Source organism: Acinetobacter sp. ACNIH2 (assembly GCF_002934965.1).
Taxonomy (GTDB): domain Bacteria; phylum Pseudomonadota; class Gammaproteobacteria; order Pseudomonadales; family Moraxellaceae; genus Acinetobacter; species Acinetobacter tandoii.
On the sequence record NZ_CP026412.1, the window covers coordinates 1,033,688 to 1,091,358 of the forward strand.

The window sequence follows — 57,671 nt, forward strand, 5'->3', positions numbered from 1 at the left end:
GCATCCACTGTGCCAATAGATCATATAAAGGGGCTGTCGAAGTCGCTGAATACTGTGGAAAAAGTGGCAGTAAAAGAATATGATCTTGCGGATTTTGAGTCATTTGCTCAAGAACTGTACTCATTCCAGGTTGACCATAGGTCATGGCAGGAACCACGTTTAACTCAAACTCTGGATACGCTTTTGTTAAAGCTGCTCGAACTTGCTCCACCTGCGCCAATAAAATTTCACGCATGGGAGAATCTACTGACCATACACTGGCATAAGCATGCGCAACACGTTTCGGACGAAACGGTAAAATAAATAAACGTAAAATGACTTGCCATAACGGCTTTGGAATTTCAATGACACGTTGATCAGAAAGAAACTGTTTTAAAAACTTTCTGACCGCAGGTGCAGTGGGTGCATCGGGCGTGCCTAAATTGGCTAAAATAACGGTGATTTTTGCTTTTTCCGCAGGCATGAGTTGACCTTTATTTCCAATTTAACCCACTCACTTTAACAACTTTTTAATGAAATGAAATATGAATAAATACAATTCTCTCTATAGAGAAACACGATTATCCGAAAGCAAATGACTTTCGAGTAAATTATGCCCTTTCTGGGTTAATTTCCATAACATGCGTTGACGGTCATCCCGTCCAGCCGGACTGATCCATTCATTTTGACGCATCTGCATTTTAATATTATGTAATGCGCGAATATTGATTTGTGCACGGGCAACCGCATGTGCCCGAGGCATTTCGATGCGCGCATCGGCCAATCCAATTTCATTTAAATATTCATTCATGCGTTTAGAAAAATATTCTTCAGGTGTTGGGTTTAAAAAAGTACTGCCCAATACCGCCAAGAGCTGCGACCAAGTTAAGGTTTTCTGAATCTTCAGTTCTTTAAAATTACCATCCTGATAAGCATGTACACGATATTCAAAACTAAAGGCTTCATTCATTGCCACTTTCGGCAAGGTTAAAAATGGGTCGATTTCACGTGTGCCTAAATCTTGTTCTAGCTGATTAATTTTAGCCTTCAAACGGTCAATTTCATCATGTAACTTTTGTGCATTTTGAGGTCGCACCCAACCTGTAGTTGGATAACGCTCCAACATTTGCGTCATATTTAAACGCACAGCCATTTCTAAATCACGCAAGGTTCGGTAGGTAAAAACCTGATCAACTTCTTGCTGTAACAGTTTCCGAAACTCGCTAAATTTTTCTTTCAGCTCTGGTTTCTGGTCATGTAAGGCAGGATCACGTGAGGCAGGATCTTCATGCATAAATACGATAATGGGTTTTTGCTTGGTCACAGCATAAATATATTCCAGATGCATATAACCCACACCAGAAACCGACTGTTCGCCATATTGGCTACCCAAAAGTATAATAACATAGTCACAATCATCAATTTGGCGGCGTGCAAAAGCGGTGCTTAATGGTGTTCTTTGTTCCAGTCCCCACGAAAAAAATCCCATGCCCACTAAGGTTTGAGACAAAATCATGCGCTCTGGCTGCATATCTGCTCCAGAGGTCGAAATAAATATCTGATAACGCTTATCGATCATTGGTTATCCTCACCTTTTCTTTTGCATACCGCAATCAAAGTCTTACAGTATGACAACCCCAATTTTTAATATTGATACTCAAGTTTTAAGACGGATTATTGTTCTGCATTTATTTCATGACAATATTCGCAATACTCCAACTCAAATCAGGTGGAATGAGATGTTGCACAATCGATTCTAAATGCTTGGCATTATTTCCACTGACATAACATGCTATCCGTGGTAAACCATCCTTCCGTCTCTGTTCAAATAATAACTCATTTTTTAACAAAATACGGGAAGTTTGACGAGCAACGGCATATCCAGAGTCAATTAATGTCATTTTTTGCCCAAAAATTGATTCAATTGCAGGTTTTAAGAACGGATAATGCGTACATCCTAGTACCAAATAGTCCGCACCCTGATCGACTACGGGTTGTAAAATGCGTTTTAAGGTATCTAGGCAGGCTGTACTCATTTGCTGACCACTTTCGACAAAAGGCACCAAGTCCAAACACGTCACTGCTAAAACATTCACCTGAGAAGGAATAGCAAAACGCTGTACCACTTCATTAATCAACTTGCCACGAAATGTCGCAGGTGTTGCCAAAACTGCAACCGTTTTGCTTTGACTTTGCAGTACGGCTGGCTTTAACGCAGGCACTAAGCCAATAATCGGGAAATTTTCTCCGTAATGTTCACGTAAATAATCCAGACTAAAAGCTGAGGCCGTATTACATGCAACCACAGCGACTTTACAGCCTTGTCGGTATAACCACTCTATGGCACGTGCCGTCAGTTCACGAATTTCCTGATCCTCACGTGGACCATAAGGCACATTCGCTGTATCTGCAAAATAAACGATGCGTTCATTCGGCAAATAATGTGCAATTTCCTGCGCCACTGATAACCCGCCAATACCTGAATCAAAAATTCCAATGGGTGCATCCGATTGCGCTTTAGGCATGGGATCAACTAAGGGGTAAATCGGATGAATGGCTGTCATAACACACTATTGACGATGAAAGATCAGAATGAATAAAGCTTAAACCTCAGGTGCCCAATTGCAAGTGAAAATCACCACTTTGTAGGCTTAAAATGGTATCGCCTTGCTTATTTTCAACCAACTCGCCCATTTCAATGAGATGAAAAAAAGCGGAACGCTGAATTAAGGCATTTATTCCAAAGCGCACATGTACATAAGGACGTAACTCTCCGGCAAATTCACGCATGAAAATTGGATGTTCAGCATCCACAATAATTAGATCAGCATTGGTTGTGGTGAATTGAATATATTTTTTGTCTGCAATGACCGTAGAGTCAACTCGATTGACGAACAAAGGTTCATCTTCAACCTCGATTTCAATTTGCTCTACAGGTGTCCTTAAATAAAACCGCCCTTCTTCTTTCCAAAGCACACTTGAAAACAGGTCTAATAAAGACTGGCGCTTAATCAATTGACCTTCGTGCCACCATTCTCCGTTAGCCAAAACCTTCAAATCCATTTTGCCACAATGCTTTGGCTGCCATTGCGCCATAGGGGGAATTGACCTTTTGTGACCGCTCTGTGCACTTTTTAAGTATTGTGCAATACTCATTATGTTTTTATCATCATTTTTCGCTGTATTATTCGTCGCATTGTTGGAATTAGTTTGATTTACCATGAATTAATGCCTACATGACGTAAAAATATTATGATTCAGCCAATTGGCTAGACCACGGTTTAAAACTATACTAGCCCACAATATAAAAGGCATGATAATCCATTTGTGCCGACTATTTAAGAACACTCATGGCAGCACTGTAAAGAGTCATACAGTTGCCACCTTTAAGTAATATGAGGAGTCCTACATGGAACACATCGAACGTGAATCGATGGAGTTTGACGTCGTTATCGTAGGCGCAGGCCCTGCAGGTCTTTCTGCTGCGATCAAAATTCGTCAACTTGCGATTGAAAACAATTTATCTGATTTATCCGTTTGTGTGGTAGAAAAGGGCTCCGAAGTCGGTGCACATATTCTTTCTGGTGCTGTACTAGAACCACGTGCGATTAACGAATTATTCCCAAACTGGAAAGAAGAAGGTGCGCCTTTAAATGTTCCTGTAACGGAAGATAAAACCTATTTCTTGATGTCGCCTGAAAAAGCACAGGAAGCACCGCATTGGATGGTGCCTAAAACCATGCACAATGATGGCAACTACGTGATTTCGTTAGGTAACGTGGTACGTTGGTTAGGTCAAAAAGCGGAAGAGCTTGAAGTTTCGATTTTCCCAGGCTTTGCTGCGGCCGAAGTACTTTACCATGAAGATGGTACTGTAAAAGGGATCCAAACAGGTGACATGGGGATTGGTAAAGATGGCGAACCTACGCATAACTTCACCCCAGGTTATGAATTGCATGCCAAATACACCATTTTTGCAGAAGGCTGTCGTGGTCATTTAGGTAAGCGTCTGATTGCCAAATTTAATTTGGACAAAGATGCAGACCCACAGCACTATGGTATCGGGATTAAAGAACTTTGGGAAATCGATCCTGCAAAACACAAACCAGGTTTGGTGATGCACGGTGCTGGTTGGCCTTTAAGCGAAACAGGTTCTTCTGGCGGTTGGTGGTTATATCATGCTGAAAACAACCAAGTGACGTTGGGCATGATCGTGGATTTATCTTATGAAAATCCACACATGTACCCATTTGCAGAAATGCAACGCTGGAAAACTCACCCGCTGGTGAAACAGTACCTAGAAGGTGGTAAGCGCATTTCTTATGGTGCGCGTGCCGTAGTAAAAGGTGGTTTCAACTCATTACCGAAGTTCACTTTCCCTGGTGGTTCTTTAATTGGTGATGATGCAGGTTTCCTGAACTTCGCTAAAATCAAAGGCTCTCACACGGCCATGAAATCTGGCATGTTGTGCGGTGAAGCTGTATTTGAAGCGATTCAAGCTGGTGTTGAAAAAGGTGGTGATCTGGCGATTGCCCGTGTAACCGAAGGTGAAGACTTCTTCGCGAAAGAACTCACGGCTTATACTGAAAAATTCAATAACAGTTGGTTAAAAGAAGAGTTATACAACGCCCGCAACTTTGGCCCTGCGATGCACAAATTCGGTCAATGGATGGGTGGTGCATTCAACTTCATCGACCAGAACGTGTTTAAAGTGCCGTTTACACTACATGACCTTGTGCCTGACTTTAGTGCATTAAAAACAGTAGATGCAGCAACATTTAAACCAAACTATCCAAAACCAGATGGTAAATTGACCTTTGACCGTTTGTCTTCTGTTTTTGTTTCGAACACCGTGCATGAAGAAAACCAACCTGCACATTTGAAACTCACTGATGCTTCAATTCCTGTGAACGTGAACTTACCAAAATGGGATGAGCCTGCACAGCGCTACTGCCCTGCGGGTGTTTATGAAATCATGGAAAATGATGATGGTTCAAAACGCTTCCAGATTAACGCAGCGAACTGTGTTCACTGTAAGACCTGTGACATTAAAGATCCATCACAGAACATTACATGGGTAACACCAGAAGGTGGCGGTGGTCCAAACTACCCTAATATGTAAGATCAGTAAAAAGTGTCGAGCTCGTCTCGACACTGCTGTTCAATCAAAATAATTTCTTCATCAAAACTCCCTTCAATTTGAGGGGAGTTTTTTATTAAAACATCGTCGATTTTTGCCCAAACACCATGACTGTTGGCCCAATCGCTGTATGCTCGGCACCGTAGTCCTGATGAATCTCTATTCGATAATCATCACATTGATAGGTGTATTTATTCTTCTCTTGCACCCAACCTTTCTGGGCCACTTTAAATTTTTTAAGAATTCTGCTTTTAAAAAGATCCAAATCCGTCTCATAATTTGCCATAGAACCATCCAGAAAACTTAAACTGAATGAAGTGATGACTTTAGTATCTGGATCATAACGAATATGTTGAACTGAACTCACGCCTGTTTTTTTAATCTGAGCATCAGTCCCATCCGTAAACTTTAACTGGTAATTATTCCCCCCTAAAACCACAGATTTTGCTGTAGGGTGAAGCTTTTGAAACTCTCGGATACTCTGCCCGACCTTTAAACCCGCAACATTCATGGTTTGTACTGGAATTTCACAAGGTTTTGCCCATGCAGTTGAACCGAATAAGGCAAAAATAGCAAACCCTAAGCATAGAGGAATACTTTTCATCTTTATGTCCTAAAATGAGCTGTATTAATTGTTTTAGTCGTTATTCGACTCAAACCCATGTACTAAAGCTTAAGACATTTGCTTTAGCCCTTTTTCACCAAGTAATGAAATTCTTTATTACCATTTTCATCTAAGCGTTCTTCTTGCAACAACAACTCATGGCCTAAATGCATACAAAATTTAGGAATATCCCACGAAGTTGAATTGTCTGTTGCGAAGACCTCAACCACATCTCCAGATTTAGATTTACGGATAGCTTGATGCAACATCATTACTGGTTCAGGGCAACGTAATCCACGGGTATTTAATTGCAGGGTCGGGGTTACAGAGGATTCAGACATCAAGGAACTCTTCATACATTTTCAGCGTTATTCTAACATAAACTCGAAATGACACAGCAGCACTTACCCTGCTTATCTGTTGAGCAAGCAAACGTGTGACGTTTAAAGTTTAGGTCTATTTAATTCAGTAAAAGATGACGATAACATTCATATTTTGCTGTACTTTTTGCATAGACATCTGCATTTTCTAAGGTATGATGAAAATAATTTTTTGATATTTAGCATCTTTAGGAAAGATCATGCACGATGAATCAAGCCCGTCGTGGGGTATGCGTGGCTTAAGAAAATGGTTAGGAATTGCACCAGAAACTCGCGACGAATTGCTCAAACTCGTACAAGATTCACGTCGTTTTTTAGAGCCAGATACGGTTGCGATGCTTGAAGGCGTATTCGATCTTCCAGCGACAAAAATCCGCGAAGTCATGACACCGCGCACAGCCATGATTAGCCTGCAAGAAGATGATGAATTACTCGATATTTTGCATGTCTTGATTGAATCAGCACACTCGCGCTTTCCTGTTTTTTCATCAGATCAACCCGATAACGTAGTTGGTATTTTATTGGCGAAAGATTTATTGCCTTTCTTGACCGAAAAAGCCAGCAAAGTCGATATTCGCATGCTCATGCGTCAGCCTTTGTTTGTGCCAGAAAGTGCTCGCTCTGACCAAGTATTACGTATGTTGAAAAACACCCAGACCCATATTGCTGTGGTGATTGACGAATATGGCACGACATCTGGTCTAGTTACCCTCGAAGATATTCTGGAAGAGATTGTCGGTGAAATTGAGGATGAACACGACAAAGTGGATGAAGAAGCTTCCTATATTGTGCCTGATGATGACCCAAAAACGGCCAATACTTGGTTAGTTCAAGCACTTACACCAATTGAACACTTTAACAATCTTTTAGATGCTGATTTTCCTGATGATGAAGTAGAAACTATGGGCGGTTTGTTGCTTCAAGAAATTGGTTTAGTGAGCGATTTACAAGGTCAAGTGATTGAAATTGGAGATTGGGAATTTACCATTGTAGAAGCAGATGCACGTACTATTCATCTGATTCGAGCTGTCCTTAAATGAGAACATACTTTCATGCGCTGTTGAAGTCTTCACAACAACAAAAACAGCTACCCATGATTTTACCTTTTATTATTTCCCTTTGCTCGGGTGCCATGTTGAGTTTTTCCTTGGCACCTTACTATTATTGGTGGATTGCTCTACTTTCCCCTGCCTTACTCTACGCCTGCTTACGCCAGCGTTCAGCCAAACAAGCATTCTTGATTGGCTGGGGGTACGGCTTCGGACTGTGGTTTGTCGGTGCTTTTTGGCTCTATACCTCCATCCATGTCTACGGCGATACCAGTGCCGTGCTCAGTGTACTCATGATTGCTATTATGGCTCTCGTAATGGGGCTATTTACTGCACTACAAACTTGGATTTACCGTCGTTTTTTCCCAGAAACACCTCTCACCTTTGCCCCGCTTTGGGTGTTTTTTGAATGGGCGAAAACATGGGTATTTACTGGTTTCCCTTGGTTGTTTGTAGGCTACGCATTTACCGAACGTTTCCTCGACGGCTATGCTCCACTATTTGGTGTATTCGGGGTGTCTTTCGTCGTCATCCTTTTGGCCTGCGCGATTGTAGAAATCCTCAACAAACGCCTATTCTGGTTAGTTCCTTCCCTGATTTTACTGCTCGGAGCTTGGGGGGCTGCACAACTTCAGTTTGTTCAACCTAAAAATGAAAAACCACTTTCGGTTTCTCTGATTCAGGGCAATATTCCGCAAGACTTGAAATGGCTGACCGAATATCAAACCCAAACCTTAATGATTTATGCTGAACTCAGTCGTAGTGAATGGGGACGTGATTTAATCGTTTGGCCAGAATCATCTATTCCAATGTTCCAAACCGACATTCAGCCATTTTTAGATGCTATGAAAGTCCAAGCTCAAAAAACGGGAACGGGATGGGTCACAGGAATTCCTTATTGGGATTTAAAAGCATCTCAACAACATGGTAGTCCGATGTTCTATAACAGCATCATGGCTTTGGGCAGCCAATCCGAAGGATTGTATAAAAAACAACGTCTGGTGCCGTTTGGCGAATATATTCCCTTATCAGGTATGCTGAGTTGGGTATTGCCTGCATTACAAAATGACCCTGCGATGAGTGGTTTTTCACGTGGTGCATCCGATCAGCAACCCCTACATATCAAACAGCATAATTTAGCAGCAGCAATTTGCTATGAAGTGGCTTATCCGAACCTGACGCGACGGAATGCCAGCAACAGTGACTTCCTTGTGACCGTTTCCAATGATGCGTGGTTTACAGGTACGGCAGGCCCTTGGCAACATTTACAAATGGTACAAATGCGTGCCAAAGAGAATGGTCGTTGGTTTATACGTGCCACCAATACTGGTGTTACTGCCTTTATTGATCACCAAGGACATATTGTGCGCCAAGCGCCGATTGATCAAAAAGCAGTACTGCGGGGTGATTTACCTGCAATGCAGGGTCAAACACTGTACACCCGTCTGAGTGACTGGCCAATTCTCATTTTCTCAGCGTTACTTTTGATTATGGGTTGGTTCTTCCGCCCACGAAAAGTTGATGTTTCATTTAAAAGCAGACGCTAATAAAAAAGGGAGATTTTAAAATCTCCCTTTTTTATTCTGATGTTGAATCAAACCGCAGAAATATAGAATCAATTAAAACATTGAAGCAAACTGAGTCGCGAAATAAGCGACCAAGCTAGATAAAAACAGCATCGGCACATAACGATAAGCATGAAAAATTTTCTGCTCAACGACAGAATGGAGACTTTGAGACTGCCAGACAGTTGCTTTTAGTGCAGTCATAAAACATACCACTAACCAAGCACTCATAACACTCAAGGTAAAAAAGCCAATCATAATCTGGCTACTGCCTTCGGCACCTTGCCATAAGCTCACTGCCCCATTCATCATCGGCAATACTGTTAAAATCAATAGAACAGATTTCAGCATCGCCCAATGAAATTGGGTGATTTCATCTGATAAAACGAATGCTTTCATTCTATTCCCCATCACATTTTTGTTCTTAAAATCATTATGCTAGGTTTTTTTTAAATAAAAAGTTTATTTATCAACATACTTGACAATTTTTGTAAACATTACGGTTAAGAATAATTCTTATTATAACTCTCAAAAACTATTTATTATATTTAATCATTAAAATTCAAATATTTATATTAAAACAAATAAATAAGAAAGATTATCACTTTATTTTTAATTGAGTCATTCAATAAAATAAAGTGATAATTTCCATCGATTAATTCAGGTGATATTGATTAAGGTTGATAATAAATATCAGCATCCGTCCCTTCACCACCTTCTTTACCATCGGCACCAAATGAATATAAATCAAAAGCACGACCTTCAGCACCAGGAATAATATACTGAATATCATTTTCCCAACTGTCTTTTGGATAGCCGCCTTTAACATAGCCCCCTTGCATCCAGTTCTTTGCCGATGCGGGTTGGTTCACCAAAGCATCCAGACCACCATCTTGCATAGAAGGGTATTTACCGTTATCTAATTTATATTGATCCAGCGCACCTGCAACCCCCTTTAAGGTGATCACCGTAGTATCCACTTTTGCTTTTTCACCACGTCCCATGACATTCGGTACAATCAGCGCAGCCAATACCCCTAAAATCACAATCACCACCATCACTTCAATTAAAGTAAAACCGGATTGTTTGGTTTGATATTTATTCACTTGCATTCAACCACTCACTTTTCAATCTTTATATTCTTTAAATCATATTGTTCATATTAACGATCGGCAGCATCACTGCAATCACAATCACCAATACAATACTGGCCATGAGCACTAACATTAACGGCTCAAGTAACGCCAATAAAGTCGAAATCAGGGTTGTGACTTCTCGATCTTGCATTGTAGATGCGCGCTCCAACATGCGATCTAACTCACCTGAGGCTTCACCACTTTTGATCATTTGTACCATCATCGGGGGGAAATAACCACTGCGCTCCAGTTGGGTTGCCAAGTTGCCTCCTTCCGTGACTTTTTCAGCCGCCAAATCAACTGAATCTCGAATCACCCAGTTACTGCTGACCGCAGCGCCAATACGTAATGCATCTACGAGCGGTACACCTGACTTGGTCAAAATAGATAAAGTGCTCGCAAGACGTGCAGAATTAATACCACGCGATAACTTACCAAATAATGGTAATTTGAGTGTTAAACGATCAAAAGCATAATGTCCTGCTGTACTCTTTAAAAACCGTAACAGAAATATGATTGCCACTACCGTTGCAATTACTAAAAATGGCCAAGCCACGCGAATAAAGGCACTGGCTTTCATCAAAGCAACTGTAATCCAAGGCAAAGCATCTTTATTTTGATCGAAGGTTTTGACAATATCAGGAACCACATAGGTCATTAGCCCCATCACAATCGCAAAAGACATCAACATTAAAATAATTGGGTAGATCATGGCACCTTGAATTTTCTTTTGCATGGCAAAGCGATTCTCGGTGTAATCTGCCAATTGCTCCAAAATCAAATCAAGATGTCCAGAGCGCTCACCTGCCGCAATTGTTGCGCGGTACAGTTCGGGGAAACGCCCAGATTGCTGCAAGGCATTGGCTAGAGAGTGCCCTTCCAAAACTTTGGAACGAACCGACACAATTAATTGTTGCACATGGGCTTTTTCACTTTGTTTGGCAACCGCTCGCAAAGCTTCCTCTAGAGGAATCGCCGCAGCGACCAACACCGACAATTGACGGGTAAAAAGAGCTAAATCATAGGCGGTGATCTTTTTTTGAAACCAGCGTGATCCCTGCTGTTTAGTTTTGTGTTCTACAGGATCAACACTAATCGGGATGAGTGATTTCTCACGTAGTTGCTGACGTATTTGTCGTGCCGAATCACCTTCTAGCACGCCTTTTTGCTGCTTCCCTAAAGCATCAATGGCGGTAAATTGATATGCAGGCATTGTAATGCTCTAATTTTCCGAAATTTCCTTCAGCGCTGTTGCGTCTGACCCCTAAAATCATTCATATTCTTCAATATAAATTTTATTTGCACACTCTAACATAACTCAAGACTTCACACGACGAACATTCAGCTGGAACCTTTGACCCTTTTATGCCAAACACAGTATCGCCCCCTTTCGTGCCTTATCGGATTCGCGTAGCCGTTCCAGCCCATGTTTACGACTGCTTCGACTATCAGATTTCCGCAGAGGATTATGCGCAGGCGAAAGTCGGAGCGCGTGTTGCTGTGCCCTTTGGATCTCGAAATTTAATTGGGGTGATTATGCAAAAACTCACACCTGATACTCCTGAGAATCCCAAGTTTAAGCTAAAACCCATTCAAGCTTTGCTAGATGACGATGCCATTCTAGATAATAAAGTTTTAACTTTGTTGACATGGGCCGCACAATATTACCAATTCCCGATTGGTGAAGTGATGCAGAGTGCTCTGCCGACCTTATTACGGCAAGGCAAACCTTATGATTTACTGGCACATATGTGGCTTCTGCTAGACCAACATGCTGAGGACAAAATCAAGCGTTCTGAAAAACAACAACATGCCTATAAAATTTTAAAATTACACCCTGTAGGTACCTCAGAAAATATTTTGAATTTAGCGGGCATTGAAACCGCCACCTTAAAAGCTTTGGAAAAGAAAGGCATCTGTGAGGCTTATTTAGAACAAAAAGATTTTAGCCCACAAGCCCTGAGTTTGGCGCAAATGCCACTGACCGCCAACCCCGATCAAAAGCATGCCATTCAGCAGGTGCTAAAATCACTCTCGTCTTATCATGCCTATTTACTGGATGGTTTAACGGGTAGTGGTAAAACTGAAGTTTACTTGCAAATCATGTACGAGGTCCTGAAGCAAGGCAAACAAGTGTTGGTGTTGGTACCTGAAATTGGGCTGACACCCCAAACCATTAGTCGCTTTCAATCGCGCTTCCACTGTCATATTGCCCTGCTGCATTCGGGACTGACGGATGCCAAACGCTTGCAAGCATGGCAAAGTGCGCAAATGGGTAAAGCTTCGATTATTTTAGGCACACGCTCCGCCATTTATACCCCGTTGCATAATTTAGGTTTGATCATTTTAGATGAAGAGCATGATCTCTCTTTTAAGCAGCAAGAAGGTTTTCGTTATCATGCGCGTGATGTCGCGCTCTATCGCGCGCATTTGGAAAACTGCCCCATTATTTTGGGTTCAGCAACGCCGAGCATGGAAAGTTATGCACTGGCCGATCAAGGTAAACTGACCCGACTAGAATTAAATGAACGTGCAGGCACGGCACTGTTGCCTAAGTTGCACATCTTGGATTTAAAAGTCGGGCGCAAACAGTATGGTTTTAGTCAGTTTTTACTGGATGAAATGCACAAGCGTCTGGCGCGCAAAGAACAGGTACTGATTTTTCTCAATCGACGAGGCTATGCCCCTGTATTGATTTGTGAAAGTTGTGCTTGGCAAGCGAAATGTCCGCATTGTGACGCCAATTTCACCTTACATACTCAACCTTATCAGCATTTGCATTGTCATCATTGTGGCACCATTCATCGCATGCCAGATCATTGCCCGCAATGTCATCATACTGAACTCAAACCGATTGGTATGGGGACTGCCAAAGTTGAAGAAAGTTTAAAAGAACTCTTTCCAGAGTTTGAGGTCATTCGGGTGGATCGAGACTCCACCAGTCGTGTCGGTAGTTGGCAAAAAATTTATGATCGCATTCAAAAAAGTGAGCCGATTATTTTACTTGGCACGCAGATGCTCGCCAAAGGACATCATTTTCCCTATGTGTCTTTGGTGGCAATTTTGGACATTGATTCAGGCTTACTGAGTGTCGATTTTCGTGCACCAGAACGCACTGCCCAACTCATTGTTCAAGTGGCGGGCCGCGCAGGTCGTGGTGAGAAAAAAGGCGATGTCTATTTGCAGACCCTGCGCCCAGAACACCCTTTATTACACACCTTAGTAGATGGCGATTATCGACAATTTGCCCGTCAAACGTTGAAAGAACGACTACAAGCATTGTTCCCACCCTATCGTTATGCGGCGCTGATTCGCTGTGAGTCGAAAAGTCAGGAACAAAATCAGCAATATCTGACTGAACATGCACAACAACTCCGTCAGATTTCCGAACTCAACATCGATATTTGGGGACCAATTCCCGCCCCGATGGAACGTAAAGCAGGTCGTTATCAAGCGCATATGGTGTTATTTTCCCAAGATCGGGCTCGTTTACATTACTACTTAAGAGCTTGGTGGCAAAATATGTTGCAGCACAAGCCTTCCAGCATGAAACTTAGTTTGGATATAGACCCACAGGAATTGAGTTGAGTCTAAACCAGTACTTCAGCAATTGATCACAACTTTTTAATTTCAGGACAGATGCATGTCGTTATTGTTGCAAATCACGCTTTTTTTAGGTGCAGCGCTGATGGTGGTGCCACTACTGAAACGATTCGGCATTGCTACAGTCTTAGGCTATCTCATCACAGGGATTCTTTTGGGACCTCATGTGCTGAACATTGCCAATGATCCCGAAGCGATTCAACAACTTGCTGAATTTGGCGTCATTCTTTTGATGTTTTTAATTGGGTTGGAGCTACGACCACAACGGCTTTGGACGATGCGTCAATCCATTTTTGTGATGGGCAGTGCGCAAGTGGGTATCACTGCGGTGGTGATTGGCACTATTCTGTTTTTCGTGTTGCAACAAGGCATTGCTGCCAGTTTGGTGATTGGTAGTGCACTGGCACTGTCATCTACCGCCTTCGTATTACAACTGCTCACAGAAAAGCAGCAACTCAATACCAGTTATGGACAGCAATCTTTCTCGATTTTACTGTTTCAAGACATCGCAGCGATTCCTCTGATTGCCGTGATTCCTCTTCTGGCAGGTGTGGAATCAACGCATTATGGCATCGCCTATTTTGCTGCGATTATCGCAGCATTTACGGGGCTATTTTTATTCAGTCGCTATCTGATTCGTCCTTTTTTTCGCTTTGTAGCAAAAACAGGTGCGCATGAACTGATCACCGCAGTGGGCTTATTTATTGTTTTAGCCGTAGTGATGTTGATGGATCTACTCAATATCAGCACCACACTAGGTGCATTCTTAACGGGAGTATTATTGGCAGATTCCGAGTTCCGACATGAACTGGAAGCCAGTATTGCACCATTTAAAGGACTGCTACTGGGTCTATTTTTTATGACGGTGGGCATGCTGACCCCGATTCATATTTTATGGCAACAACCTGTGTTTATTCTCGCAGGCGCAGTACTCCTCTTACTGGTTAAGTTTACGACACTTACGGCGATTGCTCGCTATTATCAGGTCTCTTGGCCCAACAGCTTGCTGCTTGCCAGTTGTTTGGCACAGGGCGGAGAGTTTGCCTTTGTGGTGTTCAGCGTAGCACAAGATGAACAACTCATTTCTGCTGCCAGCATTGCACCCATCACCCTCATCGTGATTATCTCCATGATGTTGACTCCGATTTTGTATTGGGTGATTCGTCAAGGTGTAGTGCCGCGTCTTACGCCTATTACCGTCCCTGAATATGATGATATTCCTGAACAACACTCTGCCATGATTATTGCGGGCTTTGGTCGGTTTGGACAAATCATTGCCCGTGTCGCGCATTTACAACATCAACAATTTACCGCTATCGACAGTAATTTAGAAAAAGTCGATTTTGTACGTAACTATGGTGGTCATTTATATTATGGCGATGCCACCCACCCTGATATTTTAAGAGCCGCAGGGATTGAACAGGCCAAGGTATTTATTCTTGCCATTGATGACATTGAAGACTCGATGAATGTGGCACGGCATATCCGCCTGAATTACCCCGAGTTACAGTTATTAGTCAGAGCACGAGACCGACATCATGTACACTTATTACGTGACTTGGGTGTACAACATATTTGGCGAGAAACCTATTTATCATCACTTGGGATGGCATATAAAGCCTTACGTGACTTGGGTATTAGTGATACTGATGCCCAAAAAAGTATTGAGTTATTTCGCGATTATGATGAACAGCTCTTGGCACAGCAACAACGCGTCTATACCGATGAACAAAAGGTATATGAGTCGCACCGAAACGCCCTTGCTGAACTGGAACATTTGTTTGAACGCGATACAGAAATTCGTGCAGTCGAAACAGGCGTGAATTTACAACGTGGTTTAGATTCTACCCGAATAGATGTAACACGAGATGAAGCAAAATGACTTGTGTTTTACAATATTGCCACCATTAAAGCAGGGTTTTGGAGAAAATTATGTCTGATATACGTCAACGCTTTTATATTGAAGATTGCCCTGTTCGTGGTGAAGTCGTTCATTTGGAAGCAACCTTACAAACGATTCTTGCCCAACGTGACTACGCACAAGCTGTACAAATTTTACTGGGTGAAATGCTCAGTGCCACGGCCTTGCTTGCCAGTACACTAAAAATTAAAGGGCGTATCAGCTTACAAATTCAAGCCTCTGGAACATTTAAATGGGCCATGGCGGAATGCAACCATTTGGGTGAAGTTCGTGCCTTAGCCGACTACGAAGAAGATCCTCGTTTCCAAGCAGCAACTGACAGCAGCACCGTACTAAAATCACTGACTAATCCTATTCTGTTTATTAACATTGAACCTGAATTTGGTGAGCGTTATCAAGGGATTGTACCGCTTGATCAAACGACCCTAGCGGGCTGCTTGATGCAGTATTATGATCTTTCTGCACAAATTCCTACCCGCATTGTTTTGGCCAGTACAGCACAACGCTCAGGTGGTTTACTCATTCAATTGCTACCACGTATTAGTGAAGAAGAACAGCAACGGATTGATGAAGATTTATGGCCACGTCTGACCATGCTCACAGAAACTTTAAAAGCTGATGAACTCACTGAATTAGCAGCCAATGAAATTCTGTATCGTCTATACAATGAAGAAGATGTGCGACTACCTGAAATTGAACAACTCAAATTTGGCTGTACCTGTTCTAAAGATCGCTGTGCTAATGCCTTACAACAAATTGGCGTAGAAGCAGTGCGTGAAACATTAGAACATCAAAATCCAATTACCATGGATTGCCAATTCTGTAATACCCAATATCAGTTCACAGCCGAAGAAGCTCTGGGTTTATTCGGCGAACATTTAAGTTAAACATTCGTTAACTTTGCCTCTGCCTGTTGTTATGCAGCCCATTGATATGCAACAGGCAGTTTTCTACGCCTTAATATAGATAAGCTCTAAGAACATTCCATGTCCACTTGCTATGCCAAAGCGCCGATTTCAGTGCATTTGGAGCAATATGATATATTCAACGTATAAAAAGATACGCTAAAATTGCGTGACGAAGATAACAATTTTTTTGTTGAACTACGTCTCTTCATGATAAGAAATCCATCATTTTAATATGTGATTCATTCAAACTTAACGGATATACACTGAGGTAATTTTTCATGGGAATTCGTTTTCTTTCCCGTACGGTTTTCATTACAACTTTGCTGTGCAGTACTTACAGCTTAGCAAACACTGACCCCCTGATTGGCAAATGGAAAACCGTGGATGATCGTACAGGTCACTCACTGGCAGATGTCATCATCAGTAAAAACCAGCACAATGTCTACAGCGCACAAGTGATCGAAATACGCTCATTGTCTGGCAAAGAGAAACTGACCACTTGCCAAAAATGTACAGGCCATTTAAAAAATCAACCGATGATCGGCTTAACTATTTTATCAGGGTTAAAGAAAAATCCTGAAAAACACAACGAATATATTGAAGGTAAATTTCTTGATCCACTTTCAGGACAGCACTATGTTTCGGAAGCACATTTAGTTCAGGAAGCCAGATATCTGCAAGTTCGTGCTCAAGAGACAGGCTCCTCGAATGTCCGCCTGATGACATGGATTAAAGTCCAGTAAATTAAAACCCTACCGTACTAGGAAAAAGCCCTCCGTGGGCTTTTTCTTATTGTTATAATTTGAAACAAATACGAACAGTTCTACACTACTTCCCTCTTTCCCAAAGACATCATAATATTGATTAAAATACCATCAATTTTATTAAATACGTATGTCTAAAAACTATTATGAAATTCTGGGAGTTCCACGCGATGCTCCTCCTGACCAAATAAAAAAAGCCTATCGAAAGCTGGCGCGAAAGTACCATCCCGATATCAGTAAAGAAAGTGATGCTGAAGCTCGTATGCAAGAAGTCAATGTCGCATACGATACGCTCAGCAATGAAGAGAAGAAAAAAGAATATGACTTCATCTTAGACCATCCTGAAGGTTTTTCAGGGTTTGGGGGACAAGCAGGCGCGTCTGGATTTGATGATGCTCAATTTTATCGACAAGGATTTAATCAAGGCAGTACATCCGATTTTTCAGGCTTTGAAGACCTATTTGGTCGCTTTGGAACAGGTTTTGGCGGAGGGAATTATCAATATAAACAGAGACAGCAATCTTTTCGGGGTGAAGACCAACACGCCAAGCTTGAAGTCGACTTAGATGTTGCCTTCCACGGCACTTCACAGCAGATTACCCTGCAAATTCCAACCATCAATGCGTATGGAGAGCCAGAAGTTCAGCGCAAGACCTTACAGGTCAAAATTCCAAAAGGAATGAAAGAAGGACAGCAAATTCGTTTGACTGGGCAGGGACAAGTCGGTGTACGCGGTGGCGAAAATGGCGACCTGTATATCGAAATTTATTATAAGGATACTGCGCAGTATCGCGTTGAAGGTGCCGATATTTATTACACCATTCCCGTGACGCCATGGGAAGCAGCCTTGGGACAACAAATTGAGTTACTCACACCTGCAGGTACGAAAGTTCAGGTAAACCTACCCAAAAATGCGAAAACAGGACAACAATTACGTTTAAAAAATCAAGGAATTCCCAATAAAACAGCAGGACATTTATTCTTAATTCTAAACATTGTGAATCCACCTGCACAAAACGCTGAGCAAGAACAAGCTTACCGAGCTTTTGCTGAAGCCTTTAAGCAGTTTAAGCCTCGACAACTTTAAGGAGAACGCTATGACAACCATTCATTATCGAGAAATTATTTGCGACGGTTATAGCACCGCAGAGATCGTCGATGAACATCGTAGTTTCGATTTAAAACACTTTGCCGAAGCCTGTGGTCAAAGCCCAGAATGGGTTTTACAACTGTTGGAATACGACATTTTACCGACACGCCCAGAAGAGCGAATTCATCAATTCTTTGGCGAAGACGTTACACGTGCGCGTAAAGCCTATCGTTTACAACGTGACTTTGATGCCAGTTTTTCTGCAGTTGCCATGATGTTGGATCTGATTGATGAAGTACAACAACTCCGTCGCCAAGTTCGACATGCTCATATACAAGACTCATAAATCCAATATACAGCCCGTTCCTTGATCTTAATCCATCATTGAACGGGTTAGTGTTCTTTTATCATTCACTTGAGAGAAATACGGTTATCATGAAAACAAAAGAATGTAACAAGAAAGTGAAACTCATGTTCCCTGAACACCGCGAAGTTATTCCTCAACTACGTCAGGATAATCCGCACTTTGCGAAAATTTTCGAAGAACATGCCGAACTAGATCAGGAAATTTGTCGCCGCGAACTTAATCCTGTCTCTCGTATCAATGATGATATTGAAGCTTTAAAGCGCAAAAAACTTCGTCTCAAGGATGAAATTTATCGCCTACTACAAAATCATACCAATTCACAAATCTAAGTGAGTTCGGAACATGTACTGCGCTTTATTCATCTATTTATACGTGCATTAGAATAAAATCAGATCATGCTATTTTGCCTATATAGAGCATAGAAAATGAAGATGTCAGTTTTATGACATCTTCTTGTATTTGATCGTGATTATTTTAATTTTGTCAGTTTTTCCACTTCTTTCAAGGTGACTTTGACCCCTTGCTTAATGGGTTCGTAATCTAGGAACCAGAGTAAACCCACATGCTGATCTTGGTGTTGTTGCGCCAGCATATCAATCACGCTTTTTTCACCACGTCCCACCAAGTGACGACGATAGAAATACAAAATCAACCAGACCGTCGTGATCAACATCACCATCAACATTAACCAGAACCCAATCGGAGATTTCAGCCCTGGAATAAACTCAAAGTTCATTCCATATATCCCTGTCAGTAAGGTTAATGGTGCAAAAATTGCGGTAATAATCGCCAAAATTCGCATGTTTTCATTGGTTTGGTTCGCAATCGCTGAAAAATGTAATTCGATTGCTGCCTGTACGGCACTCCGTAAACGCGTCGTATGTTTTTGAATACGCTCGACATGACTGACCAAATCATCAGTACGCACCAACACTATATCGCGTTTTTCAGAGCGCTTTTTCGGTTTTAAATGGGAATAGTTTTCTACGATTTCATCACGTAATTCTTGTAAGACCTCGATTTGTTCTTCGCACAGATTTTCAATTTGCTGAAATGCCATGTTTTCCTGTAGTAACTGATTCCATTTGGCAAAACGGCGGTGTCCTTGTAATAACTCTTGTTGCCAATATTCCACACGTCGGGTGAGTGGCACTCGCAAATCCAAGTAACCATCGACCATGGCATTCAATAAACGCAATGCTAAATCTAAAGGGCTATGTGACAGTTTACGAGGCTTGTTTTGCTCATCCATAGTACGTGCTGCAATTGAATCTATCCGTTCAATATACTGCTCGATAATTTGATTTCCTTGCTCCCGCACCGTAATCAAGACTTGTGATGTCAGAACAAAACTAATAGGTGTCGTGGAGAGTCCAAAGAAGCGCTCATGTTGCTCTAATGCTTGCTCCCCTGTCTGGATCTTGTCATCTGGAGTAATCAATTTACGGAAAATGAGCAGGTCATAATCTTCCATTGCATCAAAAGCACATGGATGCTCCAAATTCAAAATATCTTTGACATGAAATTCATTTAAGCTCACCCCTGTCATTTCAAACATTTGCTGTTGCCAATGTTCGGCATGATTGACCAGATCTTCACGGGTACTATCAATCCAGATGAACTCAGGCTCAACGTGATCCAATGCCTGTTGTTGTACGTAAATATAAGCATCCGTCGGATGTTGATAAAAATAGTAGCTTTGCATCTATCCAGTCACTCTATTCCGTCAATCTTGTTGTTTATTTCGTGGTGTTGAGTGTAATGCATTCTGCTTAGGATATTCATTTTTATCGCAATTTCACCACAAACTTTATCGCTTTATGCAGTGATTCAATAAAATACTGAGGCATAAAAAAAGCCCACTCAATAGAGCAGGCTTTTTATTAAAAGATGATTAAAGCATTAAACTTGTTCAACATCTTTCATCGTTAACTTGATACGACCACGGTTGTCGACATCTGCAACTTGTACTTTCACTTCTTGACCTTCAGATAATACGTCTGCAACGTTGGCAATACGCTCATTTGAAATTTGTGAAATATGAAGCAAACCGTCAGTACCAGGAAGGATATTTACGAATGCACCGAATTCAACAATACGAATGACTTTACCTGTGTAAATCGTACCTGGTTCAACTTCAGCAGTCAGTGCTTGGATTTTCGCAATTGCAGCTTGTGCAGCCGCTTTAGTTTCACCAAATACACGAACTGTACCGTTATCTTCGATATCAATTGCTGCTTTAGTTTCTTCAGTAATCGCACGGATGGTTGCACCACCTTTACCAATGACATCACGAATCTTGTCTGGGTTGATGTTGATGACTTGGAATGTTGGTGCATGCATTGAAATTTCAGGGCGTGCACGTGAAATCACTTGGTTCATCGCGTTCAAGATATGCATACGACCTGCATATGCTTGGTTTAACGCAACTTCCATAATCTCTTCAGTAATCCCTTCGATCTTGATGTCCATTTGAAGTGCAGTAATACCGTTGGCAGAACCTGCTACTTTAAAGTCCATGTCGCCAAGGTGGTCTTCATCACCCAAGATGTCAGAAAGAACTGCGAAACGCTCACCTTCTTTTACTAAGCCCATTGCGATACCAGCAACTGGTGCTTTCAATGGAACACCTGCATCCATAAGTGATAATGAAGCACCACAAACAGAAGCCATTGAAGAAGAACCATTCGATTCAGTAATGTCAGATACGATACGGATGACGTACGGGAAGCGATCAGCCGCTGGAAGAACAGCTTGCACACCACGACGTGCTAAACGACCATGACCAATTTCACGACGTTTAGGACCAGATTCACGACCAGTTTCGCCTACAGAGTATGCAGGGAAGTTATAGTGCAACATGAAGTTGTCAGTTTTAGTACCCGCTAAAGTATCCACCATTAACGCATCACGTGTGTTACCCAGTGTCGTGGTCACTAATGCTTGCGTTTCACCACGTGTGAACAATGCAGAACCGTGTGCACGGTCTAATACGCCAACTTGTACGTCTAATGCACGAACAGTTTTCGTGTCACGACCATCGATACGTGGCTTACCAGAAAGGATGTTGTCACGTACAGTACGGTATTTCAAATCTTCGAACAATTCGTTCAAGTCATCAGCAATACCCGCTTCATCATTTTCAGGAACGAATTGCGCTACTGCTTCTGCTTGAATCGCGTCTAATGCTGCATAACGGTCTTGCTTAACCGCAATGGTATATGCTTCAGAAATTTTCGCTTCAAACGCTTCTTTCAATTTAGTACGAAGGTCTTCATTTTTCGCTGGTGCAGTCCAAGTAGACTCTGTTGCACCCGCAGCAGCAGCAAATTCTTTAATTGCTTGTACAGCAATTTGCATTTCGTCATGACCGAAAAGCACTGCACCTAACATTTGATCTTCAGAAAGTTCTTTCGCTTCTGATTCAACCATCAGCACTGCAGATTCTGTACCAGCAACCACAAGGTCAAGGTCAGATTGCGCCATTTGTTCAAAGTTCGGGTTAAGAACATATTCACCGTTGATTAAACCAACACGCGCAGCACCAATTGGACCACGGAACGGTGTACCTGCAATTGCAAGCGCGGCAGAAGTACCTAGCATTGCAGCGATGTCAGCTTCCATTGATTTGTCAGAAGACACAACTGTTGCCGTCACTTGGATTTCGTTGTAGTAACCTTCTGGGAACAATGGACGAATTGGACGGTCAATTAAGCGTGAAATTAAAGTTTCAGCTTCAGAAGCTCGACCTTCACGCTTGCCATAACCACCTGGAATACGACCCGCAGCATATTGTTTTTCTTGGTAGTTAACAGTTAAAGGGAAAAAGTCTTGACCCGCTTTAGCCGTTGGTTGAGCCACAACTGCAACCAGTACAGTTACGCCACCCATCGTGATCACAACCGTGTTTGCTTGACGTGCAACACGACCTGTTTCAAGTACTACATTGTACTGACCGTATTGGAATTCTTTACGAATAATATTAAACATAGACATGTATTTTTTTCCTAGTTCTTGTGAACAGCTATTCTAGTGGAGACCCCTAAGGTTTGGCATTCGCAACCAAAAGCTTGCGCAAATGACAAAGCTTAGAAGCCGACCTCACTAGACACACTATTTTCAAACACAAAGAAGGAGCGAAACATTCGCCCCTTCCCCATTATCTAGACATAGCTAGATATACTTTAGTTTTCAGTAATACAGCATTTGACATGCAATAATCCGAAAATAAAAGTTTCAATCGAATTAACGACGTAAACCTAAAGCACCGATCAAAGCAACATAACGGCCATGATCTTTACCATTTAGGTAGTCAAGTAACTTACGACGTTGGTTAACCATACGGATAAGACCGCGACGGCTATGATGGTCGTGTTTATGCTCTTTGAAGTGACCTTGTAAGTCATTGATTTGAGCAGTTAAAAGCGCTACTTGAACTTCTGGTGAACCAGTGTCGTTTTCAGCACGAGCAAATTTAGCGATGATTTCTGCGCGATCTGCGTTTGTTAAAGCCATTCGATTTCTCCGAGATGCTTAATAAAGTTACATTTGATACGAATCAATTGATTGCTCAACTGACTGCCGTGCATCACTACAGCAAGTCGGATATTTTAAGGGAAAATGGTCATGATTGCAAAATATGCGCACTATTAAAATTTACTAAACAAAAAAGAACCAAATGTCAGTCTTTAAATCTTCTCTCTGATTATGAAAAATCATTATCTAACAGATTAAAGGTTAAAAAATGAATATTAAATCACATTTTTAATGAAATTCGACTATTAAATAGCCATTTATCAGCAAAGGAAAATGTGTAATCTCAGCAAGATATTTTTTAAGCCAAAATACACAGCTCAATATTCATTTCATCAGCTAAAATCTATGCAAATCATAAAATGCCAATGAACTCTTAGCCGTACCACAGAGAATAAGTATCGTATGACGCTTAGATACACAAAATAATGCGCATTGCTTCTCGTTAAATACAGTTTAATAGAAGTTTCATCATATTTTTAACACTCATTATTTTGATACTTTTTGCAAATCATAAAAAATAGTCAACTCGAAAGAAAAAAGCCCAAGCAGAGCTTAGGCTTTTTTCATTGCGCTGTAGTTCTTATATTTATTGTTATAATTGTTTTAGTTATTGCGCATAATGCGCTTATTGTGACAAACAGTCCTTGTTTCCACTTTATGTCCTTATGTGTAATATTTTGCCACAACAAAATTTAAAGACTAGAGGTATTTTTCCCAACCTGCTGTACGTTTTTACGCACACTGGTGTACATCATTAACAATGAAGTACTAGAGAAAAATGTGGGGTTGAGGACAAAACTCTAGGCAATAAAAAAGCCCTGTAGTCTCTCCCAAAACTACAAGGCTTAGCGGCTGTAAGTTTCCTCTTTCACCTACTTCACTGTAAGTTCGCTGTCATATTCCGACTTTGTTATTATCCTTTTGCGATTATGGCTCAACGTTCCGTGTTGTGCTCTTTATGTGAACTCATCTTCTCAGAAACCATGAGAAAGCTCTATGCGCAAATATCTTGAATCAATGTAAGCTTTTTCGTACAAAGCTGCTTATTATGTAGTACAAATTAATAATCCAAGATACCTTTTATTTTTTCTAAAACCCCACTCATCCGAGTCGTCTTTTTAGACAAAGCTTGTGCCAATGCCTGAGGATCTGCCAATACACTCACCACCGTTTTAGCACGGGTAATTGCGGTATAAAGCAATTCCTGACTCAGTAAGTTCTGTGCTTGCGCATCCAAAACTACAGCCGTATGCGTGAACTCTGAACCTTGTGATTTATGAATGGTCAGTGCAAATGCCGTTTCTATATTTTTAGGCAAACGGGTTGCCAGAACCCATTTTTCTAAACTTGGGAAATACACTTCAAACTGAGACTGTCCTTGGCGTTGCCTTTTAAAGCAAATGCCAATATCTCCATTAGACAACCCTAATTGATAGTCATTGTAAGTCATCATTACAGGACGCCCGACATACCAGTCACCTTGTTTTGTGGTATAGCGACTGAGTTTGCTCAAGAAGCGTTGCTCAATTTGTTGATTAAGCTGTTTCAGACCAAACGCACCATGTCGAATGGCTGTGAGAATACGGTAATCATCAAAAATCTGGATAACATGCTGAATAGAAGTCTCTGGCTCTTCCGAACTCAAATGTGTTTTTAATATCTCAATATAATGCTGATAGCCCAGCATCAATTGATCATAATATTGCTCTGATGTTGGATGTGCTTGAGCAAAGTATTCCAGTTGCAATACATTCGGCATCTTGGCTAAAAGTGGTACAGCTTTAATTTCAGTCGGTGCAACCACCTGTTGGTGAAATTGTTCTAGTAATGCTTGAGGTGAAATGCTTGTTGGTGGCTGCTGAATAAATGCAGCCATTTGTCCAATTAAAGCTTCTCCATCAAAGCGTCGACTGGTCTTCAAATGTACCCGATTCTCTTGCAAAGCATTCACTTGCTGTAAATCGGCCAATACCGCCCCTACATCTACCGAAGCCAATTGATTGGCATCTCCCAATAAAATCAGTCGAGCCTGATTGGGTACAGCAGCAAACAACATACTCGCCAGATTTAAGTCCAACATCGAGGCTTCATCCACCACAATCACATCATAGGGTAATGGCTGTTCGGCATCATAGCGTGGTCGTGCGGAATGCCCTAAACCCAACAAACGATGCAGTGTGACGGGGTTTAATTGTTTTAAAGCGGGAGTAACCAGAGGCTGCAATATTTCATCATTTAATGCATTTTGTAGGGCTTCTTTCATACGTTGCGCGGCCTTACCTGTTGGCGCTGCCATCGCAATGCGTAAATTTGGTAAAGACTGGTTTAATACTGCAATAATACGTGCCAAAGTATAAGTTTTACCTGTCCCTGGTCCACCTGTAATAATATTCAAGGCTTGCTGGCACACCATGCTTAATGCTTGCTGCTGATGTGGATCACTCAGCAAACTGGAGTAGCCCTTATGATCAACGACGGGAACGATTTGTTGTTTTAACCTCGCCACGTGCTGTGCCAAAGTATTTTCCTGTTTCCAGTAACGATATAGATATAAATACTGCGGGTCATAAATAAAAGGCGCAACACGATTTGCCACCTCATTTTCACTGATGGCCAAATGTCCTAAATTACCTACTGCATTAGGTTCTAGCAGTACACAACTGTTGCCCTGTAACATTGCTTCCAATACAGACTGTATAACTGCATCTGTTTGTGGGTTTGGCGTTGCACAAAAAGGAGGCTGCTGAAGATATTGACTCCACGACTTGATCCATTCAGCATTCAATTGCTGTTCCTGCTTGTTTTCCACACAGTTATCCTCAAAGTTATCCACAGGCAAATTTATTGTTTTACATAACAGCTGAAGGTGATGATGCACTTTTATGAACATGCTCTTCAGCAAAATAGCCCAATAATGCATCCAGACGCAGTATAAATTCTGCATCAGGGCACCAATAGTTGACCCCATATTGTGCATCGCCATGCATACCACGCAAATACAGATAACTTGCACCGCCTAAATGTTTTTGAATGTCGTAATCTTCCAACTGCACTTGTAAATAACGATGTAATGCCACCAAATACAGCCCTGCCTGCAACCAGTAACTGGCCTGCGACATGCTTTCCTGTAATTTTGACGGGGTGTAATCTGCGATATCCGCACCCAAGAAGTTACTCTTATAATCAGCAATCTGGTAACGCTGTCCATCAAAATAAACCAAGTCGATAGAGCCTGTTAAATAGCGTGCAGAATGGGCAGCATTCAGTTCAGGCATGAAAATACCATATTCGACATATAAGTCCTGGATACGTTTAATCGCCAAGACATGATTGGATAAGGCCAAATAGAATGGAAATTCTGCCAAATGAGATTCTGCACTCAACTGATTTAAACAAAACTGTTGATGTAACGGCGTCGAGAGCACCTGTGTCAGCCATTCGGTCATCCATGCCAACAGTTGTTCTTCATCCACCTGCTGAAAATCTTGCTGATATTTGTCGCATAATGCCTGCCATAAACTTGGATAATCATTTTTAAAGCGACGGCGCACTTCGATTTTCCAGTCCTGTTGCTGTTGAAAATCAATATGTTCAAAAATTTCATGTAGAAAATTACCCGCCAATGTACCCATTGGAAATTGACGCTTAATCCAATGAATCGGTTGTGCAAGCTCTTCGGGCTGCTCCACCACCTCTAGATTAATTTCATCCGCCGCACTTTGTAGCTGTTCACGCTGTACCGCAAGTGCATCTAGTGCCTGCTGACGACTCAAATGCTGTGCTAATGCACTAAAACTGGTTTTTGCACGCGGATAAAAACGTTGTGTGGGAAACGCTATCGCATACAACTCAGGAAGCTGCTGATCTTGTACGCGCTTGAGTGCAATAGGACATTCAGTTAATACCGCTTCATCTGTGCTATGTGGGTGCTGAAAAACCTGTGCAGCATGTCCACGCCAAAATGCCAAGCCCGTGGTCGATTTTCCTGCCTGATCTTGCAATATGGCATAAACCCGATGACTGGCGCGGGTTAGTGCTACATACCAGAGCCGATGCTGTTCTGCTTCTGCCCGTGCATTGTGCTGTTGAACGGCAACTTCATCCAAAAGGTGCTTATCATTTACCGCAATCACGCGTTGCATTTCAAGCTGCCCTGTAACAGGATCGGGCAATTGTTGTGTGGAAAAATTCAGGGTTTTGTTCATTTCCCTAAAATCTTTATCGGCCCCTAACAAGAATACGATTTTAAACTCTAAACCTTTGGATTGGTGAATGGTCATCAACTGCACGCCAGCTTCATTCGACAGCTTACGTTCCAGTTCCCATTCACGCTCACTTGGGGCTTGTATTTGTCTGAGATACCAGTGATAGAGTGCCTGCGGTCCCTGAAAGTGCTCACTATGCTGACTCAGCAATTCAGTTAAATGACGCAAGTTCACCACACAGCGTTCGTTGTCACGGCTTTGGCTTGCCACCAGATTTGACCATGCCTTAAATAGGTTTAAAGCATATTGCCACGCGCTTAAAAAGCCTGTGTTAAACCACATTTCCCGAATGTAATCAAAATCTTCAATAAACTGGCTTAATCCCTCAGGGCGTTGCTCCAGTTGCATCAACTGGCTGAGCTGAAAATTCAATAGGCGTGTCAGCAAGGCGCGCTTGACCTTGGCCTCATCGTAAGGATGCATGATTGCGGTCAAAATGGCTGCCACGTCTTGTGCAATTGGACTATCAAATACACTCCGCTTGGAAGGTCGATTGACGCGAATCCCTAAACGTTCTAATTCATATTGCACCTTATCTAAGCCATCATGGTTTTTGGATAAAATCGCAATATCATTTTCATCTATGCCACGGTTGCCTGTGACTTCTGCCAAATACAACCGTTGCTGAATGCCTTGATTCAGCAAATCACGGATTTTCCAAGCCACTTGAATAAATTCATCTTTTTTGTCTTCTAGCATCAACCACCGTAAAGGCTGATGATTGTTGCCTTGCGCATCGACTAAAACCGGATGTGGTCGTGGTCCTGCCTCAACAGCGGTATATTCAACTTCTTCTCCAAATTGGATTTGTCGCTGAAATAAAGCATCGACCACCGTGACCAGTTCAGCCACAGAACGATGATTGTATTTGAGGCTATATAAGCGTCCTTGTTTACTCAACACATCGACACGCGCTTTGTTATAAGTGAGCATGTCTCCGCCACGGAAACCATAAATCGCTTGTTTCGGATCACCCACCATAATCATGCAGCCTTTGGCATAATGGCCTGCATCGCGCCAAATGCGGGCCAACATATTGTCCTGATCCTGATTAGTGTCTTGAAATTCATCCACCAAAATTAAGGGATAACGGGCTTGAACAAAACGAGCAAAACGTGCGCCTTGCGCATCTTGCAAGGCATCGGCTAAGGTACGAATTTGTTGCGCAAAGGTAGTTTCACTCTTTTGCTGCAAGACTTGTGGCAAACGTTTTTTCACTTCCGAAACCAAATAAAACTGCAAATAGCTATCCAGTGTTTCTAAATCAAAGCTGAGCTTGTCCAGACTTTGCATAAATGCCGTCAACTCACCAATCAGCACATGCTGTTGAAATCCCTGCAAGACTTCATCTGGGCATTTATTCAAAACTTTGTGAGTAGCATCACTCAGATGTTTCAGCGTTTCCGCGTATAAAGGTGCAAATAAGGCATAAGGGCCTTGCTGCTTTAACACCTCCAACAGTTCAGGCAACTTAACCGTCAAGAGTTGCTGTAATTTGTTGTCGTCGCGCCATTTCTTGGCCAGCAATTTAAAATGTGCACCATCGGCAGCATAATAATCTGCCAATTCAGTGATACGGCTCCAATCCAGCCCTAATAAATGTTCAACTTGCTGGCTAAAGCCCTCTACATCCACTTCGGGAGCAGCCACCGCCTGAAAATGCGCAGAAGCAAAATTCAAACTGTTTTCTACTACTGCCACATAAGCCTGCTGCGACTTTAATTTTTTATTCAGTAGCAGATAGTCCAAAATATTTTGTGGTTGCTGCTGAATCCATTCGCGCAGTACATCATGAATCAATTGCTGAGTATATTGTTTGGCATCATCGGTAATTTCTGCACGCTCAATTTTGCCACTTTCAAAGGCAAATTCACGCAGCAACTTTTGACTAAAGCTATCCAGCGTCCCGACAAAAAGCTCATCCAGTTGATCAATCACCAATTTGAGCCGTTCACGGGCATAATCCACGCGTGGTGCAAAATCTTGCAAAACCTTTTGATATAAGGGGTCTGATTCTGCCGAAATTTTCTGTTGCAGTTCAGATTGCGTCAGCGTTTGGCAGGTTTCAAAATAACGTAAAGTATCGACCAAACGACTACGAATCCGCCCTTTTAGCTCTGCCGCGGCGGCACGAGTAAAGGTGGTCGCAATGACCTGATTCGGTAGATAATCCCCCAAGAAAATCCGTACCATTAGGCTCGACAACGTGTAAGTTTTACCTGTACCTGCGGATGCTTCAATCCAATGCAGCCCTTTAAACTGCATATCGACAATCGGCTGATAAGAAATTGCAGCAGGGGGAGTTAAATTCGTCATCTGCATTATTCCTGAATCAACTGTTGATATTGAAAAATCGGTGCATACAACACATAGGCATACTGTTGGCAGGCTTGAGCCAATAAAGCCGTACTATCTTGTTGTTGCAGGATAAACTGCCAATCGCGATGCTGCTGACTGGCTTCATTGTCCAATACAGAAAAACCTGCAAAACGTCCATCATCCTGCCAGTCCTTGACGAGAGCGTCCCAGTCTTTGATCTGCGGTTGACCCTGCTCGTCCGGTTGCCATTCCAGTTGTTTACCTTTCTCTGCCACTTTGAATAATAAAGCTGCGGGTAAAACGACAGGCTGCATCTGCCCGTGTTGCCATAGTTCAAACCATGCCGCCAAATACTCTCGTGCCTGATTGGAAGATACCCCACTACACAGCACTGTTTGATCACTAAACACCACTAACCGCGCCAAGTCCTGCCCTGCATCACCCCGGTTTTCATGTGTTAGCCAGAACAAATATTCCAACCAGAGTTGCACCCGTCGTTTGGCACGCGCACTGGATGCCTCCAAGCTCACCCATTGCTGAGTCGATTGAGAGGGAACAGTGATTTGGAACTGGATATTTGCGCTCATATTCCAGAGCTGCTGTGTCACAGGTGTGATCTCTGTGGCATAACGTTGCAAGCGTGCTTGTAATTGTTGCTGTTCAATTACACTGATTTGCCATGCGGCTTGCTGCATTTTACCTACAGGCAATTGATCCAATAACAATTCAGGCTGGGTCATTTGCCCTTGTTGCTGTAAGAAATGCCGCACTGCATAACGCCCTAAGCCATCTAAAACCAAGGGTTCAACTTCATCAGGCAGGTTTTCAGGTTTTAAGTTTTCCACGCCAAGGGTTTTTAGATATAAACGTGCTGGGAAGCAGACATCCTGAATCCACTGTCGACTTTGCAGGCTGAGAAAATCACTTTGCGCCGCCAGATAGGGACTATCTTGCCATGCCCGACGTTGCCCAGTTGGTGCAGCAATCTGTTGTGCCACCCGATACCAATGATCTTGAAAACGCGTTGGTTTAGGCTGGGTAAAGCCAGAAACATCAAAAGGCTGTAAAGGATGAATCTGATACAGCCCTTGTAATTGTGCAGGCACACCTAAACCATGTAGCTGCTGGCTAACTTCTGCCGTACGCTCTAATTTCTGGGTAATAAAAGCCAAATGCTGAATCAGTTCTTGCAAGGCGGTAGATGGCTCACGCACTTCCCCATCATTGACATCAAAACCATTATAAAACAGCCATAGATTCTGCTGTGCCAACAGCAATGCATCCAAGAACGCCCCTTGGTCGTCTTCTAAACGAGAGCGATCACCCAATTGCGGTTTCAGGATATCCATCAAATCAAAAGGCAAATGCTGATTACGACTCGGGAACTTGCCACTGTCCAAATTTAATATCACAATCAGACGATAAGGAATCGGACGAATCTGCCCCAACTGGCTAAAAGTAATCTGCCCTGTCGGTTCCGCCTGATCAAGCTGTGCATCCAATGTGGTTTGAATTTCATCCAGCAAATATGCCAAAGGCAAACTTAACTGATCCAAGCCATATTGATCCTGCCCTTCATAGAAGTTGGATAGCGTCAGCATTCGTTCTTGCTTTTTAATAATTTGTGCAACTGTGGCCAAGACCTCTACGCCTGCTTGCTCAAATTCTGCCACTTCCTGCATCAGGATTTTCAGCCATTGCTCGACTTGTTTAGGCTGCTGTTCATGTGCCAGTAGCCAGTCTCGGCGTGCATCCAAATCTTGATAAATCTGAATGAGTTTAGCAATTAGTTCAAAATCACTCGGCATGACTTCAGCGAAACTGAGTATCTGATCAAACAAGGTATGTTCAGGAATGGCGATACCCATCGCCAAACGGTCTAAGGCAAATTTAAAGCTAAAGCGATAGTCTTGATCACCTTCAGATAGACTCAATGCCAAATGTTGCGCATCTAAGCCGCGCTTAAAACCCGCTTGTTCCAGCAACTCTAGCATGCGTTCGACCATATTCATGTCTAAGCCATAACATTGTTGCGTGGCCGCTAAACTCAGCCAGTCGGCAAAATCATCGAGACGAAAGCGCCCTTGTGTCAGTTGTATACGGCCCAACACCGCACGCCACGCATTGGCAGCATCTAATTGAGTCACGCCTGCAATTTTCACGGGCAGATAAATACTATCTTGGCTAATTCGTCCCGAGATGGTGCGCTCATCTTCCCGTTCGCGAACAGGCGGGGCGAAAACGCTACGAATATGTGGCTCAATGTCTTTTAAATTGGGACTGAGCACCAGAATATCACTCGGACGGCGCGGCTGCTCTTTGCTGCCTTGTGCCAACCATGCAATCAATTGCTCTTTCAGTACTTCCAGTTGACGCAAACTGGAGTGGCAGACATGTATTTGAATGGAATCATCTTGTGCATCCAATACAAATTGATGTTGTTCAGGCTCTACCAAATACAGAATATCGGATTGAACTTTGCCTAATAAGTTCGTTGGGTATTCATCAATAAATACATCTGCCCAAACCCCATCTTCTCCTGAAGAAAGCCCAGATAATAATGAAAAGTGATCTCGTGCTTGCTTGCCAAAACGGGTTAATAAGGGATGACGTGATTCACGAATTTCGGCATTAAAATGCAGGGTGAAATCCTGAAAGAATTGTTCAATTTGCTCATCCGTAGCTTGCGGATTTTTGGCAATAAAACGCTCTTTCACTCGCAAGTCATAGCGTGCTTTCCAGTTCGGATCGACACTGTCTGCCCAATACTCCTGAGACGGGTTATAGTGCAACAGATAAATATCAACATATTGCCCTAAGCGCTGTAAAAACTGTAACTGACTTGGTGGTAAATCCAGCAAGGTAAACACCACCAAGGGCTGTGGCAGTTTTTTTAATGCTGCCGCATTGGGTGCTTCTGCACTGCCCAGCATCTCCCAAAATGCCGCATCAATCTGCCGCATTTCCATAAAATCCTGATGAAACACCACCTGCCACAACCAACGCTGCCATGCTTCCAATTCATGTGCCTGATTCAGGGTAAAAGCCGAAATTTCAGTATTGGTCTGGAAGAACATCTGCTCAATGGGTAATGCCTGATTACTTCCCCAACGTTGCAACCAATTGGTTGGACAAGTGCATTGGTAGGTGGGGCAGTTTTTCTGACAATGTCCACGATATTCCATGTAATGGCTGAATAATTTAGAAACCTGTTCTGCCACCCAATACAGCATGCGCTGCTTTTTCTGTTGTTTTTCGATGCCCTGTTCAAGTTGATCGGCACTGGCATAAATGCGTTGCACAATCGGCGTTAACGGATGTGCTGCATCCAAGGTAGATTGTTCTGGCTGAATATAAGCCAGTAAGGCTTGATAGACCCGCCATTTAATAATAATGCGTGGAATATTGGCTTTACGCACCTGCTCTTTGTCTTGATCCAATACCCATTGATAGGCGGACCATTGAAACCCCCGAATGCGATGATGAAACTGGGTATTGGCACTAATGCCTTTTTGTTCTGCCAGTTGCTGCGTCAGCCACGCTTCAACCGCAGGTGATGGCACAATAAAATGTTGGGGTTTCAACACCTGCAAAGCATTGCGACTTTGTGATTTCACCGTTTTCAACATGGCCTGTAGCAAAACATCAATCCGTTGACTCTGAATCACGTGAATGGCCATGAATGGTTTTTCTCCAACGATAAATGAACAACAATCTACAAAAGCATAAAGATTATTGACTATACTTGGTGTACTGTCTATGTCACGGTATAGCACAATATCGATTTAAAAATGACTTTGAAAATCGATGCTTAAAGATGCTTCAATATAAAAATGGATACAAGGTTTAAACTAGACAATGAAAATAGACAATATTCCCGATTCAATTGATGCCTCATTAAATCTAGAACAAATCCGCGCAGAATGTCTCGAATTGGTTCAAAAGCGTGCCTATGTTTCTGCGGGTGTAGCCGTCATCCCTGTGCCTTTTTTGGATGTGGTGGTTGATGTCGGCATTTTGTCACAACTGATTCCTGAAATTAATGCCCGCTTTGGGCTTGCACCCGAGCAAATCAGCGTGTTTGACATGGAAACCAAACAGATTCACTGGCAAGAATTGCGTAAACGTGGCTTTGAGTTTTCAGGTTTAGTCGTGGCACGAACTGCTGTGAAAAACTCAATACACAATTTCGCCTCCAAAATGATTACCAAACAAGTCAGTAAATACATTCCCTTAGGCGGTCAATTGGTGGCGGCAAGCCTTGGCTATTTCATCATGAAAAAAGTGGCCGAGGCTCATGTGGAGGATTGCTACAAACTCGCCAAATCCATCCAGCAAAAACAAAACCTAAAAGCCACGGCTTAAAACTTAATACCCCTGAACGACCTAGCAACTCAACACAGGCTAATCTGCTTTGAGTTGCTTCAAAATACTGCGTAAAATTTCCAAACGTGCACTGTATTTATCATCATTGGCAATGATGTACCACGGTGCATAGTCCGTGTTGGTTCGTTCAAACATATCCGCAGCAGCATGTAAATACTCATCCCATTTTTCACGATTACGCCAATCATCAGGCGTGATTTTAAAGCGCTTGTGCGGCGTTTCTTCACGTTCCTTAAAGCGCGCATATTGCTCGTCTTTACTAATCGATAGCCAGATTTTTACCACTACGGTATGACTATCCGTCAAATCTTTTTCAAAGCGATTGATTTCTTCATAAGCCCGTTGCCACTCTACATCACTGGCAAAACCTTCAACCCGCTCTACCAAAACTCGCCCATACCACGTCCGATCAAAAATGCTAATTCGTTCATTGGGTTGTATTTTGTTCCAGAAACGCCACAAATATGGATGCCGCAATTCATATTTTTCAGGCGCAGCAATGCTATAAATTTCATATTCACGTGGGTCTAAACTTTTTACAATCCGTTTAATCGCGCCACCTTTACCTGCTGCATCCATCCCTTCTAAGGCAATAATCACATTGCGCTCTCCAAAACGTAACGCATCTGCTACTCTACGGGTGAGCTTATCCAGTTCCAGCTTATATTCATTCTTATCAATTTTTTCCGTCGGTGGGTGCTCTAGTACAGCGGGAATACCAGCTTGCTTCCATTTATGCTGTGCCGACTTCACATGCTCAGGACAATGCTGCATCGCTCTTAATACATGTTGTGCGAACTGCTGATCACGGGATTGTTCATCTTCACAATCAATAATGATCCAGTCTTCGGTAAAACGCTGACGCAATTTCTGCAATCGTTCATATTGCTTTTTATTGCGCCAATTTAGACCATGCAATTTATGCCAATGCATTTCACTGGCATCCATCTCATCCAGCCGCTTTTGCAGCGATTTCCACGACAAATCAAACCAGATTTTAATGACATCGACATGGTTATTTTTCAGGTCTTGTTCATAAGCCCGCATATTGTCCAAATATTCATCATATAAGGTTTCATCTAAAGGCTGAGAAACATGTAAAGCAGTACTGAGCAGATCTCCATACCAGTTCCCAAACATCACCACAATTTGCCCTTCTGCGGGAATAAAACGCGCATAAGGTTGCCAAAAGGTTTGGACATTATTAAACATCACAGGGGCATCAGCCTTGACGCGCAAATAACGTGGATCCATCCACTCACGCAACTGTTTAACCGCCTCACCTTTACCTGCCAATTCAATACCACTGACCAAGACCAAAACACTTTTGGCATTGGGTTGACCTTGAGTGTCTTTTAGGGCGTATTGCGCATCAATTAAATCAAGGGACAATTGACTTTCATCGACCAAGGCTGGTTCTAGTTGTTGTTTCGCCATTTTTGTCTCGCCATCAGTTAAATAAAATAAAGTTAATCTTTTTAAAGCCGTTGTTTTGCTTCAGTATAAAACAAGCAGAAAGCTCATTTTCGCAGATCTTTGTATAATTTCATGACAAATTGACTGATTTTCATGTCGTATTCGATCATTTTGTCATAGCGGGAACTTGCAACAAGTTCTAAGATTTGCACAAGTTTCAAATCGAGATCGCTCATGTCTAAACTTGCAGTCCTAGATGACCTACTAGAACAGTATTATCAATTGCAATACCATCATAATGCTGAGCTATTTCAACGTCTGCAAGATGTACAAATGTGGCAAAAACAGCGGATGCAGCGCACGCATCACCAGCACTTTTCCGTGAAAAATAATCAATTGATGGCACAATACTTTTTGAACCGTTTATACGGTGGTCCCGATTTTGATGCTTTGGCCAAACAAATTGCGCGCCTGATGAAATATGTGCATAAAGCCGAGAAACTCATTCCTGAAAATGCCATTAAAACTGGCACCGCAGGCGTTGAGTTAGCGATTCTCGCTGTACAGTTAGATGAACGCGTTGCACTGCAATTGCTCGAAGACTATGCCCCGAATACCCCCCTCACAGACGAAATGATGCGCCTGAGTTATTTAAAACTGGATCAAGGTAAATCACGTTTACATCAACTGGAACTGCTTGATCAGTTGGGTGCCAGTCTCGACAAATACATGCGTTCATTTATGGTCTATACGGCATTTAAAATGTGTAAAGGCGTCGCTTACAAACACCATTTTGACGTGATGTATGAATTTATGCAGGATGGTTTTTTAGCAATGAAACCTTTAAAAGCGGCTGAACAGTTTGTCAAAGACTTTACTGCCATCGAACGTCAAATCATTGCCAAAGTCCATGCCGGCGATCTGCATCCTTTCCAATAAAAGGTCATCTACAGCAAGATAAAATCTTGCGCGTAGATACAGCACGCGTATTTTTTTCTGTATATTATTCATAACAATTGCATGATGGTTACTGTACATCGGCTGAGAATCTGTCATCATGCTTGCACTGCAACATTAACCCTATTTTTATGTTAGGAGTGACTTGAATGTCTAATGAAAATCAAACGCCTACCCCTACCCCTGAGTCGGCTCAACAAACAGACAAAGTCAGCCCCTTCCTAAACAGCCCACTTCCTGAAGGTATTCCTCAAGGGCAACAACAGTCATTACAACAACAATTAACCGATACGCCTGTGAACGGCACAGTACCAAAATACAACCTGCCTCGCGGTGCCAATACAGGCAATGTTGGTGCGACTACACACTTCGGTTACCAAACCGTTAACAGTGAAGATAAAGCACAAAAAGTTGCGGAAGTATTCCATTCAGTGGCGAGCAAATACGACATCATGAATGACCTGATGTCCTTTGGTATTCATCGTCTATGGAAACGCTTTGCCATTAACATGTCGGGTGTACGTCGTGGTCAACGCGTATTAGACATTGCAGGTGGTACAGGTGACTTGGCTAAAGTCTTTAGCCGTGAAGTTGGTCCTACTGGGCATGTCGTACTTTCAGATATTAATGAATCGATGTTAAACGTCGGTCGTGATCGTCTGATTGATGCTGGCTGTACCAATGTCGATTTTGTTTTGGCAAATGCAGAAACACTTGAACCTTTTGCCGATAACAGTTTTGACCTGCTCACCATCAGCTTTGGTTTACGAAACGTAACTGATAAAGATGCTGCACTGGCGGCCATGTACCGTGTACTTAAGCCAGGTGGTCGCCTATTGGTGTTAGAATTCTCTAAACCTGTGTTTGAGCCATTCTCAAAACTCTACGATTTGTATTCTTTCACTGCATTGCCAATCATGGGCAAAATTATTGCCAATGACTCAGAAAGCTATAAATATTTAGCTGAATCGATCCGTATGCATCCTGACCAACGTACCCTGAAAGGTATGATGGAACAGGCTGGCTTCCAGAACTGTGATTACCATAACCTGACAGGCGGTATCGTGGCTGTACACCGTGGTTTTAAACTCTAAACGGACTGGTGAAGGTTAAGCTATGTGGTCAATTCTGGCACTTGGTGCAGTTGAACGCTTGATTCACCATGTGATTGATCTGGATGCCATCACGCGCATTCAGCTCAATCAACTGCAAGGTAAAATGTTGCGTGTGGTACTCGATTCTCCGCAACTCTCGGTCGATGTATTCTTTGATCAAGACAAAGTTCGCCTTGAACCGACTGTCACAGGTCAGGCGGAGCGTCCGTCCATTTTTGAACAACGCCCGTTTGATCCGCAACAAACTACGACAGCAGCAACAGCAACCTTGCAGGTTAAAAGTGTAGTGGAACTGCTGAAGTTATTTTTGGCAGACGATGTAGGCACCATTCCTGTACAAGGTGACTACCATTTACTGCAAGATATTCAAAGAATTATGCAGCAGGCTGAACCTGATTTAGCAGCGCATCTCAGTCCTTGGATTGGCCCTGCCTTGGCACATGAACTGGGTAAAATTCAACTTGCACCCAAGCATCTCAGGCGCCCTTTACGCAGCCATTTATTCTTTGCCGAAGATGCACTCAAAGAAGATTCAGGCTTGTTTGCTGCACGCTGGCAAATGGATGACCTGCAACAAGACACCCGTCTTTTGAATCAAAACCTTGACCGTGCAGAAGCCAAAATCCAACAACTGCAACGTCAAATTGACGTACTTCCAGACTCTATTTAAATTTAGGTAATACACTTTATGATTCCGCACGTTTCACGTTTACTCGAACTTTGGCGCATTGCTGCGCACTATAGACTCGACACGTTGTTTCCTGCGGAAGAATTACCTGAGAAGGCACGTCATGCTCTCGCCTTCATTCGTATGCACCCTGCGGCATGGTCGAGTAAAGAACGTAAAAATCCGCTTAAACTCAAGCAAGCCCTTGAAGACATGGGCCCCTTGGCGATTAAACTGGGGCAGTTGCTCTCGACGCGTCGTGACTTGATTCCACCTGAAGTCTTGGCGCAACTGGTGTTATTACAAGATCGAGTGAAACCGTTCAGCACCGATGTCGCGAAAACGCGCATTCAGCAATCGCTGAAAGCCGATGTTGCCACTTTGTTCAGCCGTTTTGATGAACAACCGCTTGCTGCTGCTTCGATTGCGCAAGTCCATACCGCTGCCCTGCATGATGGGCGTGAAGTGGTGGTCAAAGTCACCCGCCCCGATATCCGTAGTCAAATTCTACAAGATTTTGAAATTCTGGAATGGTTCGGTGCGACTTTAGAAAAACGCCTAGAAGCTGCACGCGCACTACATTTATCTGAAATTATTCAGGATTATCGTCAAATTATTCTGAATGAACTGGATTTAACTCTAGAAGCAGATAATACCCGTCGCATGCGTCATTACTTCACGGGTTCAAGCATGATGTATGTGCCTGAAGTCTATATGGACAGCAAAGAAGTGATGGTGGCCGAACGCATTACAGGCGTGCCAATTTCTGACACGGCGACTTTTGACCGTCTGGGTATGGATCGTAAAGATTTGTCAGAGAAAGGGTTGACCATCTTCTTTACCCAAGTGTTCCGCGACAACTTTTTCCATGCGGATATGCATCCAGGCAACGTGTTTGTCGAGACCATCAACCCAAGCAATCCACGCTTTATTGCACTGGACTGTGCGATTATGGGCGAACTGTCTAAACACGATCAAATGACCGTTGCACGCATGTTACTGGCAGTCATGAACAGTGACTTCATGCAACTGATTCAAATTGTGCATCAAGCAGGCTGGATTCCACCAGGTACCGACCAAGATGCCTTGGCGCGTGAAATGCGCCGAACGGTCGGACCTATGGTCTCTAAACCAATGCATGAATTGGACTTTGCTGGCATTCTGATTCAGGTTATGGATATTGCTCGTCGTTTCCATTTAGAAATTCCACCGCAACTAATGTTACTGCTGAAAACATTAGTCCACGTGGAAGGCTTAGGCACTGACCTGTATCCAGAATTAGACATTTGGAGCTTGGCAAAACCAATCCTCACCGATTGGATCAAAGCCCAAATGAATCCGCAGAAAAATCTCAAAGAACTCGGGCAGAAAATTCCTGATTTACTACTAGGCGCGCAAGATTTTCCAACTCTGTTGGTCGATAGCTTAAATGGCTTAAAAAATCAGTCAGCTTGGAATGCGAAACAGCTAAATGAACTGCAAAGCCTGCGTCTACAGATGGAACATCAGCAAAAACGCAGTTGGATTTTCGGTAGTTTGATGGCAATTTTCCTATCAATTGCCATTATTGCCCCATGGTACATCTCGATTATCTTAATTGCCTGTGCCAGCCTATTGTCAATTTGGCGTCTGTTTAAATAATTTTGTCGATAAAACATACTGTGGATAGCCCCAAAGTTATCCACAGTTTTGTGTATTTTTAACTCAAACTTCTAAAGTGACTATCAAGTCACCTAAAGTTTTTCCCCGCCATTGAGACCGTAGGCAGAACTTTTAAACTAAGTGCACATTTGTATATTTATAATTGCACCATGATTCAAATTCTTGAAAAGCGCTCTCCCGCCTTGAATATTCGTGCTGGTCATCTTGCTCGGCAACTGATCCAACAACAAGGCTTCCATGCCAAACAGGTCGATATTTTACCCGGTGCAGCAGGTGGTCCCAAAGGCATTGGTTTGACTGGGCTTGATCAGGCGATTTTTGGCAGTTTCTTACCTCAAGCTCCACAACGCCGCTTTTTAGTCGGTTCTTCAGTTGGTGCATGGCGTTTTGCAGGAATTTTGGCGCAAGGTGAAAAGCTGGGTCCTGAGCAATTGGCGGAGCTGTATATTCATCTCCCTTTTCATAAAAAGATGAAAATTGCCGAGATCGAAAAAATTTCACGCGACATGCTATCTGGTATTCTGAATCAGCAAACGCAAAAATTGGTTGATCATCCCGATTATCACCTCACCATTATTGCCGCAAAAGCTGAACACCTCTTCCAAAGTGATCAACGATTGGCTCTGTATGGCGCTTTGCTAGGTATTGTGGGCAGCAATGCCATTGCACGTCAGCATTTAAACCTTTTTATGCAACGGGTCATCTGCCAACCGAAAAATTTCCCACAATTTAAAATCAAAGACGACAGTTTTAAGACCCATTATCTAAACTTCAACCCAGACAATGTTGCAGACTGGCTCATGGCTTCAGGTTCCATTCCTGGTGTTACGCCTGCGGTAAAAAATATCAGTGATGCCCCGCAAGGTGCTTATCGCGATGGGGGCTTGATTGACTATCACATCGATTTACCCTTTGAAAGCCAAGGCATTGTGCTCTACCCACATTTTAGCGACAGCATTACTCCGGGTTGGTTCGACAAGATGTTTAAATCGCGCAAAGCCAATCCAACGAATCAAGCACGCACCCTGCTGATTTCACCTTCACAGGAATATCTGGCACGCTTACCATTAGGACGTTTACCCGATCGTAAAGATTTCACTCTCAAAGGCATGGAGCCACAACGTCGCATCCAACTCTGGAAACAATGTGTGGCTGAAAGCCAACGTTTGGGCGATGAGTTCTTGGAACTGGTCGAAAAGCAACGCTTTGCTGAGGTCATGCAAGCGCTTTAAACCTCAGATCTGCAACATGAATGAACGGTGCCGAGTTCATGTTGCAACACCCAGACTGGGTAAATTGATGAAAGATAATTAACACAAATCCAGCCCTATCCCCTACACTATAGCCTGATGTTTTTCGCATCAACCTGAATATTCTTTTCGATTAACTGATTTTGGTGAAGTCCCTATGAACAACGTGCGCTGGCTCGATGAAGTAAAATTTAACGAACAAGGTTTAGTCCCTGCCATTGCACAGCATCATCAAACAGGACGTGTGCTTATGGTGGCGTGGATGAACCGCGAAGCCTTGGCACTCACTGCTGAAAAAAATCAGGCCGTTTATTTTTCCCGTTCACGTAACAAGTTGTGGCACAAAGGTGAAGAATCGGGACATTTTCAAACCGTGCATGAAATTCGTCTGGATTGCGATGCCGATGTGATCGTTCTACAAATTGAACAACACGGCGGTATCGCCTGCCATACGGGTCGTGAATCATGTTTCTATCGTAAACTCACCCCGCAAGGCTGGGAAATTGTCGATGCACAACTGAAAGATCCAAGTCAGATTTATGCGGCTGAAAAATCCAGCAATCCACATACTATTGCCATGAATGCATCTAATGCACAATCAGAGCAAGTCGAAGTGCTGTCTTACCTCGGTCAAATGATGACTGAGCGTAAAGGTGCAGATCCAGACTCATCTTATGTGGCCAAGCTATACCACAAGGGTTTGAACAAAATTTTAGAAAAAATTGGTGAAGAAAGCATTGAAACGATTCTTGCCGCAAAAGAATTTCAATTGATCGCCAATGAAGACAATAAAAATGATTTGATTTATGAAGTGGCAGATTTATGGTTCCATACCATTGTGATGCTTGGTCATTTTGACTTAGATCCACAACTGGTTTTGAATGAATTGGCACGACGCCAAGGGCTCTCAGGTTTGGTCGAAAAAGCCAACCGTAGCCACTAAAGCTCTGTCTGCCTGTGTCAAATCAACATCAGAAACCGAGCGCAACCTATGAGCAGGCGACTGCCATTGATAACGCGCGTCTAGGACAATCCTTTAAAGTGATTGCCTATGCCGGCACAGGTAAAACCACCACTCTACAAATGATCAGTGATGCTATGCCACAACGACGTGGCATGTATCTGGCGTTTAACAAAGCCATCGCCAGTGAAGCGCAGCAGAAGTTTCACTCCAATGTGGATTGCCGCACCTTTCACTCACTGGCATTCCGTAGTGTTCCACGTGGAATTACCGACAAACTGCGATTACCCCGACTCAGCCCCAGCTTCATTGCCAAAGAGTATCGGTTAGAACCGATTACCTTAAGACGCATGATGGGCGGGCGCTATGAAAAATATGTGCTGATGCCGAGTCGACTTGCGAGTTTGGTCGCCAATGCGGTGAGCTATTTTTGCTCAACCAGTTCGCAATACCCTGCACCGCGACATCTGCAAGCGCCCAACTGGCTTCATCCCGATGATATCGACACCTTACAAAAACATCTTTATCCTGCAGTAGAACGTCGTTGGCTAGAATCGATTGATCCCAATCATCAGGCAGGAATTGGGCATGATATTTATCTGAAACTGTGGGCACTATCTGAACCGAATATTCCTGCCGACTACGTTCTATTTGATGAAGCACAAGACGCCGACCCCTTAATGTTGGGCATCTTATTGCGTCAGAAAAATACCCAAGTGATTTATGTCGGCGATGCACATCAACAAATTTATGCTTGGCGTGGTGCCATCAATGCCATGCAGCAACTTCCTTTACCCGAATCTCGCCTCACGACCTCATTTCGCTTTGGTGAAAGTATTGCACACAATGCCAATGCAATCTTGGGCGCGCTTAATGAAAAAGTGCCTCTGTTAGGCAATCCACTGTTGAATTCCAAAGTGGTGAATAAACCACATACCAAAATGCGGGATGCGATTTTATGTCGGACCAATGCTCGCGCCATGGAACTGTTGCTTTCAGGGTTGGTACATGGCGATAAAGTGAGTCTACAAGCCGACCATGTCAAACTGAATCGTTTTGTCGATGCCGCGAGCATGTTGAAGCAGGGCAAACGTGTCACTGATGTGCCTGAACTGGCGTGGTTTAATTCTTGGCATGATGTACATGAATATTGCGAAACCAATGAAGGCAGCGACATTAAACCTTTGGTGAAATTGGTAGATGATCATGGTACTGATCCGCTTAAACGTGCTTTAGCCAAAATTACTCCGATTGAACAAGCCGACTATATTATTTCCACGGCGCACAAAGCCAAAGGACTAGAATGGGATCGTGTGCACATCGAAGATGACTATCAGTTTAAGCTGACGGAACAAGATCATAAAATTAGTGACGAAGAGTTAAGATTGCTGTACGTCGCCTGTACTCGTGCTAAAGTAAGTCTAAATATTCATCATATTTACGACTTGATGCAACAACTGAAAAATAGGATGCCTGTCTCATTACGCCAAGCGGCAGGCTAGCCATTGCACGAATGCGGGGCTTATATGAAAATCGAATCGTTACAGCTCAAACACACCAATCTGTTTGCCAATTTACAGCTTCAATTTCATTATCATGATCAACCCATCACCCTAATTTTAGGCGATCAAGCTACAGGCAAAACCAGCATTCTCAAGCATGCCTATCAAGCCTTAACTTGGTTTGCTGCCCGTTATAAAGACCTGCGTAGTGCGGGTGTGGTCATGTTAGATCAAGATATTCTGCATAGCCGCCTACAGTCCAAAGTTCAGATTTGTGTCGAAATTCCTACCGATATTGGCACCCTCGCAGAGTCTGAAACAGCGCAACCTGAAGTGTTGAATCATTGCAGTTGGCAACTCTATAAAACCCTCAATCAGCAAGGCATTGGGCTGAGTAAAGCTGAAACCGATCAGCTTGAACAACTGGTTCAACTTTACCATCGGGCCCTACAACAAGACCCGATGCAAGGCTTACCGCTGATTGCTTATTACCCCGCTGAACGTTTTGTCAATGAAATCAATTTACTGAGCAAGAACAATCCGATTGTATTTCAAGCTGCATATGCCTATGACGTGGCAGCCATTCCTTTTACAACCTTTAGTCGTTTCTTTGAATGGTTTCGTGAAATTAGTGATCTGGAAAATGCTCAGACCGCTCAACTGTTTCAACAGTTAATGCGTGATCAATTACATTTAGGTCAGCACTTACAGCCTGAAAATATTCCGAACACCTTATTTCAAGCCCATGCACAACTCCATGCGCCATGCTTAAAAGCCCTAAAAGATAGTCTGCGCATCGTCGTGCCTGAACTGAATGATATTTTTGTGCAATATCAGCCCAAACTGCAATTAATGGTGACCTATCAAGGCAAGACAATGCAATTTCAACAGCTTTCCAGCAGTCAAAAAAATTGGATAGCGTTGATTGGTGATATTGTTCGACGTATGTGTTTGCTCAATCCTTTCAGTCTCTATCCTTGCTTAGAAGGTGATGGCATCTTACTCATCGATGCGATTGATGAGCAGCTAGATCAACAACATTGCAGCCAGATTTTGCAACAGTTACATCAAGCCTTTCCACAGTTACAAATTATCGCAACGGGTAACCGAACAGAACTCCTTGAAAATGCAGCCACCTATCAATGCCTGCAACTTTCTGCACAAGGAGTGCAAGACATCGTACTGCAACCACTACAGCAACAATTTGATCAAATTTATGCAGAACTCAGTCAAATTTCATTATCTGACACGACTGAACTCGAGCAGTTATCTGATACACCTTCCACTTCGGTGGTTCAGCAATTGTATGCACACATTCAACAACTCTCTCCAGAAGCACAAGCTGAGTTTCAGCAACTGTGGCAACAAGAGCACGATTCTTCTTTTCAGAACCCATCATCCTAGTTTTTTCGCAAGAAAAGAATTACTTTAAGTTCAATTTTGACCTCAAAACAGATAATTCAATCGGTGTGCACGAAAAGGTTTGATGTTGTTTTATTCATGTAATAAGATCAGATTTATTCAGCTTTTTTATAGTAAAATTTTGTTTTGCTATAGTTTTCAAGTTGCGCAACACAGCTTGCTTTTCGCTTTTTTTATTTTCTTTACGGCTTTCAAGATTGAATTTTTTGGATATCTCTTTGCTGTCCTGTAATCCTTGAAAGATAAGATTCACCCATAGGTTTCGACCTATCACGACAATGGATACAAGTGTGCTACCAATTATTATCTTGTTACCGTTAGTACTGGGCACAACCCTTGTCTCGTGGCTGAAAAATTTTTCGCGCGGGGTAACGGCTTTCGGGGCTATCGGAGTCAGTCTAAGTAGTTTAATTCTGTTACTGACTCAAGCAAAGCAGGTCTTTCATGGCGAAGTCATTACTCAAAGTTGGTCTTGGTTACCACAACTGGGCATTGATCTCAGTTTCCGTCTGGACGCCTTAGGTCTACTTTTCTCTTTGCTGATCACAGGTATCGGCACGCTCATTTTTATTTATGCCTATTATTACCTCAGCCCAAAAAACTCATTGAGCAAACTCTATCTATTGCTCATGTTGTTTATGGCAGCAATGTTGGGTATCTCTCTTTCCAATAATTTAATTCTGCTGTTAATTTTTTGGGAACTGACCAGTATTTCTTCTTTCCTCTTGGTCGGCTACTGGAGCAACTATGATGTTGCACAACGTGGCTCGCGTATGGCACTCACCATTACAGGAATGGGTGGCTTGGCCATGCTGGGGGGCTTTATTTTACTGGGGCAAATTACAGGCACCTATCAAATTGACCAGATTCTGACCATGTCAGAACATATTCAAAATCATGCCTTATTTACCCCAACCTTATTACTGATTTTACTCGGTGCCTTTACCAAAAGTGCGCAGTTCCCCTTCCACTTCTGGCTCCCGAATGCCATGGCTGCACCAACACCCGTGTCAGCTTATCTGCATTCGGCCACCATGGTGAAGGCGGGAATTTTCTTGCTGGCACGCTTACTCCCAATCTTTGCGGGTGCTGCGCTTTATCACAATATTGTGACCTTTGTTGGCTTATTTACTTTGTGTATGGCGGCATTCTTCGCCATTTTCAAAGAAGATCTGAAAGGGCTTCTGGCCTACTCGACCATCAGTCATCTGGGTTTAATCGTCTGCCTATTGGGTATTGGCTCACCATTGGCTGTCGCTGCTGCAATTTTCCATATCATCAACCATGCCACCTTTAAGGCAGCCTTGTTTATGATTGCAGGCATTGTTGATCATGAAACAGGAACTCGTGACTTACGTAAATTAAGTGGCGTATGGCAATTATTACCGTTCTCAGCCACCCTCACTATGGTCACCGCAGCGGCTATGGCAGGTGTTCCGCTGACCAATGGTTTCTTGTCTAAAGAAATGTTCTTTACCGAATTATTGGCAAACTTAAATGGCCCTATACTGGTGCTGTCTGCAATTATTGCCACCTTGGCTGGTATTTTTGCAGTCGCTTATTCTGTACGTTTAGTGCATGGCGTGTTTTTTGATGGTCCACTCGGCGAGCAAGTTCCTAATAAAGATGGACATGAACCACCTATTGGCATGCGTGCGCCTGCAATTCTTTTGGCAATTCTATGTATTGTAGTGGGCATTTTCCCTGCGCTCACTGTTGAGCAAATTGTCAATAGTACGGCGCGCGCCAGTACGCAGTTACATGACTTTTCGGGAACACATTTGGCCATCTGGCATGGTTTTAATTTACCTTTAATGATGAGTTTAATTGCTCTAGTTGGCGGTTTAAGCTTTTACTTCGTTCTAGCAAAGAACCGTAAAATTCGTAGTATTGACCTAGACCCAGCCTTGGGACCTTTTCAAGGTAAACTTATCTTTGAGTCTCTGCTCAAGCACTTACTCCTTAAATCACGAAAAATTAAACGTACAACAGAAACAGGCTCCTTGCAAACTTACCTGCTCTGGATCGTAGCGTTTAGTATTGTCTTGGTCGCTGTTCCTCTGATGGGTCAAGGGCTGACCACAGGTACACGTGAACTGACTCATACTCCTATGCTCGCAATTGTGCTATGGCTATTGTTATTCTCTGCCTGCTGGATGATGCTCTGGTTCCATCATGAACGCATTAAAGCTGTCCTGATTAGTGGTGCCATTGGTTTAGTTGTGACCATGGTGTTTGTCACTTTGTCAGCACCAGATTTAGCCTTAACGCAAATTACTGTGGATGTTGTGACCACGGTGTTGCTGCTCATGAGTTTATCGCTCTTACCTCAGCTTACACCTTATGAATCCAGTCAAGCACGTCGTTGGCGCGATGCCATTCTTTCTATTGTCGGGGGACTTGGCATTGGTTGGATCACTTGGCTGATTCTGACGCGTGACCATAATTCAATTTCTTGGTTCTTCTTACAACAGTCGATACCTCTGGGCGGTGGTTCAAACGTTGTTAACGTGATTCTTGTCGATTTCCGTGGTTTCGATACCTTCGGTGAGATCACGGTATTGGGTATTGCAGGTATCGGCACACTCTGTCTAATGGATGGTATGCGTACACATGGTACAACCATCACACAAGGTTTAACTTATCGCTTTAACCCCTCCCCTTTAATGCTCCGTATCGCATCTTCTTGGATTTTGCCGCTGGCTTTGGTCATCAGCTTATATATTTTCCTACGCGGGCATAATGAGCCAGGCGGTGGTTTTATTGCAGGATTAATCACCTCATTGGCATTGATCATTCAATATATTGCTTTAGGCCAAGACCAAGCCGAACAATTGCTTCGCGCCAAATCTGGACGTCTATACGAAATCTGGATTGGTGCAGGTCTAAGCATTGCAGGATTAACAGCTATTGCAGCATGGTTCTGGGGACGTCCGTTCCTGACCAGTGCGCACATCTACGTTTCACCCCCAATTTTAGGTGAAATGCACTTGGCTTCTGCCGCAGCCTTTGATGTTGGGGTCTATGTCACAGTGGTCGGTGCAACCATGCTCATGATTTCTGTTCTGGGTGACTCGCGCCACTCAAGCATGTCTGGTCCATTACCAAAGGGGAAATAATATGATTAGTCTAGAATTTCTTATTGCCTCTGCGATTGGACTGTTAGTTTCAACGGGTATCTATCTGATTCTGCGTGCGCGTACCTTTCCTGTGGTACTTGGCCTAGCCATGATTGGCTATGCGGTAAACGTGTTCTTGTTTGCGATGGGGCGAGTCCAAATCAACTCGCCAGCCGTATTAACCGAAGCCTCCAAGTCCACGGACCCATTGCCACAAGCGCTGGTTTTAACAGCCATTGTGATTGGTTTTGCCACCACAGCCTTTATTGTACAACTGGCTTTACGCAGCCGTTATGAATCAGGGACCGACCACGTTGACTCAAAAGAAGAAATTAGTCTTGTTGACCCACGCGAGGATGAGCCTTAATGCATAACTTCATCCAATTTTGGGCCGAGCATACACCAATTTTCAGCATCATCATTCCTGCATTTACTGGCTTTATTCTGGTTTTACTGGGCAATCCAGGTTCAGGTTCACTTGCCTACGACTGGCGTCAACCTTGGCGTCGTGGCATCAGTCTGATTTCTGCACTCTTAGGGCTCGCTACTGCAATTTGCTATTTAATGGTGGCCAGTCATGGACAAATCAGCAGCTATAACCTGAGTGAATGGACGGCACCTTTCGGGATCGTTTTGGTTTTAGACCAACTCTCTGCCTTAATGCTAGTCTTAACCTATGCACTTGCAGTGCCTGTTTTGTGGTTTGCAAGCCGTGAGTGGGATACCCGTGGTCGTTATTTTCATACCATGTTCCATTTCTTATTAATGGGATTATGCGGAGCATTCCTCACAGGCGACTTGTTTAACCTGTTTGTGTTCTTCGAAATTCTATTGATGGCATCTTATGTGTTGCTCTTGCATGGACAAGGCAAAGCACGCTTTCAGCTCGGTATTCATTACGTCACCATCAACCTCTTGGCCTCTGCATTGTTCCTGATTGGTCTGGGCATGATTTATGGTAGCGTCGGCAGTTTGAATATGGCAGATGTCGCACGCTTACTACCGAGCTTACAACCTGATGAGCACAAATTAGCTGTAGCAGGTGGACTATTATTATTTGTGGTATTTGGAATTAAAGCCGCAATGTTACCTGTCGGCTTCTGGTTACCCAAAACCTATGCCGTAGCCACCACCCCTGTTGCCGCCATTTTCACCATCATGACCAAAGTCGGCATTTATGCCATTTTACGGGTTAACGGTACCGTATTTGATGATGCTTTAAGTCAATCCATTCTACAAAACTGGTTATTGCCTATCGGTTTAATCACCTCACTCTATGGTGTGATTGGTGCCATTGGTGCGGAACGTTTACGCCGTTTTGTCGGTTTTATGGTGTTGTCTTCCATTGGAACCTTACTCACTGCTATTGCCTTGTTTAACACCCAAGCATGGTCGGCAACGCTGTATTATCTGGTACATAGTACGCTGATTGCAGCCGCTTTTTATCTGCTTTGTGGCTGGATTACCTCGCAACGTGGTGTCTACAAGGATCATTTAAAAATCGCACCACAGATGAAACGACATCATGTGCTTTCGATTTGCTATTTTCTCATTGCATTAATGATGGCGGGATTGCCCCCTTTCAGTGGCTTTCTTGGCAAAGTATTCATTCTTCAAGCCACTGCAAATGAACCTTATCAAGGCATTGTGATTACAGTGATTCTGGTTGTGAGTTTGCTCAGTATTCTCGCATTTACTCGTGTGGGTTTTATTCTGTTCTGGCGTGCCAGCAAACCTGAAGAAATTGCACATATTGATGCAGAATATACAGCTTACCAAGCAACTCCAGAAAAAGCTCCTCCACGCAACGACATAGCCATCTATGTCTTATTGGCTAGTCTGATTTGTTATATGGTCGCGGCAGGACCTATACAGCAATATACTCAGAATACTGCATTACAAATTCAAAATAATGCCTTGTATGAAGCGACTCTATTGAAGAAGGATGAGCTAAATCAAGTCATTAGTGTGCAGCCTTTTGATCCTGAAAACTTACCCGAAACCAAATACGGTGGTGAAGAACTCGATCCTAATGCACATCTTATTCCGTATACCATCAGTGAAGATACTTTGTCTGGCGAGCACATTTCACCATACAAGTTACGTCAGATTCAAGAACAACAGACCCATGAAATGTTAATTCCTGATGATGCTCAACTTAAACCAGTGGAGCCATAATGATGCAAAAAAAATCTTTCCTTAATCGATGGCTACCTCATCCTTTTGTTTCGGTTTTGGTTGCGATCACTTGGATGATGCTGGCACATAGTTTAGATGCAGCAACACTGGTCATGGCAAGTTTACTTGCCTTGATTATTCCACGCTTAGTACAACCCTTTATTCAGCAGACACCGAATATTCATTGGAAGGCAGCAATTAAGCTATTTTTTGTTGTGCTTTGGGATATCGTGATCTCCAATATTCGGATTGCTAAGTTAGTTTTAGGTCCAATGGATCAATTACACCCGAAATGGTATCGCGTACCTTTAGACACACAACACGATGAAGTAAATAGCTTACTGGCGATGATCATTACTACCACTCCTGGTACAGTTTCTGCTGGGATTGATCAGGATCGTGGTGATATTTTGGTTCATGCCTTAAGTAGTGACGATACAGAAATTGATATTCAAGACATCAAAAACCGTTATGAAAAACCACTAATGGAGATCTTCCACGTCAACTCAGGAGATGCCACATGACCGTTTTACCTTATGCTTTAGGTATCTGTATGGTTGCTATCACACTTTCAATGATGATGTGCTTGGGTCGCCTGATTATTGGACCGTCTATTGTCGATCGGTTGTTGGCTTTAGATACCTTGTTCTTGAATGCGACCTGTCTCATTGTGGTACTGGGCATCTACTGGAGCACCACGTCACTGTTTGAAGGAGCACTACTGATGGCAATGCTTGGATTTGTATCCACTGTCGCTTTGGCACGCTACTTCACCTCTGGTCATGTCATCGATTAAGGAGTCCATCACATGCAATTACTCATGGAAATACTGGTTTCTATTTTCTTGCTGATTGGTGCATTCTTCATGTTAGTTGGAGGCATTGGCATGGTACGTCTACCCGACTTATTTATGCGTCTGCATGCACCTACCAAATCGAGCACCTTAGGTTTAGGAAGCTTTTTAATTGCTGCCATGATCTTTTCAGCTTTTCAGGGACGTATTGGTTTTGCTGAGGTTCTGCTCACACTCTTAGCCTTCATCACAGCCCCTGTATCAGCCAATCTCATGGCACAAGCTGCACTTCATCTGCGCTTACGCTCGAGGAGTGGTGATGTACCCGAAGCATTAAATCGGCCATTACCATGGCAACGCCAGCATCGCCGCCAATAACCCATAAGCATTAAAAAAGCCACCCGAAGGTGGCTTTTTATATCACTCAATTTTAATCTTGAGCTTATTCGTCATCTTGTTTTGCTTCAGCAGCAGGTAAATCCTTCACTGCTTCTGCAATCAGACCAAACATATAGTTACCATACGCATTGGTCTTGTCATAATGGAAACGTAAACGTGGCGTAATACGTGTCTTAATACGACGACTGAGTTCATGACGTAAGAAACCTGATGCCTTATTCAGCACATCCAAAGTTTCTTTATTTGCCACTGCACTTTGCTCATCGCCAAGCTCACGTCCCATCACGGTGACATAGACTTCTGCATAGCCTAAATCTGGGCTGACCTTCACTGCCGAGATGGTCACAAGACCACCTAAGCGTGGATCTTTCAGCTCTTGGCGGATTAACTCAGACAACTCACGTTGAACTGTATCTGCCATTCGCTTCAGACGCTGACTACCCGCCATTAAAGACTCCGTTTAATCAGTTGAACATCATAGACTTCGATCTTATCTTGGACTTTGATGTCTTTATAACCTTTCACTGCAAGACCACATTCCATACCAGCACGAACTTCTTCAACCACATCTTTATAGCGACGAAGAGATTCAAGCTCACCTTGGAATACCACCACGTCATCACGTAATACGCGAATCGGTTTATTACGGTGTAACATGCCTTCAAGAACCATACAGCCTGCTGCTGCACCAAACTTGCTTGAGTGGAAGACTTCACGTACTTCAGCCACACCCAGAATCGTTTCACGATGTTCTGGCGCAAGTTTACCACTCATGGCATCTTTCACATCATCAATCAATTGATAGATTACGCTGTAGTAACGAATGTCGATACCATCTGCATCCGCTTTTTGACGAGCAGTGTTGTCTGCACGAACGTTAAAGCCAAGCAACACAGCTTCAGAAGATTCAGCCAATGTTACGTCAGACTCAGTGATTGCGCCAACGCCTGAACCAATAATACGAACTTTCACTTCATCTGTTGCAAGTTCAGCAAGCGCAACATGTAATGCTTCTAAAGTACCACGTACGTCAGTTTTCAACACTACGTTCACAATCGGCACATCTTTCTTACCCATTGATGCCATAATGTTTTCTAAACGCATTGCACTTTGACGCTCAAGACGTTTTTGACGTTCACGATCCATACGTGCATCAGCCACTTCGCGTGCTTTCTTCTCGTCATTCACAACAAGAACTTCATCACCCGCCATTGGCGCTTCAGGAAGACCCAAGATTTCAACTGGAATTGAAGGACCTGCCGATTTGATACGTTGACCGTTTTCATCAGCCATCGCACGAACGCGACCATAAGATGAACCTGCAAGTACAAGATCACCCACTTTCAAGGTACCATTTTGTACCAAGATAGAGGTTACTGCACCACGGCCTTTGTCTACACGTGCTTCAATTACCACACCTTGTGCTGCACCTTCTTCAGATGCTTTCAACTCTAGCATTTCAGCTTGAATTGAAATCAAGTCCAGAAGCTCATCAATACCTTGACCAGAATGTGCTGACACCATTGCTACTGGAACGTCACCGCCCCATTGCTCAGGCACGATTTCTTTGGTAGTTAATTCATTCAATACACGATCTGGATCAGCTGATTCTTTATCCATCTTGTTGATTGCAACAATGATAGGTGTACCTGCTGCACGCGCATGGTCAATTGCTTCAGCAGTTTGTGGCATTACACCATCATCCGCCGCCACAACCAAGACTACGATATCAGTCGCTTTCGCACCACGTGAACGCATTGCAGTAAATGCAGCATGTCCAGGAGTGTCTAAGAAAGTAATAATACCTTTGTCCGTTGTCACATGGTAAGCACCGATATGCTGAGTAATACCACCCGCTTCACCTGCCGCCACTTTCGAGCGACGAATGCGGTCAAGCAATGATGTTTTACCATGGTCAACGTGACCCATAATTGTAACAACTGGTGGACGTGTTGTTTGAGCACCACGTGCCTCTTCAGCTGCTTCAAGCAGGTTATCTTCAGCTTGTGTATCTGATACCAGAACTGGGTTATGCCCCATTTCTTCAACTACAAGTGCTGCAATTTCTTGATCAATCGCTTGGTTTTGCGTAACCAATTCACCCATTTTCATGAGCGATTTAATCACTTCACGCACCTTAACTGCCATTTTTGCAGCTAAGTCAGCCACGACAATCGTTGAACCAATTTCAACATCATAAACTTGCTTTTTAACAGGTTTTTCAAAACCATGTTTATTTGCCGTACTAGTTTTCAAACCGCGTTTATGTGTGTTGTCACGGAAAGATTGCTCTTCACCACGACGACCACCTTTCTTCGGTGCACGTGCACCAGGTGTATTGGTTCCGCGTTTGATATCACGGTCTTCTTTAGCAAATGAATCTTCATAAGCCTGACCAACTAGACCAGCCGCTAACGGAGAATCATCAATCACGCGAATCGTGGTGGTCGAATCTTCAGAAGAATATTTCGACGCCATTTTACGCATTTGCTCAAGCGTACGTTGCTGCGCTTCCTCAGCCGCTTTACGACGTGCTGCTTCTTCAGTCGCTTTTAATTGTGCAGCTTGTGCTTCACGCGCTCTCTTCTGCTCAGGAGTTTCAATCACTTTAACTTGTGCTTTAACTACTGGCTTATTGGTCGATTTACGCTTCACCACAACAGCTGCTTTTGCTGTTTCTTGCTTAGTGGTTTCTTGCTTTGCTGCTGCACGCATTGCTTCTAAGTTTGCAGCTGCTTTATTTGCCACTGGACTTTCAGCTGTTGCTTTAGGTTCAACAGCCGCACGAGTCTGTTGTTCAGCTTGTGCTTTCGCTAAAGCTTCTGCTTTGATTTGTTCAGGATCAGGCTTCGTAAATGTATGCTTCTTGCGAACTTCTACATTAATGGTTTTTGCCTTACCTGAGGTACTTGCTACTTTAGCAGTACCTGTAGTTTTACGTTTCAACGTGATTTGTCCTGCTTGCCCTACGTCTTGACCATGAACTTTCTTCAAATGGTTAACGAGGGTATCTTGTTGTTCAGTAGAAATAATGTCGTCAGCTTTACGTTGCGGTAAACCTGCATCGCGAACCTGCTCTAGGAGCTTGTCTACAGGACGTCCTACGCTGAGTGCTAACTCTTGAATCGACTTGTCCGTCATATATTACCTCCTAGTTAAACCATGATTCACGCGCTTTCATAATCAATTGACCCGCTTGCTCAGCCCCTAAACCTTCAATATCCGAGATATCGTCAGTCGCTTGGTCTGCCAAGTCATCAACAGTCACTACTCCGCGTGCAGCCAATGCATACGCGATTTCCTGTGTCATTCCTTCCATTGCAAGAAGTTCAGCACTTGGATCTTGGATATTTTCTTGTTGTTGTAGTGCATCTGCCAATGCCACTTCTTTGGCACGACTTTGCAACAACTCAACAGTTTCAGCATCCAACTCAATTTCATCAAATGTTTCAGCTGGAACATAAGCAATTTCTTCAAGAGAAGTAAAGCCCATCTCCACCAATGCCATTGCTAAATCTTCTTCAATGTCTAAACGTGATACAAATAAGTCTAGATATTGTTGCGCTTCATTTTGCTGACGAGCATGATACTCTTCTTCAAGCATCATGTTTAATTTATAGCCAGTCAATTCAGAAGCTAAACGCACGTTTTGGCCTTGAGAACCAATCGCACGTGCAAGTTGATCGCTAGTTGCAAAAATAATGTCCGCAGTACGCTCTTCTTCATCAATCACGATACCAGATACATCAGCAGGCTCTAAAGCGCTGGCAATATATTGTGCTGGATCATCAGACCATACCACTACATCAATACGCTCACCATTCAATTCCTGTTGAACTGCTTGAATACGCGTACCACGCATACCAATACAAGCACCTACAGGATCAATACGGTGGTCATTGGTTTTCACTGCAATTTTAGCACGCACACCTGGTTGACGCGCTGCAGCTTTAATCTCAATGATTTCTTCAGAAATTTCAGGAATTTCTTTTTTCATCAGAGCCATGAGCATTTCAGGGCGTGAACGTGACAATAACAATTGTGCACCACGACCTTCACGATTTACGTTAAACAAAATCGCATTCATGCGTTGTTTTGGACGTAAAATTTCTTTCGCGATCATTTCTTCACGCGCAAGATACGCTTCAGCATTATCACCAAGGTCAATAATGAAACCATCTTTGGTTTGCTTTTTCACTTCACCGTAAATAAGCTCACCAACTTTAGATTCATATGCATCAGCAACTAAAGCACGTTCAGCTTCACGAATCTTCTGTACGATCACTTGCTTGGCAATTTGCGCTGCAATACGACCGAAATCAATAGATTCTACTTCCAACTCACGAATGTCACCAATCGACCATTTCGCTGGATCTACGTCAGAAATAGCATCTTGACATGCAGGCATTTCATGATCTTCATCTGCAACCACTTCCCATTGGCGGAAAGTACGATAGTCACCAGTTTTACGATCAATCTCTACACGGAGACGCGCTTCTTCAGAGTTGGTTCCTTCGTAAAATTTCTTTTTCGTCGCAGCAACAAGCGCTTGTTCTAAGGCTTCGAAAATCGCTTCACGAGGTACCCCTTTTTCATTACTAACCGTTTCAACGACGGTAAGAATTTCACGTGCCATAAGCCACCTATTCGTTCAGATTCTTATAAATTAAATTAATCTTGATAAACCAGATTTGCTTTGTCGATATTGTTGCTATCAATTTCAAGCACTTGTTGCTTTTCTACTTCAACCTGAATCACTTCATTTTCCAGATCTACTGCAACCAATTTAGCTTGAAATTTGCGACGATTTTCAACAGCACTGATCAGGCGTAAAGCAACTTGTTGACCAATATATGCCGGCATCTGCTCCAATTGGAAAAATGGACGATCCCAACCTGGAGAAGACACTTCAAGTGCATACTCACCAGAAATTGGATCATGAACATCAAGCATAGCACCCACTTGTTGAGTGACACGCACACAGTCTTGTACGCCAACACCACGGCCCAGCTCAGGCTCGCCGTCTTCATTGATCGTTGGTTCTACATTTTCATCAACAGCTTTGTCAATATAGATACGTAATAATGAACGTTTGCCTTGAGGGATAAATTCAATCCCCCACAAATCTACATTACAAGCTTGCACTGCAGGAGCGATTAAGTCTTGGAGTGCTTGGGTTTTATTTGATAACTTCATTTACTCTCGTCATTTTGTGCGATTCAATAGTCGTGTTGACCGATGAAACAGACCTACTATAGTGAAGCATGACTATTTGACCAATTGATGTCGACACTACACGATAGCCAATAAAAAAGGGCGTAATCGCCCCAATTATTACACAGAAAACTAATGTCCACTGTGCAAAAAGGCCCACCTTGTTGTGAGCCTCTTTTAGAAACTTGGTAGCGGGAGCTGGATTTGAACCAACGACCTTCGGGTTATGAGCCCGACGAGCTACCAGACTGCTCCATCCCGCATCAACGTGCAAAAATTATATACAAATATGAAATATTTTTCAATCTAAATACTTCGTACTCGCTCTGATTTAGTTGCACCTAAATCAAATTGGTAGCGGGAGCTGGATTTGAACCAACGACCTTCGGGTTATGAGCCCGACGAGCTACCAGACTGCTCCATCCCGCAACAAAACGCAAAATTTCTTAATTTAACAATTTAAATTACTTATTTTAGTTTGCTTCTAAAACAAGGTTGATTGGTAGCGGGAGCTGGATTTGAACCAACGACCTTCGGGTTATGAGCCCGACGAGCTACCAGACTGCTCCATCCCGCATCAACAGATTTGCCGCATACACCAACTTAATTTTCTGGATTCATAAGTTGGTGCGGAAGGGGGGACTTGAACCCCCACGCCCGAAAGCACTACCACCTCAAGGTAGCGTGTCTACCAATTCCACCACCACCGCAGCTGTGACGCATTCTAGTAGCATCGCCACAAAAAAGAAAGGATTAATTCTAATTATTCGCTCGTTTTAGGTGCAGCTGGCGAAGTTTCACCCGAATTCGTTGTTGCTGGGGCTGTTGTTTGTACAGATTTTAAGCTATATGCTTCTGTTGTTTGCTGTTTTGCAAATACTGCTAGCGTTAAACTGGTAATAAAGAATAAGGCTGTCAAAATTGCGGTTAAGCGGGTTAAGAAGTTACCTGAACCTGATGCACCAAAAACGGTTGCAGCGCCACCGCCACCAAAAGAGGCACCT

Annotated in this window: 46 protein-coding genes and 4 tRNA genes (2 of these 50 running past the window's edge); 25 read left to right on the top strand and 25 right to left on the bottom strand. The window is 43.1% G+C overall.

Going from position 1 to position 57,671, the window contains the following annotated elements; all coding sequences use genetic code 11:
- The 4 genes from hemH to C3F34_RS04855 form a co-directional block, all read right to left on the bottom strand.
- On the bottom strand, nt 1-463 hold the start of the coding sequence (gene hemH, locus C3F34_RS04840) for a ferrochelatase (protein WP_104441169.1). It extends 551 nt beyond the left edge of the window; 463 of the gene's 1,014 nt are visible here — the first part of the coding sequence; it begins with the start codon at nt 461-463; its stop codon lies off the left edge, out of view.
- Nucleotides 464-544: 81 nt separating this feature from the next.
- Entirely contained in the window at nt 545-1,558 is a 1,014-nt protein-coding gene (locus tag C3F34_RS04845) for a DUF4062 domain-containing protein (protein WP_104441170.1), read from the bottom strand.
- A 109-nt stretch (nt 1,559-1,667) separates the two neighbouring features.
- A complete protein-coding gene (gene murI / locus C3F34_RS04850; RefSeq protein WP_016168355.1) occupies nt 1,668-2,543 on the bottom strand; it encodes a glutamate racemase in 876 nt (291 codons plus the stop codon).
- A 46-nt stretch (nt 2,544-2,589) separates the two neighbouring features.
- A complete protein-coding gene (locus C3F34_RS04855; RefSeq protein ID WP_104441171.1) occupies nt 2,590-3,201 on the bottom strand; it encodes a DUF1285 domain-containing protein in 612 nt (203 codons plus the stop codon).
- 187 nt (nt 3,202-3,388) lie between these two features.
- Between C3F34_RS04855 and C3F34_RS04860 the strand changes: the two genes are divergently transcribed.
- Nucleotides 3,389-5,101 (top strand): electron transfer flavoprotein-ubiquinone oxidoreductase, encoded by a 1,713-nt coding sequence (locus C3F34_RS04860; protein ID WP_016168357.1) that lies wholly within the window; start codon nt 3,389-3,391, stop codon nt 5,099-5,101.
- A 94-nt stretch (nt 5,102-5,195) separates the two neighbouring features.
- Here the strand turns inward: C3F34_RS04860 and C3F34_RS04865 are convergent, their stop codons facing one another.
- Together C3F34_RS04865 and tusA are read right to left on the bottom strand one after the other, a co-directional pair.
- The gene (locus C3F34_RS04865) at nt 5,196-5,723 is read right to left on the bottom strand and encodes a hypothetical protein (RefSeq protein ID WP_104441172.1); all 528 of its coding nucleotides are present in this window, start codon (nt 5,721-5,723) and stop codon (nt 5,196-5,198) included.
- An 83-nt stretch (nt 5,724-5,806) separates the two neighbouring features.
- On the bottom strand, nt 5,807-6,064 hold the full coding sequence (tusA, locus tag C3F34_RS04870; protein ID WP_016168359.1) for a sulfurtransferase TusA: 258 nt from the start codon (nt 6,062-6,064) through the stop codon (nt 5,807-5,809).
- Nucleotides 6,065-6,303: 239 nt separating this feature from the next.
- Between tusA and C3F34_RS04875 the strand changes: the two genes are divergently transcribed.
- A complete protein-coding gene (locus C3F34_RS04875) occupies nt 6,304-7,143 on the top strand; it encodes an HlyC/CorC family transporter (RefSeq protein ID WP_044740572.1) in 840 nt (279 codons plus the stop codon).
- Nucleotides 7,140-8,699 (top strand): apolipoprotein N-acyltransferase, encoded by a 1,560-nt coding sequence (lnt, locus tag C3F34_RS04880; protein ID WP_104441173.1) that lies wholly within the window; start codon nt 7,140-7,142, stop codon nt 8,697-8,699. Before C3F34_RS04875 ends, lnt begins: the two co-directional genes overlap by 4 nt.
- 72 nt (nt 8,700-8,771) lie before the next feature.
- Here lnt and C3F34_RS04885 read toward each other — a convergent pair whose 3' ends face one another.
- From C3F34_RS04885 to gspF, 3 genes are all read right to left on the bottom strand, one after another.
- Nucleotides 8,772-9,116 carry a hypothetical protein gene (locus C3F34_RS04885; protein WP_044740574.1) on the bottom strand — a complete coding sequence of 115 codons (345 nt, stop codon included), beginning with the start codon at nt 9,114-9,116 and terminating at the stop codon, nt 8,772-8,774.
- 275 nt (nt 9,117-9,391) lie between these two features.
- The gene (gene gspG / locus C3F34_RS04890) at nt 9,392-9,829 is read right to left on the bottom strand and encodes a type II secretion system major pseudopilin GspG (protein WP_016168363.1); all 438 of its coding nucleotides are present in this window, start codon (nt 9,827-9,829) and stop codon (nt 9,392-9,394) included.
- 31 nt (nt 9,830-9,860) lie between these two features.
- Nucleotides 9,861-11,066, bottom strand: coding sequence for a type II secretion system inner membrane protein GspF (gspF, locus tag C3F34_RS04895; RefSeq protein WP_104441174.1), 1,206 nt, complete (start codon nt 11,064-11,066; stop codon nt 9,861-9,863).
- 152 nt (nt 11,067-11,218) lie between these two features.
- On the opposite strand from gspF, the gene C3F34_RS04900 reads away from it, so the two are divergent.
- The 7 genes from C3F34_RS04900 (at nt 11,219) to C3F34_RS04930 (ending at nt 18,835) form a co-directional block, all read left to right on the top strand.
- Nucleotides 11,219-13,441 (top strand): primosomal protein N', encoded by a 2,223-nt coding sequence (locus tag C3F34_RS04900; protein ID WP_104441175.1) that lies wholly within the window; start codon nt 11,219-11,221, stop codon nt 13,439-13,441.
- A 55-nt stretch (nt 13,442-13,496) separates the two neighbouring features.
- Nucleotides 13,497-15,338 (top strand): monovalent cation:proton antiporter-2 (CPA2) family protein, encoded by a 1,842-nt coding sequence (locus C3F34_RS04905; protein WP_104441176.1) that lies wholly within the window; start codon nt 13,497-13,499, stop codon nt 15,336-15,338.
- 50 nt (nt 15,339-15,388) lie between these two features.
- Nucleotides 15,389-16,264, top strand: coding sequence for an Hsp33 family molecular chaperone HslO (locus C3F34_RS04910; RefSeq protein WP_016168367.1), 876 nt, complete (start codon nt 15,389-15,391; stop codon nt 16,262-16,264).
- Nucleotides 16,265-16,563: 299 nt separating this feature from the next.
- The gene (locus C3F34_RS04915; protein WP_104441177.1) at nt 16,564-17,028 is read left to right on the top strand and encodes a DUF2147 domain-containing protein; all 465 of its coding nucleotides are present in this window, start codon (nt 16,564-16,566) and stop codon (nt 17,026-17,028) included.
- A 151-nt stretch (nt 17,029-17,179) separates the two neighbouring features.
- Complete coding sequence (locus tag C3F34_RS04920) at nt 17,180-18,136, top strand: DnaJ C-terminal domain-containing protein (protein WP_104441178.1); 957 nt, start codon at nt 17,180-17,182, stop codon at nt 18,134-18,136.
- Between the two features lie 10 nt (nt 18,137-18,146).
- Nucleotides 18,147-18,485 (top strand): chaperone modulator CbpM, encoded by a 339-nt coding sequence (locus C3F34_RS04925; protein ID WP_016168370.1) that lies wholly within the window; start codon nt 18,147-18,149, stop codon nt 18,483-18,485.
- Nucleotides 18,486-18,574: 89 nt separating this feature from the next.
- Nucleotides 18,575-18,835, top strand: coding sequence for a YdcH family protein (locus C3F34_RS04930; RefSeq protein WP_044740578.1), 261 nt, complete (start codon nt 18,575-18,577; stop codon nt 18,833-18,835).
- Nucleotides 18,836-18,975: 140 nt separating this feature from the next.
- Here the strand turns inward: C3F34_RS04930 and C3F34_RS04935 are convergent, their stop codons facing one another.
- From C3F34_RS04935 to C3F34_RS04960, 6 genes are all read right to left on the bottom strand, one after another.
- The gene (locus C3F34_RS04935) at nt 18,976-20,211 is read right to left on the bottom strand and encodes a magnesium transporter CorA family protein (RefSeq protein WP_016168372.1); all 1,236 of its coding nucleotides are present in this window, start codon (nt 20,209-20,211) and stop codon (nt 18,976-18,978) included.
- Nucleotides 20,212-20,408: 197 nt separating this feature from the next.
- On the bottom strand, nt 20,409-22,496 hold the full coding sequence (gene pnp / locus C3F34_RS04940) for a polyribonucleotide nucleotidyltransferase (RefSeq protein ID WP_171284989.1): 2,088 nt from the start codon (nt 22,494-22,496) through the stop codon (nt 20,409-20,411).
- A gap of 255 nt (nt 22,497-22,751) precedes the next feature.
- On the bottom strand, nt 22,752-23,021 hold the full coding sequence (rpsO, locus tag C3F34_RS04945; protein WP_004637724.1) for a 30S ribosomal protein S15: 270 nt from the start codon (nt 23,019-23,021) through the stop codon (nt 22,752-22,754).
- 1,081 nt (nt 23,022-24,102) lie between these two features.
- Entirely contained in the window at nt 24,103-25,851 is a 1,749-nt protein-coding gene (gene recD / locus C3F34_RS04950; RefSeq protein ID WP_044740580.1) for an exodeoxyribonuclease V subunit alpha, read from the bottom strand.
- Between the two features lie 40 nt (nt 25,852-25,891).
- Entirely contained in the window at nt 25,892-29,629 is a 3,738-nt protein-coding gene (locus C3F34_RS04955) for a UvrD-helicase domain-containing protein (protein ID WP_104441180.1), read from the bottom strand.
- On the bottom strand, nt 29,629-33,306 hold the full coding sequence (locus C3F34_RS04960) for an exodeoxyribonuclease V subunit gamma (RefSeq protein WP_104441181.1): 3,678 nt from the start codon (nt 33,304-33,306) through the stop codon (nt 29,629-29,631). The genes C3F34_RS04955 and C3F34_RS04960 overlap by 1 nt, the downstream gene beginning before the upstream one ends.
- 178 nt (nt 33,307-33,484) lie before the next feature.
- Between C3F34_RS04960 and C3F34_RS04965 the strand changes: the two genes are divergently transcribed.
- Nucleotides 33,485-33,991, top strand: coding sequence for a hypothetical protein (locus tag C3F34_RS04965; RefSeq protein WP_104441182.1), 507 nt, complete (start codon nt 33,485-33,487; stop codon nt 33,989-33,991).
- Nucleotides 33,992-34,030: 39 nt separating this feature from the next.
- On the opposite strand, the gene C3F34_RS04970 is transcribed toward C3F34_RS04965, so the two are convergent.
- Nucleotides 34,031-35,449 (bottom strand): phosphate--AMP phosphotransferase, encoded by a 1,419-nt coding sequence (locus C3F34_RS04970; RefSeq protein ID WP_104441183.1) that lies wholly within the window; start codon nt 35,447-35,449, stop codon nt 34,031-34,033.
- A 213-nt stretch (nt 35,450-35,662) separates the two neighbouring features.
- Between C3F34_RS04970 and C3F34_RS04975 the strand changes: the two genes are divergently transcribed.
- From C3F34_RS04975 to C3F34_RS05045, 14 genes are all read left to right on the top strand, one after another.
- Complete coding sequence (locus C3F34_RS04975) at nt 35,663-36,367, top strand: FFLEELY motif protein (protein ID WP_104441184.1); 705 nt, start codon at nt 35,663-35,665, stop codon at nt 36,365-36,367.
- Nucleotides 36,368-36,534: 167 nt separating this feature from the next.
- Nucleotides 36,535-37,479, top strand: coding sequence for a bifunctional demethylmenaquinone methyltransferase/2-methoxy-6-polyprenyl-1,4-benzoquinol methylase UbiE (gene ubiE / locus C3F34_RS04980; protein ID WP_016168380.1), 945 nt, complete (start codon nt 36,535-36,537; stop codon nt 37,477-37,479).
- 22 nt (nt 37,480-37,501) lie between these two features.
- Nucleotides 37,502-38,170, top strand: a complete 669-nt coding sequence (locus tag C3F34_RS04985; RefSeq protein WP_044740586.1) for a ubiquinone biosynthesis accessory factor UbiJ — start codon at nt 37,502-37,504, stop codon at nt 38,168-38,170.
- Between the two features lie 18 nt (nt 38,171-38,188).
- Nucleotides 38,189-39,808, top strand: coding sequence for an ABC1 kinase family protein (locus C3F34_RS04990; RefSeq protein WP_104441185.1), 1,620 nt, complete (start codon nt 38,189-38,191; stop codon nt 39,806-39,808).
- A gap of 170 nt (nt 39,809-39,978) precedes the next feature.
- Nucleotides 39,979-41,061: a patatin-like phospholipase family protein gene (locus C3F34_RS04995; RefSeq protein WP_104441186.1), complete on the top strand. Its 1,083-nt coding sequence runs from the start codon at nt 39,979-39,981 to the stop codon at nt 41,059-41,061.
- A gap of 175 nt (nt 41,062-41,236) precedes the next feature.
- Nucleotides 41,237-42,022, top strand: a complete 786-nt coding sequence (hisIE, locus tag C3F34_RS05000) for a bifunctional phosphoribosyl-AMP cyclohydrolase/phosphoribosyl-ATP diphosphatase HisIE (protein ID WP_104441187.1) — start codon at nt 41,237-41,239, stop codon at nt 42,020-42,022.
- A gap of 14 nt (nt 42,023-42,036) precedes the next feature.
- Entirely contained in the window at nt 42,037-43,542 is a 1,506-nt protein-coding gene (locus C3F34_RS05005) for a UvrD-helicase domain-containing protein (protein WP_016168385.1), read from the top strand.
- 24 nt (nt 43,543-43,566) lie between these two features.
- On the top strand, nt 43,567-44,946 hold the full coding sequence (locus C3F34_RS05010; protein WP_044740590.1) for an AAA family ATPase: 1,380 nt from the start codon (nt 43,567-43,569) through the stop codon (nt 44,944-44,946).
- Between the two features lie 296 nt (nt 44,947-45,242).
- Nucleotides 45,243-48,083, top strand: coding sequence for a monovalent cation/H+ antiporter subunit A (locus C3F34_RS05020; RefSeq protein WP_044740591.1), 2,841 nt, complete (start codon nt 45,243-45,245; stop codon nt 48,081-48,083).
- Nucleotide 48,084: 1 nt separating this feature from the next.
- Nucleotides 48,085-48,450 carry a Na+/H+ antiporter subunit C gene (locus tag C3F34_RS05025; protein ID WP_016168388.1) on the top strand — a complete coding sequence of 122 codons (366 nt, stop codon included), beginning with the start codon at nt 48,085-48,087 and terminating at the stop codon, nt 48,448-48,450.
- The gene (locus C3F34_RS05030) at nt 48,450-50,261 is read left to right on the top strand and encodes a monovalent cation/H+ antiporter subunit D (RefSeq protein WP_104441188.1); all 1,812 of its coding nucleotides are present in this window, start codon (nt 48,450-48,452) and stop codon (nt 50,259-50,261) included. Before C3F34_RS05025 ends, C3F34_RS05030 begins: the two co-directional genes overlap by 1 nt.
- A gap of 2 nt (nt 50,262-50,263) precedes the next feature.
- Nucleotides 50,264-50,785, top strand: a complete 522-nt coding sequence (locus tag C3F34_RS05035; RefSeq protein WP_044740601.1) for a Na+/H+ antiporter subunit E — start codon at nt 50,264-50,266, stop codon at nt 50,783-50,785.
- On the top strand, nt 50,782-51,057 hold the full coding sequence (locus tag C3F34_RS05040) for a monovalent cation/H+ antiporter subunit F (protein ID WP_104441189.1): 276 nt from the start codon (nt 50,782-50,784) through the stop codon (nt 51,055-51,057). Before C3F34_RS05035 ends, C3F34_RS05040 begins: the two co-directional genes overlap by 4 nt.
- 12 nt (nt 51,058-51,069) lie before the next feature.
- The gene (locus tag C3F34_RS05045) at nt 51,070-51,432 is read left to right on the top strand and encodes a Na+/H+ antiporter subunit G (RefSeq protein WP_044740594.1); all 363 of its coding nucleotides are present in this window, start codon (nt 51,070-51,072) and stop codon (nt 51,430-51,432) included.
- Between the two features lie 64 nt (nt 51,433-51,496).
- Here C3F34_RS05045 and C3F34_RS05050 read toward each other — a convergent pair whose 3' ends face one another.
- The 9 genes from C3F34_RS05050 to secG all read right to left on the bottom strand — a co-directional run.
- A complete protein-coding gene (locus C3F34_RS05050) occupies nt 51,497-51,901 on the bottom strand; it encodes a ribosome-binding factor A (RefSeq protein WP_016168393.1) in 405 nt (134 codons plus the stop codon).
- Nucleotides 51,901-54,594 (bottom strand): translation initiation factor IF-2, encoded by a 2,694-nt coding sequence (infB, locus tag C3F34_RS05055; RefSeq protein WP_016168394.1) that lies wholly within the window; start codon nt 54,592-54,594, stop codon nt 51,901-51,903. Before infB ends, C3F34_RS05050 begins: the two co-directional genes overlap by 1 nt.
- Before the next feature lie 10 nt (nt 54,595-54,604).
- Complete coding sequence (nusA, locus tag C3F34_RS05060; protein WP_016168395.1) at nt 54,605-56,089, bottom strand: transcription termination factor NusA; 1,485 nt, start codon at nt 56,087-56,089, stop codon at nt 54,605-54,607.
- A 35-nt stretch (nt 56,090-56,124) separates the two neighbouring features.
- Nucleotides 56,125-56,649: a ribosome maturation factor RimP gene (gene rimP, locus C3F34_RS05065; RefSeq protein WP_104441190.1), complete on the bottom strand. Its 525-nt coding sequence runs from the start codon at nt 56,647-56,649 to the stop codon at nt 56,125-56,127.
- 204 nt (nt 56,650-56,853) lie between these two features.
- A tRNA-Met gene (locus C3F34_RS05070) sits at nt 56,854-56,930 on the bottom strand.
- 89 nt (nt 56,931-57,019) lie between these two features.
- Nucleotides 57,020-57,096 (bottom strand) — tRNA-Met (locus C3F34_RS05075).
- Between the two features lie 71 nt (nt 57,097-57,167).
- Nucleotides 57,168-57,244, bottom strand: a tRNA-Met gene (locus tag C3F34_RS05080).
- A gap of 48 nt (nt 57,245-57,292) precedes the next feature.
- A tRNA-Leu gene (locus C3F34_RS05085) sits at nt 57,293-57,377 on the bottom strand.
- Between the two features lie 53 nt (nt 57,378-57,430).
- On the bottom strand, nt 57,431-57,671 hold the 3' portion of the coding sequence (gene secG / locus C3F34_RS05090) for a preprotein translocase subunit SecG (protein ID WP_016168397.1). It continues 89 nt past the right edge of the window; only the last 241 of its 330 coding nucleotides appear in the window; its start codon lies beyond the right edge, outside the window; it ends in the stop codon at nt 57,431-57,433.

Coding starts and splice junctions, on each gene's coding strand:
- C3F34_RS04905 (WP_104441176.1), top strand. CDS start 13,497: ATGTCGTTATTGTTGCAAATCACGCTTTTTTTAGGTGCAGCGCTGATG.
- C3F34_RS04845 (WP_104441170.1), bottom strand. CDS start 1,558: ATGATCGATAAGCGTTATCAGATATTTATTTCGACCTCTGGAGCAGAT.
- C3F34_RS04865 (WP_104441172.1), bottom strand. CDS start 5,723: ATGAAAAGTATTCCTCTATGCTTAGGGTTTGCTATTTTTGCCTTATTC.
- C3F34_RS04900 (WP_104441175.1), top strand. CDS start 11,219: ATGCCAAACACAGTATCGCCCCCTTTCGTGCCTTATCGGATTCGCGTA.
- C3F34_RS04995 (WP_104441186.1), top strand. CDS start 39,979: ATGATTCAAATTCTTGAAAAGCGCTCTCCCGCCTTGAATATTCGTGCT.
- C3F34_RS05050 (WP_016168393.1), bottom strand. CDS start 51,901: ATGGCGGGTAGTCAGCGTCTGAAGCGAATGGCAGATACAGTTCAACGT.
- C3F34_RS04985 (WP_044740586.1), top strand. CDS start 37,502: ATGTGGTCAATTCTGGCACTTGGTGCAGTTGAACGCTTGATTCACCAT.
- C3F34_RS05040 (WP_104441189.1), top strand. CDS start 50,782: ATGACCGTTTTACCTTATGCTTTAGGTATCTGTATGGTTGCTATCACA.
- gspG (WP_016168363.1), bottom strand. CDS start 9,829: ATGCAAGTGAATAAATATCAAACCAAACAATCCGGTTTTACTTTAATT.
- C3F34_RS04920 (WP_104441178.1), top strand. CDS start 17,180: ATGTCTAAAAACTATTATGAAATTCTGGGAGTTCCACGCGATGCTCCT.
- C3F34_RS04860 (WP_016168357.1), top strand. CDS start 3,389: ATGGAACACATCGAACGTGAATCGATGGAGTTTGACGTCGTTATCGTA.
- C3F34_RS05035 (WP_044740601.1), top strand. CDS start 50,264: ATGCAAAAAAAATCTTTCCTTAATCGATGGCTACCTCATCCTTTTGTT.
- C3F34_RS04965 (WP_104441182.1), top strand. CDS start 33,485: ATGAAAATAGACAATATTCCCGATTCAATTGATGCCTCATTAAATCTA.
- nusA (WP_016168395.1), bottom strand. CDS start 56,089: ATGGCACGTGAAATTCTTACCGTCGTTGAAACGGTTAGTAATGAAAAA.
- lnt (WP_104441173.1), top strand. CDS start 7,140: ATGAGAACATACTTTCATGCGCTGTTGAAGTCTTCACAACAACAAAAA.
- C3F34_RS04935 (WP_016168372.1), bottom strand. CDS start 20,211: ATGCAAAGCTACTATTTTTATCAACATCCGACGGATGCTTATATTTAC.
- C3F34_RS04925 (WP_016168370.1), top strand. CDS start 18,147: ATGACAACCATTCATTATCGAGAAATTATTTGCGACGGTTATAGCACC.
- gspF (WP_104441174.1), bottom strand. CDS start 11,066: ATGCCTGCATATCAATTTACCGCCATTGATGCTTTAGGGAAGCAGCAA.
- pnp (WP_171284989.1), bottom strand. CDS start 22,496: ATGTTTAATATTATTCGTAAAGAATTCCAATACGGTCAGTACAATGTA.
- infB (WP_016168394.1), bottom strand. CDS start 54,594: ATGACGGACAAGTCGATTCAAGAGTTAGCACTCAGCGTAGGACGTCCT.
- rimP (WP_104441190.1), bottom strand. CDS start 56,649: ATGAAGTTATCAAATAAAACCCAAGCACTCCAAGACTTAATCGCTCCT.
- C3F34_RS04910 (WP_016168367.1), top strand. CDS start 15,389: ATGTCTGATATACGTCAACGCTTTTATATTGAAGATTGCCCTGTTCGT.
- rpsO (WP_004637724.1), bottom strand. CDS start 23,021: ATGGCTTTAACAAACGCAGATCGCGCAGAAATCATCGCTAAATTTGCT.
- C3F34_RS04970 (WP_104441183.1), bottom strand. CDS start 35,449: ATGGCGAAACAACAACTAGAACCAGCCTTGGTCGATGAAAGTCAATTG.
- C3F34_RS05045 (WP_044740594.1), top strand. CDS start 51,070: ATGCAATTACTCATGGAAATACTGGTTTCTATTTTCTTGCTGATTGGT.
- C3F34_RS04990 (WP_104441185.1), top strand. CDS start 38,189: ATGATTCCGCACGTTTCACGTTTACTCGAACTTTGGCGCATTGCTGCG.
- C3F34_RS05020 (WP_044740591.1), top strand. CDS start 45,243: ATGGATACAAGTGTGCTACCAATTATTATCTTGTTACCGTTAGTACTG.
- C3F34_RS04955 (WP_104441180.1), bottom strand. CDS start 29,629: ATGCAGATGACGAATTTAACTCCCCCTGCTGCAATTTCTTATCAGCCG.
- C3F34_RS05025 (WP_016168388.1), top strand. CDS start 48,085: ATGATTAGTCTAGAATTTCTTATTGCCTCTGCGATTGGACTGTTAGTT.
- C3F34_RS04975 (WP_104441184.1), top strand. CDS start 35,663: ATGTCTAAACTTGCAGTCCTAGATGACCTACTAGAACAGTATTATCAA.
- C3F34_RS04915 (WP_104441177.1), top strand. CDS start 16,564: ATGGGAATTCGTTTTCTTTCCCGTACGGTTTTCATTACAACTTTGCTG.
- tusA (WP_016168359.1), bottom strand. CDS start 6,064: ATGTCTGAATCCTCTGTAACCCCGACCCTGCAATTAAATACCCGTGGA.
- C3F34_RS04885 (WP_044740574.1), bottom strand. CDS start 9,116: ATGAAAGCATTCGTTTTATCAGATGAAATCACCCAATTTCATTGGGCG.
- C3F34_RS05010 (WP_044740590.1), top strand. CDS start 43,567: ATGAAAATCGAATCGTTACAGCTCAAACACACCAATCTGTTTGCCAAT.
- C3F34_RS04855 (WP_104441171.1), bottom strand. CDS start 3,201: ATGGTAAATCAAACTAATTCCAACAATGCGACGAATAATACAGCGAAA.
- hisIE (WP_104441187.1), top strand. CDS start 41,237: ATGAACAACGTGCGCTGGCTCGATGAAGTAAAATTTAACGAACAAGGT.
- ubiE (WP_016168380.1), top strand. CDS start 36,535: ATGTCTAATGAAAATCAAACGCCTACCCCTACCCCTGAGTCGGCTCAA.
- C3F34_RS05030 (WP_104441188.1), top strand. CDS start 48,450: ATGCATAACTTCATCCAATTTTGGGCCGAGCATACACCAATTTTCAGC.
- C3F34_RS04875 (WP_044740572.1), top strand. CDS start 6,304: ATGCACGATGAATCAAGCCCGTCGTGGGGTATGCGTGGCTTAAGAAAA.
- murI (WP_016168355.1), bottom strand. CDS start 2,543: ATGACAGCCATTCATCCGATTTACCCCTTAGTTGATCCCATGCCTAAA.
- C3F34_RS04930 (WP_044740578.1), top strand. CDS start 18,575: ATGAAAACAAAAGAATGTAACAAGAAAGTGAAACTCATGTTCCCTGAA.
- C3F34_RS04960 (WP_104441181.1), bottom strand. CDS start 33,306: ATGGCCATTCACGTGATTCAGAGTCAACGGATTGATGTTTTGCTACAG.